At 42.3% G+C, this 56,744-nt stretch carries 57 protein-coding genes and 6 pseudogenes (2 of these 63 running past the window's edge); 31 read left to right on the top strand and 32 right to left on the bottom strand.

Annotated features, from left to right (window positions below; genetic code table 11):
* The 4 genes from QUD05_RS16015 to QUD05_RS16000 all read left to right on the top strand — a co-directional run.
* Positions 1–456: the 3' end of an aspartate-semialdehyde dehydrogenase gene (locus QUD05_RS16015; protein ID WP_289796924.1), read on the top strand. It extends 582 nt beyond the left edge of the window; only the last 456 of its 1,038 coding nucleotides appear in the window; its start codon lies beyond the left edge, outside the window; it ends in the stop codon at positions 454–456.
* Positions 457–642: 186 nt separating this feature from the next.
* The gene (dapA, locus tag QUD05_RS16010; RefSeq protein WP_289796923.1) at positions 643–1,527 is read left to right on the top strand and encodes a 4-hydroxy-tetrahydrodipicolinate synthase; all 885 of its coding nucleotides are present in this window, start codon (positions 643–645) and stop codon (positions 1,525–1,527) included.
* Positions 1,528–1,808: 281 nt separating this feature from the next.
* Complete coding sequence (locus QUD05_RS16005) at positions 1,809–3,581, top strand: ribonuclease J (protein WP_289796922.1); 1,773 nt, start codon at positions 1,809–1,811, stop codon at positions 3,579–3,581.
* A gap of 759 nt (positions 3,582–4,340) precedes the next feature.
* Positions 4,341–4,718: a Mo-dependent nitrogenase C-terminal domain-containing protein gene (locus QUD05_RS16000; protein ID WP_289796921.1), complete on the top strand. Its 378-nt coding sequence runs from the start codon at positions 4,341–4,343 to the stop codon at positions 4,716–4,718.
* Between the two features lie 110 nt (positions 4,719–4,828).
* On the opposite strand, the gene QUD05_RS15995 is transcribed toward QUD05_RS16000, so the two are convergent.
* A complete protein-coding gene (locus QUD05_RS15995; protein ID WP_289796920.1) occupies positions 4,829–6,694 on the bottom strand; it encodes a caspase family protein in 1,866 nt (621 codons plus the stop codon).
* Between the two features lie 202 nt (positions 6,695–6,896).
* Here QUD05_RS15995 and QUD05_RS15990 point away from each other — a divergent pair, with 202 nt between their 5' ends.
* The 3 genes from QUD05_RS15990 to QUD05_RS15980 all read left to right on the top strand — a co-directional run bounded on the left by QUD05_RS15990 (position 6,897) and on the right by QUD05_RS15980 (position 8,799).
* Positions 6,897–7,388 (top strand): hypothetical protein, encoded by a 492-nt coding sequence (locus tag QUD05_RS15990; RefSeq protein ID WP_289796919.1) that lies wholly within the window; start codon positions 6,897–6,899, stop codon positions 7,386–7,388.
* 146 nt (positions 7,389–7,534) lie between these two features.
* On the top strand, positions 7,535–7,708 hold the full coding sequence (gene rpmF, locus QUD05_RS15985; protein WP_012407602.1) for a 50S ribosomal protein L32: 174 nt from the start codon (positions 7,535–7,537) through the stop codon (positions 7,706–7,708).
* 485 nt (positions 7,709–8,193) lie between these two features.
* Complete coding sequence (locus QUD05_RS15980; RefSeq protein WP_289796918.1) at positions 8,194–8,799, top strand: sulfite oxidase-like oxidoreductase; 606 nt, start codon at positions 8,194–8,196, stop codon at positions 8,797–8,799.
* A 79-nt stretch (positions 8,800–8,878) separates the two neighbouring features.
* Here the strand turns inward: QUD05_RS15980 and QUD05_RS15975 are convergent, their stop codons facing one another.
* Positions 8,879–10,261: an aldehyde dehydrogenase gene (locus QUD05_RS15975; protein ID WP_289796917.1), complete on the bottom strand. Its 1,383-nt coding sequence runs from the start codon at positions 10,259–10,261 to the stop codon at positions 8,879–8,881.
* A 174-nt stretch (positions 10,262–10,435) separates the two neighbouring features.
* Entirely contained in the window at positions 10,436–11,584 is a 1,149-nt protein-coding gene (locus QUD05_RS15970; protein WP_289796916.1) for a hybrid sensor histidine kinase/response regulator, read from the bottom strand.
* 385 nt (positions 11,585–11,969) lie between these two features.
* On the opposite strand from QUD05_RS15970, the gene QUD05_RS15965 reads away from it, so the two are divergent.
* Both QUD05_RS15965 and QUD05_RS15960 read left to right on the top strand, forming a co-directional pair.
* Positions 11,970–13,553 (top strand): AAA-like domain-containing protein, encoded by a 1,584-nt coding sequence (locus QUD05_RS15965; RefSeq protein WP_289799983.1) that lies wholly within the window; start codon positions 11,970–11,972, stop codon positions 13,551–13,553.
* The gene (locus QUD05_RS15960) at positions 13,553–16,447 is read left to right on the top strand and encodes a peptidoglycan-binding protein (protein ID WP_289796915.1); all 2,895 of its coding nucleotides are present in this window, start codon (positions 13,553–13,555) and stop codon (positions 16,445–16,447) included. The genes QUD05_RS15965 and QUD05_RS15960 overlap by 1 nt, the downstream gene beginning before the upstream one ends.
* Positions 16,448–16,516: 69 nt before the next feature.
* Here QUD05_RS15960 and QUD05_RS15955 read toward each other — a convergent pair whose 3' ends face one another.
* The 7 genes and pseudogenes from QUD05_RS15955 to QUD05_RS15925 all read right to left on the bottom strand — a co-directional run.
* Positions 16,517–17,470: an RpnC/YadD family protein gene (locus QUD05_RS15955; RefSeq protein WP_289796914.1), complete on the bottom strand. Its 954-nt coding sequence runs from the start codon at positions 17,468–17,470 to the stop codon at positions 16,517–16,519.
* A 3-nt stretch (positions 17,471–17,473) separates the two neighbouring features.
* The gene (gene ureC, locus QUD05_RS15950; protein ID WP_289796913.1) at positions 17,474–19,189 is read right to left on the bottom strand and encodes an urease subunit alpha; all 1,716 of its coding nucleotides are present in this window, start codon (positions 19,187–19,189) and stop codon (positions 17,474–17,476) included.
* 9 nt (positions 19,190–19,198) lie between these two features.
* Entirely contained in the window at positions 19,199–19,735 is a 537-nt protein-coding gene (locus QUD05_RS15945) for a DUF1349 domain-containing protein (protein WP_289796912.1), read from the bottom strand.
* 8 nt (positions 19,736–19,743) lie between these two features.
* A complete protein-coding gene (locus QUD05_RS15940; RefSeq protein WP_289796911.1) occupies positions 19,744–20,049 on the bottom strand; it encodes an urease subunit beta in 306 nt (101 codons plus the stop codon).
* Between the two features lie 21 nt (positions 20,050–20,070).
* Positions 20,071–20,373: an urease subunit gamma gene (gene ureA / locus QUD05_RS15935; protein ID WP_289796910.1), complete on the bottom strand. Its 303-nt coding sequence runs from the start codon at positions 20,371–20,373 to the stop codon at positions 20,071–20,073.
* A 25-nt stretch (positions 20,374–20,398) separates the two neighbouring features.
* Positions 20,399–21,238: an urease accessory protein UreD gene (locus QUD05_RS15930; protein ID WP_289796909.1), complete on the bottom strand. Its 840-nt coding sequence runs from the start codon at positions 21,236–21,238 to the stop codon at positions 20,399–20,401.
* 265 nt (positions 21,239–21,503) lie between these two features.
* Positions 21,504–21,695, bottom strand: a pseudogene (locus tag QUD05_RS15925) (IS4 family transposase); the annotation flags it as partial.
* Positions 21,696–21,745: 50 nt separating this feature from the next.
* On the opposite strand from QUD05_RS15925, the gene QUD05_RS15920 reads away from it, so the two are divergent.
* The 4 genes from QUD05_RS15920 to QUD05_RS15905 all read left to right on the top strand — a co-directional run bounded on the left by QUD05_RS15920 (position 21,746) and on the right by QUD05_RS15905 (position 22,798).
* A complete protein-coding gene (locus tag QUD05_RS15920) occupies positions 21,746–22,030 on the top strand; it encodes a helix-turn-helix domain-containing protein (protein WP_289796908.1) in 285 nt (94 codons plus the stop codon).
* Positions 21,973–22,188, top strand: a complete 216-nt coding sequence (locus QUD05_RS15915; RefSeq protein WP_289800148.1) for a hypothetical protein — start codon at positions 21,973–21,975, stop codon at positions 22,186–22,188. Before QUD05_RS15920 ends, QUD05_RS15915 begins: the two co-directional genes overlap by 58 nt.
* A gap of 71 nt (positions 22,189–22,259) precedes the next feature.
* Positions 22,260–22,643, top strand: coding sequence for a transposase (locus QUD05_RS15910; RefSeq protein WP_289796907.1), 384 nt, complete (start codon positions 22,260–22,262; stop codon positions 22,641–22,643).
* The gene (locus QUD05_RS15905; protein WP_289796906.1) at positions 22,640–22,798 is read left to right on the top strand and encodes a hypothetical protein; all 159 of its coding nucleotides are present in this window, start codon (positions 22,640–22,642) and stop codon (positions 22,796–22,798) included. The genes QUD05_RS15910 and QUD05_RS15905 overlap by 4 nt, the downstream gene beginning before the upstream one ends.
* Before the next feature lie 17 nt (positions 22,799–22,815).
* Here the strand turns inward: QUD05_RS15905 and QUD05_RS34420 are convergent.
* From QUD05_RS34420 to groES, 3 genes and pseudogenes are all read right to left on the bottom strand, one after another.
* Positions 22,816–22,933: pseudogene (locus QUD05_RS34420) on the bottom strand (IS4 family transposase); the annotation flags it as partial.
* Positions 22,934–23,211: 278 nt separating this feature from the next.
* Positions 23,212–24,846: a chaperonin GroEL gene (gene groL / locus QUD05_RS15900; RefSeq protein ID WP_012407589.1), complete on the bottom strand. Its 1,635-nt coding sequence runs from the start codon at positions 24,844–24,846 to the stop codon at positions 23,212–23,214.
* A gap of 107 nt (positions 24,847–24,953) precedes the next feature.
* Complete coding sequence (groES, locus tag QUD05_RS15895) at positions 24,954–25,265, bottom strand: co-chaperone GroES (RefSeq protein WP_094348596.1); 312 nt, start codon at positions 25,263–25,265, stop codon at positions 24,954–24,956.
* A 502-nt stretch (positions 25,266–25,767) separates the two neighbouring features.
* Here groES and QUD05_RS15890 point away from each other — a divergent pair.
* Both QUD05_RS15890 and QUD05_RS15885 read left to right on the top strand, forming a co-directional pair.
* Complete coding sequence (locus QUD05_RS15890; protein ID WP_289796905.1) at positions 25,768–25,926, top strand: hypothetical protein; 159 nt, start codon at positions 25,768–25,770, stop codon at positions 25,924–25,926.
* A gap of 421 nt (positions 25,927–26,347) precedes the next feature.
* Positions 26,348–27,025, top strand: a complete 678-nt coding sequence (locus QUD05_RS15885; protein ID WP_012407592.1) for a response regulator transcription factor — start codon at positions 26,348–26,350, stop codon at positions 27,023–27,025.
* A gap of 76 nt (positions 27,026–27,101) precedes the next feature.
* On the opposite strand, the gene QUD05_RS15880 is transcribed toward QUD05_RS15885, so the two are convergent.
* A complete protein-coding gene (locus QUD05_RS15880) occupies positions 27,102–27,410 on the bottom strand; it encodes an NIL domain-containing protein (RefSeq protein WP_289796904.1) in 309 nt (102 codons plus the stop codon).
* Between the two features lie 348 nt (positions 27,411–27,758).
* On the opposite strand from QUD05_RS15880, the pseudogene QUD05_RS34075 reads away from it, so the two are divergent.
* The 3 genes and pseudogenes from QUD05_RS34075 to QUD05_RS15870 all read left to right on the top strand — a co-directional run.
* Positions 27,759–27,929 (top strand): annotated as a pseudogene (locus QUD05_RS34075) (IS630-like element ISTth6 family transposase); the annotation flags it as partial.
* A 28-nt stretch (positions 27,930–27,957) separates the two neighbouring features.
* Positions 27,958–28,221 (top strand): helix-turn-helix domain-containing protein, encoded by a 264-nt coding sequence (locus QUD05_RS15875; protein WP_289796903.1) that lies wholly within the window; start codon positions 27,958–27,960, stop codon positions 28,219–28,221.
* Between the two features lie 71 nt (positions 28,222–28,292).
* Positions 28,293–28,832, top strand: coding sequence for a transposase (locus QUD05_RS15870; protein ID WP_289796902.1), 540 nt, complete (start codon positions 28,293–28,295; stop codon positions 28,830–28,832).
* 16 nt (positions 28,833–28,848) lie between these two features.
* Here QUD05_RS15870 and QUD05_RS15865 read toward each other — a convergent pair whose 3' ends face one another.
* The 3 genes from QUD05_RS15865 to QUD05_RS15855 form a co-directional block, all read right to left on the bottom strand.
* Complete coding sequence (locus QUD05_RS15865) at positions 28,849–28,974, bottom strand: hypothetical protein (RefSeq protein ID WP_289796901.1); 126 nt, start codon at positions 28,972–28,974, stop codon at positions 28,849–28,851.
* A 178-nt stretch (positions 28,975–29,152) separates the two neighbouring features.
* Positions 29,153–30,544, bottom strand: coding sequence for an asparagine--tRNA ligase (gene asnS, locus QUD05_RS15860; protein WP_289796900.1), 1,392 nt, complete (start codon positions 30,542–30,544; stop codon positions 29,153–29,155).
* A 2-nt stretch (positions 30,545–30,546) separates the two neighbouring features.
* Positions 30,547–30,909, bottom strand: a complete 363-nt coding sequence (locus QUD05_RS15855) for a sll0565 family protein (protein ID WP_069074290.1) — start codon at positions 30,907–30,909, stop codon at positions 30,547–30,549.
* A 125-nt stretch (positions 30,910–31,034) separates the two neighbouring features.
* Between QUD05_RS15855 and QUD05_RS15850 the strand changes: the two genes are divergently transcribed.
* A complete protein-coding gene (locus tag QUD05_RS15850) occupies positions 31,035–31,313 on the top strand; it encodes a DUF6439 family protein (RefSeq protein WP_289796899.1) in 279 nt (92 codons plus the stop codon).
* A 57-nt stretch (positions 31,314–31,370) separates the two neighbouring features.
* On the opposite strand, the gene QUD05_RS15845 is transcribed toward QUD05_RS15850, so the two are convergent.
* Both QUD05_RS15845 and rlmD read right to left on the bottom strand, forming a co-directional pair.
* Entirely contained in the window at positions 31,371–31,820 is a 450-nt protein-coding gene (locus QUD05_RS15845) for an ATP-binding protein (protein WP_289796898.1), read from the bottom strand.
* A gap of 390 nt (positions 31,821–32,210) precedes the next feature.
* The gene (gene rlmD, locus QUD05_RS15840; RefSeq protein ID WP_289796897.1) at positions 32,211–33,617 is read right to left on the bottom strand and encodes a 23S rRNA (uracil(1939)-C(5))-methyltransferase RlmD; all 1,407 of its coding nucleotides are present in this window, start codon (positions 33,615–33,617) and stop codon (positions 32,211–32,213) included.
* A gap of 215 nt (positions 33,618–33,832) precedes the next feature.
* Between rlmD and QUD05_RS15835 the strand changes: the two are divergent.
* From QUD05_RS15835 to purF, 3 genes and pseudogenes are all read left to right on the top strand, one after another.
* Positions 33,833–34,319: pseudogene (locus tag QUD05_RS15835) on the top strand (bilin-binding protein).
* A gap of 788 nt (positions 34,320–35,107) precedes the next feature.
* Complete coding sequence (gene purL / locus QUD05_RS15830) at positions 35,108–37,558, top strand: phosphoribosylformylglycinamidine synthase subunit PurL (RefSeq protein ID WP_289796896.1); 2,451 nt, start codon at positions 35,108–35,110, stop codon at positions 37,556–37,558.
* A gap of 375 nt (positions 37,559–37,933) precedes the next feature.
* Complete coding sequence (gene purF / locus QUD05_RS15825; RefSeq protein WP_289796895.1) at positions 37,934–39,433, top strand: amidophosphoribosyltransferase; 1,500 nt, start codon at positions 37,934–37,936, stop codon at positions 39,431–39,433.
* Between the two features lie 92 nt (positions 39,434–39,525).
* Here the strand turns inward: purF and lysS are convergent, their stop codons facing one another.
* Complete coding sequence (gene lysS, locus QUD05_RS15820) at positions 39,526–41,049, bottom strand: lysine--tRNA ligase (RefSeq protein WP_289796894.1); 1,524 nt, start codon at positions 41,047–41,049, stop codon at positions 39,526–39,528.
* Between the two features lie 103 nt (positions 41,050–41,152).
* On the opposite strand from lysS, the gene QUD05_RS15815 reads away from it, so the two are divergent.
* The 4 genes from QUD05_RS15815 to QUD05_RS15800 all read left to right on the top strand — a co-directional run bounded on the left by QUD05_RS15815 (position 41,153) and on the right by QUD05_RS15800 (position 42,379).
* Complete coding sequence (locus QUD05_RS15815; RefSeq protein ID WP_289796893.1) at positions 41,153–41,332, top strand: PDDEXK family nuclease; 180 nt, start codon at positions 41,153–41,155, stop codon at positions 41,330–41,332.
* Positions 41,289–41,528 carry a hypothetical protein gene (locus tag QUD05_RS15810; RefSeq protein WP_289796892.1) on the top strand — a complete coding sequence of 80 codons (240 nt, stop codon included), beginning with the start codon at positions 41,289–41,291 and terminating at the stop codon, positions 41,526–41,528. Before QUD05_RS15815 ends, QUD05_RS15810 begins: the two co-directional genes overlap by 44 nt.
* 36 nt (positions 41,529–41,564) lie before the next feature.
* The gene (locus tag QUD05_RS15805) at positions 41,565–41,798 is read left to right on the top strand and encodes an EF-hand domain-containing protein (protein WP_289796891.1); all 234 of its coding nucleotides are present in this window, start codon (positions 41,565–41,567) and stop codon (positions 41,796–41,798) included.
* Between the two features lie 341 nt (positions 41,799–42,139).
* Positions 42,140–42,379, top strand: a complete 240-nt coding sequence (locus QUD05_RS15800; RefSeq protein WP_289796890.1) for a hypothetical protein — start codon at positions 42,140–42,142, stop codon at positions 42,377–42,379.
* Between the two features lie 15 nt (positions 42,380–42,394).
* Here QUD05_RS15800 and QUD05_RS15795 read toward each other — a convergent pair whose 3' ends face one another.
* On the bottom strand, positions 42,395–42,976 hold the full coding sequence (locus QUD05_RS15795) for an IS630 family transposase (RefSeq protein ID WP_289796889.1): 582 nt from the start codon (positions 42,974–42,976) through the stop codon (positions 42,395–42,397).
* A gap of 78 nt (positions 42,977–43,054) precedes the next feature.
* Here QUD05_RS15795 and QUD05_RS15790 point away from each other — a divergent pair, with 78 nt between their 5' ends.
* Entirely contained in the window at positions 43,055–43,963 is a 909-nt protein-coding gene (locus QUD05_RS15790; protein WP_289796888.1) for a hypothetical protein, read from the top strand.
* A gap of 95 nt (positions 43,964–44,058) precedes the next feature.
* Here QUD05_RS15790 and QUD05_RS15785 read toward each other — a convergent pair whose 3' ends face one another.
* The 5 genes from QUD05_RS15785 to QUD05_RS15765 form a co-directional block, all read right to left on the bottom strand.
* A complete protein-coding gene (locus tag QUD05_RS15785; protein ID WP_289796887.1) occupies positions 44,059–44,484 on the bottom strand; it encodes a hypothetical protein in 426 nt (141 codons plus the stop codon).
* A 76-nt stretch (positions 44,485–44,560) separates the two neighbouring features.
* Positions 44,561–45,682, bottom strand: coding sequence for a geranylgeranyl reductase family protein (locus tag QUD05_RS15780; protein WP_289796886.1), 1,122 nt, complete (start codon positions 45,680–45,682; stop codon positions 44,561–44,563).
* 136 nt (positions 45,683–45,818) lie between these two features.
* Complete coding sequence (gene frr / locus QUD05_RS15775; RefSeq protein WP_289796885.1) at positions 45,819–46,367, bottom strand: ribosome recycling factor; 549 nt, start codon at positions 46,365–46,367, stop codon at positions 45,819–45,821.
* Positions 46,354–47,082, bottom strand: coding sequence for a UMP kinase (pyrH, locus tag QUD05_RS15770; protein WP_194043342.1), 729 nt, complete (start codon positions 47,080–47,082; stop codon positions 46,354–46,356). Before pyrH ends, frr begins: the two co-directional genes overlap by 14 nt.
* A gap of 71 nt (positions 47,083–47,153) precedes the next feature.
* A complete protein-coding gene (locus QUD05_RS15765; protein ID WP_289796884.1) occupies positions 47,154–47,708 on the bottom strand; it encodes a thioredoxin family protein in 555 nt (184 codons plus the stop codon).
* Positions 47,709–48,157: 449 nt separating this feature from the next.
* Here QUD05_RS15765 and QUD05_RS15760 point away from each other — a divergent pair.
* Positions 48,158–49,058, top strand: a pseudogene (locus QUD05_RS15760) (alpha/beta fold hydrolase).
* 684 nt (positions 49,059–49,742) lie between these two features.
* Here the strand turns inward: QUD05_RS15760 and QUD05_RS15755 are convergent.
* Positions 49,743–50,444 (bottom strand): diacylglycerol/polyprenol kinase family protein, encoded by a 702-nt coding sequence (locus QUD05_RS15755; protein WP_289796883.1) that lies wholly within the window; start codon positions 50,442–50,444, stop codon positions 49,743–49,745.
* Positions 50,445–50,505: 61 nt separating this feature from the next.
* Between QUD05_RS15755 and yidD the strand changes: the two genes are divergently transcribed.
* The 3 genes from yidD (at position 50,506) to ychF (ending at position 52,235) form a co-directional block, all read left to right on the top strand.
* A complete protein-coding gene (yidD, locus tag QUD05_RS15750; RefSeq protein WP_251960177.1) occupies positions 50,506–50,742 on the top strand; it encodes a membrane protein insertion efficiency factor YidD in 237 nt (78 codons plus the stop codon).
* Between the two features lie 167 nt (positions 50,743–50,909).
* Positions 50,910–51,098 (top strand): hypothetical protein, encoded by a 189-nt coding sequence (locus tag QUD05_RS15745; RefSeq protein WP_289796882.1) that lies wholly within the window; start codon positions 50,910–50,912, stop codon positions 51,096–51,098.
* A 45-nt stretch (positions 51,099–51,143) separates the two neighbouring features.
* On the top strand, positions 51,144–52,235 hold the full coding sequence (gene ychF, locus QUD05_RS15740; RefSeq protein ID WP_289796881.1) for a redox-regulated ATPase YchF: 1,092 nt from the start codon (positions 51,144–51,146) through the stop codon (positions 52,233–52,235).
* 252 nt (positions 52,236–52,487) lie between these two features.
* Here the strand turns inward: ychF and QUD05_RS34070 are convergent.
* The 5 genes and pseudogenes from QUD05_RS34070 to QUD05_RS15720 all read right to left on the bottom strand — a co-directional run.
* A pseudogene (locus QUD05_RS34070) lies at positions 52,488–52,844 on the bottom strand (zinc-binding dehydrogenase); the annotation flags it as partial.
* Between the two features lie 2 nt (positions 52,845–52,846).
* Complete coding sequence (locus QUD05_RS34065) at positions 52,847–53,164, bottom strand: alcohol dehydrogenase catalytic domain-containing protein (RefSeq protein WP_354666133.1); 318 nt, start codon at positions 53,162–53,164, stop codon at positions 52,847–52,849.
* Between the two features lie 228 nt (positions 53,165–53,392).
* Positions 53,393–55,696, bottom strand: coding sequence for a hybrid sensor histidine kinase/response regulator (locus tag QUD05_RS15730; RefSeq protein ID WP_289799982.1), 2,304 nt, complete (start codon positions 55,694–55,696; stop codon positions 53,393–53,395).
* A gap of 5 nt (positions 55,697–55,701) precedes the next feature.
* Positions 55,702–56,151, bottom strand: coding sequence for a response regulator (locus QUD05_RS15725; RefSeq protein WP_289796880.1), 450 nt, complete (start codon positions 56,149–56,151; stop codon positions 55,702–55,704).
* Positions 56,145–56,744, bottom strand: the end of a protein-coding gene (locus QUD05_RS15720; RefSeq protein ID WP_289796879.1) for a GAF domain-containing protein. Its footprint extends 1,965 nt past the window's final position; the window shows 600 of its 2,565 coding nt (coding positions 1,966–2,565); its start codon lies off the right edge, out of view; the stop codon is at positions 56,145–56,147. The genes QUD05_RS15725 and QUD05_RS15720 overlap by 7 nt, the downstream gene beginning before the upstream one ends.

The following is a 56,744-nucleotide window of genomic DNA, read 5'->3' as shown; positions in this document are numbered from 1 at the left end:
AATTTATTCCCGCATAACTCCCCATTAAACGATTCGGGTTATTGTGAGGAAGAAATGAAAATGGTCAACGAAACCCGAAAAATATTTGGTACGCAGCAAATCAGAATCACTGCGACCTGTATACGGGTTCCCGTACTCCGCGCCCACTCAGAAGCCATTAATTTAGAATTTGAGACTCCCTTTAGTGCGAAGGAAGCCAGAGAAATTTTAAATTCCTCCCCTGGAGTTAAATTGGTAGAAGATTGGGGAACGAATCATTTTCCGATGCCAATTGAAGCAATAGGTCGAGATGAAGTTTTAGTGGGAAGGATTCGCCAGGATATTTCTCATCCTTGTGGCTTGGAATTATGGTTATGTGGCGACCAAATTCGCAAAGGCGCAGCATTGAATGCAGTACAAATCGCCGAGTTATTAGTAGAGAAAAATCTACTCAAACCATTAGCTATTAGTCATTAGTCACTTGTACTGGGCGTAGTCGTTGGCGTAGCCTCTCGTAGAGAAGTATTGGTCATTGGTCATTAGTAAAGTGACAAAGGACAAATAACAAATGACTAATGACACTTGAAAGCAATTTGCAGATAGGTTATTACAATAGAGAACCACCAAGATATAAAAACATGGGTAATCAGGAGTGAAAAAAGGGTGGGAGATTTTGGTAATGTTTTAACCGCTATGATTACGCCATTTAAAGCAGATGGTAGTGTCAACTATGATGTAGCGGCAGAACTGGCGGCACATCTAGCTAACAACGGTACAGATACATTGGTGATGTGCGGCACAACCGGAGAATCCCCGACGCTAAGTTGGGATGAAGAATACCAGTTGTTTGTCGAGGTATTGCAGTCCGTGGCCGGAAAAGCCAAGGTAATCGCAGGTTGTGGATCGAATTCAACCAAAGAAGCGATCGCAGCCACCCAAAAAGCGTCTAAGATAGGAGTACATGGTTCCTTACAAGTTGTTCCTTATTACAACAAACCGCCGCAAGCGGGATTGGAAGCGCACTTTAAGGCAATAGCACAAGCCTGTCCCGACTTACCGTTGTTGTTATATAATGTCCCTGGTCGTACCGGACAAAACCTTCAGCCAGAAACAGTTGCCCGGTTAGCTGAGGTTAGCAATATTGTCGGGATTAAAGAATCCACTGGTAATATAGATCAGGCTAGCGTTATTCGTCGCTTGACACCAAAAGAATTCCACATCTATTCTGGTGATGATTACATGACTTTGCCCTTGTTAGCGATCGGGGCAAAGGGTGTAGTAAGTGTGGCTTCTCATCTGGTAGGAAACCAACTACAGCAGATGATCCAAGCTTTTAGTGCGGGAAAAATTGAGGTAGCAAGCGACATTCATCTCCAACTATTTCCGTTGTTTAAAGCTCTATTTCTCACTTCAAATCCCATTCCAGTGAAAAAAGCACTGCAACTTCAAGGTTGGGAGGTTGGTTCAACTCGTCCGCCGCTATGTGAAGCTGATTTAGAAGTCAGTCAAAAATTAGAAGCGGTTCTGAAAGAACTTAGTTTAATTTAACCACCAACTTATTTAAATGCTGGTAGTCTCCTCCTTGTCAAAGATACATATAAACAACGATCATAATTGTTCATAAGTTGCAATTAAAAAACCTGTGCTAGGACTGATAGATATACTATGAATCCTTGAGTCTTACAGTTGATTTTATTGAATAAAAAATTGAAATCTTCAATTAAAACTTGATTGCTTTGGGACTGGCTTAAGAGACAGATGATGTTGTCTTAAATACAAGTTCGTTAACTATCAACTTAATTAACCACAAGTAACAATCTAAGGAGAAAATGGCTAAAAACGAAGCTAATAATTCCGCCTTGAAAATTATTCCTTTGGGCGGTTTGCATGAAATTGGTAAAAATACCTGTCTTTTTGAGTATGACGATGAAATAATCCTGTTAGATGCAGGATTGGCTTTTCCCACAGAGGCGATGCATGGGGTAAATATTGTCTTACCAGATACGACCTATCTGCGGGAAAATCGCCACAAAATTAAAGGGATGATCGTTACTCATGGTCATGAAGATCATATTGGTGGGATTGCCTTTCATCTCAAGCAATTTGATATCCCAGTGATTTATGGCTCCAGACTAGCAATGGCAATGCTAGAGGGTAAATTAGAAGAAGCAGGAGTCCGCGATCGCACGGAAATTAGAACAGTTCTACCACGTGATGTGGTGCGGATTGGCAAAAACTTTTTAGTTGAATATATCCGTAATACCCACTCCATTGCTGATAGTTTTACTGTTGCCATTCATACTCCCCTGGGTGTTGTCATTCACACAGGGGATTTTAAAATTGACCATACCCCAGTGGATGGTGAAAAGTTTGACTTGCAACGCCTAGCAGAACATGGGGAAAAAGGCGTTCTTTGTTTACTGAGCGATTCCACTAACGCGGAAGTGCCAGGATTTACACCTTCCGAACGTTCAGTTTATCCCAATCTGGAGAGAGTATTTAGTCAAGCACCTGGGCGATTATTTGTCACGACCTTTGCTTCTAGCGTCCATCGCATCAACATGATTTTGGATATTGCGAAGAAGCAGAACCGTGTAGTGACAGTTGTCGGGCGTTCCATGCTGAACTTGATTGCTCATGCCCGGAATTTAGGTTATATCAAGTGTGAAGATAATCTGCTGCAACCATTGCACGCCGTCCGCAATCTACCCGATGAAAGAGTACTGATTTTAACTACAGGTTCTCAGGGTGAATTGATGGCTGCAATGACCCGCATTGCTAACAAAGAACATCCTCACATTAAAATTCGTCAAGGAGATACGGTAGTATTCTCTGCTAACCCAATTCCCGGAAATACGATCGCTGTAGTCAACACCATTGATAAATTAATGATTCAAGGTGCGAAAGTAGTCTATGGTCGGGATAAAGGCATTCACGTCTCCGGTCACGGCTGTCAGGAAGAACAAAAACTGATGATTGCCTTAACTCGACCCAAATTCTTTGTACCATTCCACGGCGAACATCGGATGCTAGTGAAGCACGCAGAAACGGCTCAGAGTATGGGCATTCCCGCAGAAAATATGATCATTATTCAGAATGGTGATATTGTCGAACTGACAGAAGATGCCATTCGCGTCGCTGGTAAAGTGCCATCTGGTATTGAATTGGTAGATACTACTAGTTCGGGTATGGTAAGTGCGAAAGTGCTGCAAGAACGGCAACGCATGGCTTCCGAAGGGATTATCACGATCGCAGCTGCCATTGATTGGAATGGTAAACTGTTGGCAAAACCAGAAACTCACCTCCGGGGTGTAGTTACAAGTGTAGAGCGATCGCTCTTACAAACCTGGGTAAAACAACGCATTGAAGAAATCCTCTCTGTGCGCTGGACAGAATTTGCTCCTGAGCAGGGAGAAGCAGCAGATATAGACTGGGGTGGATTGCAAGGTACTTTAGAACGAGAATTGCAACGTTCCATCCGTCGGGAATTACAGTGTCAGCCATCTGTAACTTTGTTGATGCAAATTCCTGATGAGCCACCTGTAAAAGTTGCTGACGGGAGAAGACGGCGGACTCGGACTGCTGCTCAGGTAGCATCATAGAAAATTTCAGGTAAAAATCTCATACAGAGAGAAGTTTGAGCAGTGGCTTTCACCGCTCAAATTTCGATTGGCGCAAAGACACAGAATTTTTCTGAACGTCTTTGCGCTTTCTTTTGTAATGGGTATAGAAATTATCTATAGTTCTTGGAGGCGATCTCACTTGTTAGATTGCTGTCACTGAAGGCGTGCGTACAGCGTACTGCCAGGATGGATTGCTCTGTAGAGTACGGAAACACCCATAAGCAAGTTCATCTGATTTTAACGCTTCAGACTGTATCATTCTCAAACCGTGCTGCCAACCTAAGTTTTATGAAATGCTATCTATTATACTCAATCAGAAATCACTACTTTTACGGTATTCAGCCAGCGATGAACAAGTCACACTTACGTGAGAAAGTGGGAACACGGAGAGGAAAAAAGCCTTCTAGGATATTACTGATGTTTATACTTAGCAAAAATACTTTCAAAAAGACCTTATATTAAGTTCTGTAAATGTTACACTAAAACCTATCCAATGATGGATGTCTTTATTAAAATTTAAACTGTGTCAAGTTATGAACAAGATCGTAATATTACACTACCGATCCCCAGAAATTTGCGATTAACTTGACGTAGTAATAAATTAGGTTCTGACTTAAGTGGCTAATCAGGTATTACATTATATCGCAGTCAGAACGCGATTTTTCCGGGAAAGTTCGTTGCCACGTTGTATATATTCATCAAAAAGGTGAATAGCCTCAATAACACAGAGGGTTAACCATGAAGGTATTCGACAATACCACCAAAAAGATTTTTCTGGCTAGCTGGGTATCAATCAATCAAGCAGAGACTAGTGACCATAAAGGAACCCAGCTAAACCATTCTGTTTCCAAGCCTTACTGGGATATTCTCCAACCCTTACGGCAGCGAGTAGAAAACATTCAAGTCCGCGATCGCCAACTAGCTCATCGTTTGTGCAAACTGATCCCATCTCAGTGCCCCTTTGAGCGCGATGTCAAATTATTTGGGAAAACCCTGTTTCACATCCCACCCATGTGCAAGCTCAACCCCTTATATGAAGAAGTGGTTGGTTTACGTTTCCGAGCGTTGTGCTATCTAGCCGACGAGTGTGGCGAAGATGTATCGCAGTACTGCTAATACTGAGATATAAGCGCTGAGGTAAAAGTTAGGAGTCAGGAGTAACAGGTCGGGGATCAATAATATAACTCCTAATTCCTAACTCCTAACCATTTTTTATTATTTTTTTACTATTTATTTTGCCATTTTTGAATGGCATCTTGAGCATCTTCGTAAGCGCCTGTCTCCTCTGGCACTAACGCAGCAGTTGCAATTGCTGCACTACGATCTCCTTCGGCAGCGCGACTCTTAGCCAGGTCTAAAATTTTCTCACTCCATTTATTGATAGACTTTTGGGCACTATCAAAGCCTGGTTGTCCGGGTGGTACTTTCTTGGCAACTTCGATCGCCCGATTGTAGGTGGATGCCTGTCCAGACTTAATTAAGGCATTAGCTGCATCTAAAAGAGTTTTGTTACTCACATACTGCTTGCCCTCTAGCCGCCACAGGTTAATTGCTGCTTGTGCTTTGGCGTAGGGGGCTTCATCTTTGGTGATTAATCGAGCCGCAGCAATAGCGCTGGCATACTGTCTTTGTTTAGCACGACCTTCTGCTAAATCTAAAATCATCTGGCTCCAAATCTTAATATTCTCTTGAGCTTGTTCGTACAGTGGTTCACCAGGTTTAATTTTTCGGGCTGTAGCGATCGCCATGCTCAAATCGCTAGCCTGAGTTTGTCTGAGCGACATTTTCGCCAGGTCTAATACTGCTTGATTCCGCTTTTTTGACTGGGAACTAGAGGCTATTTGAGCGCTAGATTGGTTGCTAAGTCTAACTGGTGGAGTGCCGTCGTAGACATCGCTTGGTAAATTTTCGACAACCTGGCGATCGCTAACAGTAGCATTGGGTGATGCACTTGATATTTGCTTAATTCTAAAAGTTTCTTGATTACGCAGAAAAACTACGGCGATTAAACCTGCTACCAGCAAGCTGCCTCCGCCCCACAAGATAAACTGTTTCCAAAAAGGGATGCTTGGCTGATTCGCTGGCAATCGAGAGACGTAACCTTTAGAGGAATTGGGGATAAATCTTCCTCTAGTATTCACTCCCAAGGAAGTTTCCGCCATTGGCTGGGCAACTAATCTGCTACCTGACTCCTGGACTTTTTTACCTTTCACCTGTTGGGAGGGGTTCACACTAACTTCTCCCCGTCTGCCCCGATCTACTGAAGTTCTAGCGGAATCATCGAGGGGAGGAGCTGCAAGGGCAATAGCAAAAGATTCTTCAGGATAAATCACCGGTTCTGCTTGAAAGTCGCTTTCCACTGCCAATTCTGGCAAGATTACTTGCTGCCTTGATGGGATGATAGTGGCAGGATTTTGGATAGGACGCCAGTGATGGTGACATAATTTTGGCACGATCAGGCTTAGGTAGCTTTCTAAATCTGCCAAGTTGCTGCCATTACCAGAACGTAAAGCTTCTAATAAAGCTGCTGTAAAGAATCCGTGACCTAGTTCGCTACTCTCATGGGAAAATTGCTCTGGTTGGCAAGAAAGAATTGTTGCCAGTTGTAGTTCTTGGGCTAGTTCTATTGTTTCTTCGCCAACGGGGGCATCCGCTTGAGTGCCAAAAGCGCGGTTGATATCAAGTAGTAGCAATACATTCAGATCGGCAAGTTGCAGGCTTTGCATTAGCGATCGCAATTCTATGCCGGTCTCTTGCACCAGTTCCGGGTTGCCCTCTGCGGGCATTAAGTAATCTTTGCCCTTGTAATTAACTCCATAACCGCTAAAGAATAACCACAGATAGTCTTCCGGTTGCCAACTTGTTGCTGCCAAATCTTCAAGCAGCAGCAAAATATTCTCCTTCGTCGGATAAGTCGATCTATCCCCAATCGGCGGCGAAGTATCTGTCATCACTAGACAGTGCTTGGGGAGAAAACCTGCCTCTGTCACCAAAAAATCTTCTAGTGCCTCAGCATCTGCTTGGGCACAACTTAAAGGTTGAAATAACTGATATTGATTGATACCAATCGCGATCGCCCAGTAATTTGCCATCCCGCTCTTTGTCAGTTATTGTTGTTTGCTGGTCTTAAAATTGCGGTTGGCTTTGCTAAAAAAACAAAGCTAACCTATGTCTTATAGTCTAGGTGATTCTGATTGAATCTTAAGTTAGAATGTAATTTTTATTACGTTAATTAGCCGGAAAATACCTTTACCTAATTTCAATAACAGATCATTACTAAGGAGATAGAAGGTCATGAGCAAAATTTCTGCTCACCTACCATCATCGCTCGCTCCCTTTTCAGTTATTAGCCAAATTGCCAGAAGAATCCGGATAATTCCTTTAGTAGTTTTGCTCATATCTACTGTTCCTGCGTGGTTTTTGATGGAAGCGATCGCACCCCAGGTTGTGCGAGCTTACACCGCTAGAGTCGATCTAGCTATTGACCGTCTGCCGGAAGAAAACTATGAAACCGTTCTCAGAAGAGCGGAAGCGGTCGCTAGGGCAGCGGCTCAAAGGAGCTTCGACCAAGATATCTTGGTGACAGATGTTTCCATCATTGTGTCAGTACAAAATTATGGAGCGATCGCACCAGTCTTGACATTAGATGTCAGTCGTCCTCAATGGCGATCGCGTCCTGATGCTCAAAATTGGGCAACTTACTTTAAAACTGCGCGATCGCTACTTTTCTTTGAAAATACCTCTAATTCAGTTCCAGCAGCTAGTAGTGTGTCAACCCCAAAATGACGGATTGGGCTAGATACAGAGAGAAGTTCCAAGCCAAGGTTCCTTGATTTGGAACTTCTTAACTTATTCCTGACTCAACTGTTGTCTTTGGCGTCAGTGGATGGCCTAGAATAAGAAGGTTGTCAAGAATCGCGATATCTGCTGACATGGCTGTTCCTAAGAAGAAAACTTCAAAATCAAAACGAGATAAACGTCGAGCTACCTGGAGACACAAAGCTGTCGTTGAAGCTCAGAAAGCCCTCTCTCTGGGCAAGTCGATTTTGACTGGACGTTCGACATTTGTATATCCAACTGCTGAAGAAGAGGAAGAAGAATCATAATTTCCCAGTCAGGAAAAGCATGAACAGCACCGATAGATTTGATTGGTGANCTTTGCCAATGAAACTTCTCACTCCTGGATAAATGCTTTTTCTTAGCTTTCCTGATTGAATTATGAATCATAAACACTCTACATAAGCTCATTAGAACNAAAAAAATTGGTAGTGAGTAATTGGGAACATCCATTACCCATTACCTATCATTCACAAGTAATGATTAAGTCATCCTATAAAATAGGAGTCAGAATTCAGAATTCAGAATACTCTACCCATAAAAAGATAGAGTTTTAAGGCGAGAATATTTTAATTTTTTCGCCCACTAAACACTCACTTTTCAGCAATATTCGTCACCCACTCGTACAGAACTCATACTGAATTCTGACTCCTGAGTTCTGAATTCTTCTTATAAAAAGTAAAACATCTGGTGCTGTTGGCAACTCCACAAAGAAACTTGTAAATACCTTGAGAAAAATAAGTTTTCTCCAACTATGCTAGGAAAATTTTTTCAGAAACCAGGGAAGGAAGAAAGCGATCGCGTTCCTCCTGGTCAACACTTAGCTAAAGGTTTCCCCGTATTAACTTACGGTGCAACTCCCCAAGTCAGCACTGAGGAATGGGAGTTTAAAGTTTGGGGTTTAGCAAAACCTGCTACCTTTAGTTGGTCAGACTTTATGGCGCTACCTCAACACGAATTCACAGCAGACTTCCACTGTGTAACGCGCTGGTCTAAACTCGATGTCAAATGGACTGGCATTAAAGTTACAGATTTTATGGGTCTGGTTGAGTTAGACCCCAAGGCAGCCTACATTATGGAACACTGCTATGGTGGCTACACTACCAATATCTCTGTAGAAGATTTCATCCGCGAAGAAAACTTCTTTGCCTTTAAAGTTTTTGGTGAAGACCTTTCAACTGAACACGGTGGCCCGATGCGGCTAGTTGTTCCCCACCTCTACGCTTGGAAAAGTGCTAAGTGGATTAATGGTTTAGAATTTTTACCTGGTGAAGAACTTGGTTTTTGGGAGCGCAATGGCTACCATCGCCGTGGTGAACCCTGGGCTGAGGAGCGTTACAGCAACGCTTTTGGGTTTTAGGAGAGACGCGATTAATCGCGTCTGTACAAGAGTTAGGAGTTGTAGATTTTTATTCCTCACTCCTAACTCATAAATTTTTTTAACCCAGAAGTTTCTTTATGAGTGGCAATTTGCCCTGATAAGGAGCGTATCGCCATTTTAAATCTAGCCAGAAAGAGTTTTTCAATACACTTTTCTTATGAGAAAAGGTGTCAAAACTAGCTTTACCGTGATAGTTGCCAATACCGCTATCTCCTACTCCACCAAATGGTAAAGACGGGACACCAACCTGCATCACTGTGTCGTTAATGCAGACTCCACCAGAGGAAGTTTCCTGCAAAACCCGCTTTTGCAGGTTTTTGTCTTGAGAAAATAAGTATAACGCCAAGGGCTTGGGTCTAGAGTTAATCAAGGCGATCGCTTCTGCAATGTCAGTATATTCAATGATTGGTAGAATAGGGCCAAAAATTTCTTCCTGCATTACAGGATCTTCCAAAGAGACATTATCAATCACTGTGGGGGCGATATAATGCTCTGAAGGTTGATTTTCTCCACCAATGATAACTTCACCGTCTTTGAGAAAATTAACCAATCTATCAAAGTGTTTTTCACTGATAATCCTGGCATAATCAGGACTGTTTACAGGATTATCGCCATAAAATTCTTTTAAGGATTTTGCCAGACCATCTATTAAATCTTTTTTGATTTTTTTATTAACTAAAAGATAGTCGGGAGCGATACAAGTTTGTCCAGCATTAATAAATTTACCCCAAGTAATTCGTCTAACAGTGTGTTCAAGTTTAATGTCAGTATCTACGATACAAGGACTTTTACCGCCCAATTCTAAAGTCACTGGTGTGAGATGTTTTGCCGCTGCTGCCATAATGATTTTGCCGACGGCTGTGCCACCAGTAAAAAAGATATGGTCAAACTTTTCTGCAAGTAGTTTTTGACTGGCTTCCACGCCTCCTTCAACCACTGCAATATAAGCAGGGTCAAAATATTTGGCAATAATCTTAGCAACAATATCAGACGTATGAGAAGCAATTTCTGAAGGTTTGAGAATTGCACAATTCCCAGCTGCGATCGCACCTATTAAAGGTGAGATAATTAACTGAAATGGATAGTTCCAAGGGCCGATAATTAACACAACCCCTAACGGCTCTGGATAAATTTTTGCTGAGTATGAAAAGAAATCCCAAGAAACGGCTGCTTTTTTGGGCTTACTCCAGTTTTGAAGATGTTTTATAGCGTAATCAATTTCTTTAATTACACTTATTTCTGTAAGGTAAGTCTCCACTTCTGGTTTATGTAAATCCGCTTGTAATGCCTCAACTATTGCTTGTTCATGCTCAATTATTGCTTGCTTGAGAGTTTTAAGTTGTTCAATCCGAAAAGTGACATCTTTTGTTTTGCCAGTTTGAAAAAACTCTCGCTGATTCTGGATAATTTCGCCAACGTTAGATAATTCAGTGGTAATCATTTGCTTGTCCGATAAAAAACTGTTTATTTAATAATATTGCTGCTAGATCAGCATATTTTTATTGTTTCATTTTCTAATTGGAATATTTTATTTAAGTTATCAAGTAAATATTAGTAAGGTTATAAATTATGAATTCTCAGGATAAATAACTCTACAATTCATAATTTATAATTACTAAGTTTCTTCTGTTTTGCTGGGTAGAAGCACAATAAACACACTACCTTTACCTAACTCAGAATTAAGGAGAATTATGCCTTGATGTGCCTCGACAATTCGACGAGCAAGGTACAATCCTAAGCCACTACCAGAAGTTTTGTGACTGCCTTGGCGAAATCGTTCAAATATGGTGGCTTGTTCTTCAGTGGGAATACCTGGGCCAGTATCCGCTATCTCAATTCTAATGTAGTCACCAGAATTGGATTTTCCAGATAACTGAGATTGACTACTGTTGTCGAACTGGCGTTGAGAAGTAAAACGAATAGTAATAGAGCCAGAGTTGGTAAATTTGATCGCATTGCCTATGAGATTGGTGAATAGACGATGCAGTTCTAAGCGATCGCCCATCACTGTGTTTGACTCTTCAGTAAAGTCCAAATTTAGGGAGAGTGCTTTCTCTTGGGCTAGAGGTGATAATTCTCCCATTACTTCTTCTAGCAGTTGTCTCAGATTGACTGGTTGAAATGCCAAACTTTTGCGACCTGCTTCAAAGCGATAAACTTCCAGTAAGGTATTGACCATAGAAAGCAGGTTGATATTGCTACGGGCCATGATGGCGATTACTTCCTGCATTTGCGTTGATAATGTTCCCAACGCGCCTTGCTGAAATAGCATCAACATGCGATCGGCGGCTACCAAGGGAGTGCGTAAATCGTGGGTGAGGCGGGAGACAAAATCTTCTCGCTGACGGGCAATTTCATCACGTTCATCCATACTATGCTTCAAACGTAAGAGCGATCGCACTCGTGCCAGCAATTCATCTACTGTTACAGGTTTGCGGATAAAATCATCAGCCCCCAAGTCTAAACCGTGGGCGACGTTTGGCGCATCGTGGGCAGTTATCAGCAATATGGGGATATATTGCGGCAATTTCATCTCACCGCGAATATGCTTTGTGACTTCGTACCCATCCATACCTGGCATCATCAGATCCAGTAGAACCAAGTCACAAGGAGAAGCTTTCAATTCTGCCAAAGCCGAAATCCCATTTTCTGCGGTGCTAACTGTGTAACCTTCTTCCTCCAAAATAGTTTTGATCAAAAACACGTTATCAGGAGAGTCATCAACAACCAGAATTTTGTCAGAGCGAGAAGATTGTGAAGTCATATAGATGCAAGGTACGGGGTAAAAGTAAATTTTTAGGAAAACTGGTTTATTGGTATAGTTTTGTAGGTATTCCCTTTAGATAAACTTCTTCCGAAGAAAAATTGTTGACCAAGAAATTTATATAAATGTGTTTTAAAAACTACTTCACTTACCTTTTTAGCAGATAGCCACAAGCTAATTGAATTATGGCTCGTAAATTTATAGAACTGAATACAGAGGATAGCGACACGATTTTAGTATCAGTTTAGTAAATAGATATATCAGTAGGTCAGATATTGGCTACTGACGATTTACCTGTAAAACAAAGTAAAAATCAGCTTTGATGCTGTACATTGCAAGAAAATTATAGTCAAATTTGTCAAAATTTCTGGATATTGATTCGACTATGCCAACTTTGCCAGCAGCCAGCAAAAATGCCAGATTTTTCATCAGCTATCGCAGTCAAGATCCAGATTTGAGCCTTGCCCATAATTTTTATGAAGCTCTTAAAGCTGCTGGGCACGAAGCATTTATGGCAGGTGAGAGTATTCGCTTGGGAGAAAAATGGCCCCAGCGCATTGATGAAGAATTAAAACTATGTGATTACTTTTTGTTGCTGTTGTCTGAGCGATCGGCAACTAGCGAGATGGTGACAGAAGAGGTGAGACAGGCTAAAGAGTTACGGGATGGCAGTAATCATTATAAGCCAGTGATTTTGCCTATTCGCGTTAACTTCCCTTGGAGTAAGCCACTGAACTATGATTTGCGGGGCTATTTACAACAGGTTCAGCAGCGAGAGTGGAATTCACCTGTCGATACTCCCAGAATTTTACAGGAAATTTTTAGTTTACTGACAGATGGAGATACAAAAAGATTGGCAAATGGGGAGATGGGGAGAGAAGAAAGTAGTTATTCTTTCCCTTCATCACCCCTCCACCCTCTGACTCTTTCACCGCCTGTGCCAGTGGCAGAACCAGAATTGCCTGAAGGGCAGGTGGATTTGGCTTCGGCGTTTTATATTGATCGCCCTCCCATCGAATCTCGCTGCTACGAGGCAATTTTGAAGCCAGGATCTTTGATTCGGATCAAAGCGCCCCGGCAGATGGGTAAAACTTCACTCATGGCGCGGATTCTTCATCAAGCGTCACAACAAGATTATCTAACCGTGCCTTTGAGCTTTCAATTAGCAGATGGAAAGGTTTTTGCAGATTTGGATAAGTTCCTTCAGTGGTTTTGTGCCAGTGTCGGAAGGAGGTTGAGGCTACCCAACAAGTTAGCAGATTACTGGGATGTGATTTTTGGCAGTAAAGACAATTGCACCGCTTATTTCGAGGAATATTTGTTACCAGAAATCAATCAACCCCTAGCATTGGGATTGGATGAAGTTGATCGTATATTTCAACATCCCGAAATTGCCGCAGACTTTTTTGGGCTGTTACGTGCTTGGCATGAAGATGCTAAAAACCGGGATATTTGGAAAAAACTGCGGTTGGTAGTAGTGCATTCCACAGAAGTTTATATTCCAATGAATATCAATCAATCGCCGTTTAATGTAGGCTTGCCGATTGAGTTACCAGAGTTTAACGCCCAACAGGTTCTAGATTTGGCACAAAGACATGGACTCAATTGGAGTTTTACCCAAGTTGAACAACTAATGACAATGGTGGGAGGACATCCCTATCTTGTACGAGTGGCACTTTATCACATTGCCAAGCAGGATACTACGCTCAATCTGCTTTTGCAAACAGCCCCCACAGAAGCTGGCCCTTATAGCGATCATTTACGTCGGCATTTGTGGAATTTAGAACAGCGCCCGGAATTAGCTGCTGCTATCAAAAAGGTAGTTGCCAATACTAGCCCAGTTCGGTTGGATTCGATACAATGCTTTAAATTACTCAGTATGGGCTTATTACAACAGCAAGGAAATGATGTAAAGCCGCGTTGTGATTTGTATCGTCAATATTTTTGCGATCGCCTGAGAGTTAGCTGATGAACATAGAACAAAACCCAGCTTATGAATATCAAGTCGGTGGCAGTCTGCCAGCTGATGCTCCTAGTTATGTATTGCGACAAGCAGATACAGATTTGTATGAAGCGTTGAAGACTAGAGAATTTTGTTATGTTTTAAATTCACGGCAGATGGGCAAGTCTAGTTTGCGAGTGCAAACAATGCAACGACTGCAAAATGAAGACATTGCCTGTGCGGTGATCGACTTGACGAAGATTGGTAGCCAGTACCTGACGCCAAATCAGTGGTATGCAGGTGTAGTGCGTATTTTAGTGAGTAGTTTTGAGCTTTCAGGAAAGTTTAATTTACGGAATTGGTGGCGCGATCACGATCATCTTTCTCCAGTACATAGGCTGAGTGAGTTTATTGAGGAAGTTTTGCTGGTTGAAGTTTCTCAACCCATTGTGATTTTTATAGATGAAATCGATAGCGTTCTCAGTCTGAACTTTTCGACTGACGACTTTTTTGCGTTAATTCGAGATTGCTATAACCAGCGTGCTGACAAACCACAATATAGGCGTCTTACCTTCACGCTGTTGGGAGTGGCCACTCCCTCCGACTTGATTCAAGATAAAAACCGCACACCATTTAATATTGGTAGAGCAATTGAACTCAACGGTTTCCAATTGAATGAAGCCGAATCATTAGCCCAAGGATTAGTGGGAAAAGTTAGCAATCCCCAAGCAGTGCTAAGAGAGGTTTTGGTTTGGACGGGTGGACAACCATTTCTTACTCAAAAGCTTTGTCAACTCATCTTTACTGAAATTGAAGCAGCAGGGGTTGGGGAATTGGTGCAATCGCGCATCATCGAAAATTGGGAATCACAAGACGAACCGGAGCATTTAAGGACGATACGCGATCGTATTCTCAGGGATGAGCAACACGCGGGACGGCGACTGGGCCTATATCAGCAAATTTTACAACAAAGAGAAGTTGCCGATGATAACAGTCCCGAACAAATGGAACTACGGTTGTCAGGGTTGGTAGTTAAGCAGCAGGGAAAGTTAAGAATTTATAGCCGCATTTACGAATCTGTTTTTAATCAAATCTGGGTTGATAAAGCATTAGCTGATCTGCGTCCCTATGCAGAAACATTATCAGCATGGTTAGTTTCTAATTGCCAGGATGAATCGCGTCTGTTACGGGGGCAAGCATTGCGGGATGCCCAGATATGGGCAGGAAGCAAAAGTTTGGGCGATCACGATTATCAATTTTTAACTGCTAGCCAGCAGTTAGATAGGCAAGAAGTGCAAATTGCATTGGATGCGGAAAAGCAAGCAAAGCAGATTTTAGCTGAGGCACAACGAAAAGCAGAATCAGCTCTACAGCAAGAGAAAAAGGCGAATCAAAGGTTAACTGAAACGCAAAAAAAGACTAAGCAGACGATTCGTGTAGGGTTTGCTGGACTGGCTCTTATCTCATTTGTGGCAATAACGGTAGGATTAAAGGCAGATAAGTCCAGTAAAGCTTTTGAGAAATCAAATAAGGCTTTGGAACAAGTACAGTATGAGCAGAAGAAGCTAGAAAATAAACAGCAACAATCACAAAAAGACCTTCAACATACACAGAAAGCTCTTAAAGAAGCAAGGACTGAACAGACAAATCTTAAAAAATATAATCAATATATACAGGATCAACTTCAAACTATAAGTACAAAAGAGGCTGCTGCAAACTCAAAACTTAAAGACAAGCAAAAATATTTTGACTATATGCAGGTTCGTCTAAAAAATCTCAATGTAGATTTTCACAAAAAAACAACAGAATTAACACAAGTAGTTAAGCAATTTAAAGCCGTTATTAATCAAAAAAGAGTTTTGCAAGAAGGGATATTTAAGGAGCAGAAAAAACTAAAAGTCCTTAGCAATACAGCGGGAAAATTATTGAGCAAAATAACATCTGGTGAAGCTCAAGAGGAAGATAATTCCGATGACAGCTTTAAAAGGATATTTAAGCAGCCATCAAATAGAAATCGCCCAATTTACCTAGTTATAGTCAATAGTGATAGGTCTTCAGTTCTAGAACAAGTCACAAAGGTAGAACCAGCAGCCTTTTTATGGTTTAACCAAATACAAAGGCTAATCTTTGCTGGAAGCTTTGATAAGAAAATTGAGGCTGAACAGAGGGTCAATAAATTAAAAGTTTTAGGTATCAATGCTAAGATTATTTCTATTAAAACTATTAGTGATTATATAAATAATGATTATATAGATATAATACAAACTAATAGTTCCACTTCTAATCTTTCCAAAGATTTTCTAAGAAAAGGAGATGAAGGTGAAAATGTCAGGGTTTTGCAAGAACGGTTAAGAGTTGCAGGCTTTTATTACGGGAACGCCACAGGGATATTTGGCCCAATTACCGAAGAAGCTGTCAAGCGGTTCCAAGATGCTTATAAATTAAGCGTTGATGGAATTGCGAACCGAGCAACATTAGATAAATTGCCGGGAGTTGGCATTGGTGATGGAGAAGAGGCTCCCAAAAAGGTAGTCAATCGAGATAAACTTCGTGTAGGCGATCGCGGTGAGCCAGTTAGACTACTTCAAGAACAATTAATGCAGGCAGGATATTTAGAGGGAGAGCCAAATGGTTACTATGGCCCCTATACTGCCGATGCTGTAAGGAGATTCCAAGCAGCTAATTTCTTAGCAGCAAGTGGCGTTGCTGGCCCAACTACTAGAGCTAAGTTATATAGCTCAGTTAATACTGCTAGCAAAAGCGAATTTAATACCCTAGAAATCCAAACGCGACTACGGGAGCGGGGTTTTTATAAAGGTAAATTGAACGGTATTATGGGAGATGATACTAAGCGAGCGATTAAACAAGCTCAGGAATTTTATGGTATTAGTCTCCGAGATATAAAAAGCGAAAGATTTTAACTTCAATTGAGAAACAAAGGTTATTGAGGTAGCTGCGATCGCACTTTCACCAGAAAGTAGGCGATTCGCTCATTCTCTAGAAGCGAGATTATCTAAAACTTGCTGGAATTCTGCTGTGGAAGGAATTGCGATCGCATTTTTGAAAAGCATTTTTAGCACAGATGGTTCTTCTATCTTATTGATAACTTCGACAATGGAGCTTGGCACTTCTCCAAATCGCGTTTCTAGGACTGTAATGATGCTTTCTCTAGCAGTTTCGACAATTCCTTCTTCTTTTGCTAGCCTTTCAATACTAGTTACGTACCGCATTCTATCTGCCTCCTCGTAACTTCTAACTTCTGTTTTAAAACTAAGCGCCAACTCTTTTGGCAAAACCATTATCCAGTCGATAAACCGAAATAGTTCCCGAATATCTTCCCGGCTATATCCCCGTTCATACAGCCGTCTGACTAGGCTTAGTTTCCACTGTAGCCGATTTTGTGGGTTTCGTTGCGTTGCTTTGGTCTTGAGATGCGCCATCACAATTACACCAAAGGGGTTGGTAGTTTGCTCTAAGGTTTCCCACCTTTGCTCATAGTCCAACAGTTTCGCCACAGGAAACTCTAAGCTGACGCGACATCCGCCCAGTTGATAGCTGTAGCTGGAAGGTCGCCAATTCGCTTGTTCATCCGCTAACACTGCTAAACTAATGACTCGCTTTTTATGGCGGTCAAACAAGCGGTAATTATATGTGTACATCCGTTCGGCAAATTGGCTGTCATATTGCCCTTGGACTTCCACATGAACCAATACCCAAGCTTCTTCTCCATCCAGTAGCCAAACTTTTGCGACTTTATCGACCAAACGCCGCCCAATTTCTGCATCCGGTTCTAGCTGTTGCAGTTCTGTGTCCAGAAATTCATAAGGTCGCGTCCAGTCGATTTCGGCATAAGCTTGGGTGAAAAAGAACTCTAAAAAGCGGGGAAAATATAGCTCAATGACTTCTTTCCAAGGACTATCGTAATCAGTAAGTTGCTCGGTCATGAACTAAAACAAAAAGTACCTCTGTGCCATTGGTAAAACTGTCGCAGGTTCACAAATCAGCAACTCACCATCAGCCCTAACTTGGTATGTTTCTGGATCTACTTCAATGTGGGGTAGTGCATCATTCAGCTTCATATCCCGCTTACTCAATTGGCGTGTCCCAGAAACTGCAACTGCTACCTTTTGTAAACCTAGCTGACTGGGAATTTCTTTCTCTAAAGCTGCTTGCGAAACAAAAGTTAATGATGTGGCATGACGCGCCCCTGCAAAACTACCAAACATCGATCGCATATACACTGGTTGAGGTGTAGGAATACTGGCGTTAGCATCGCCCATTTGCGCCCATGCAATCATTCCGCCTTTAATAACTATTTCTGGCTTCACGCCAAAAAACGCAGGACGCCACAAACATAAATCTGCTAATTTTCCCTCTTCCACTGAACCCACATATTGAGCAATTCCGTGAGCGATCGCAGGGTTAATTGTATACTTAGCAACATATCTTTTCGCGCGAAAATTATCTGCTTTTTGCTCTGTCCCTTGTGGGTTAAGACTTCCCCGTTGCACCTTCATTTTGTGAGATGTCTGCCAAGTGCGAATTATTACTTCTCCCACTCTTCCCATTGCCTGGGAGTCGGAAGAAATCATGCTAAATGCGCCTAAGTCGTGCAAAATGTCTTCGGCGGCAATGGTTTCTCGGCGGATGCGAGATTCGGCAAAAGCGACATCTTCAGCGATCGCAGGATCAAGGTGATGGCATACCATCAACATATCTAGGTGTTCGTCTAAGGTGTTGAGGGTGTAAGGGCGTGTGGGATTGGTGGAAGAGGGGAGAACGTTGGCTTGTCCGCAAACTTTGATGATATCTGGCGCGTGTCCACCACCTGCGCCTTCAGTGTGGTAAGTGTGGATTACACGATTCTTGAAAGCTGCGATCGTATCTTCGACAAATCCGGCTTCGTTCAGGGTATCAGTATGAATTGCTACTTGCACATCATATTCATCGGCAACACTGAGGCAAGTATCAATTGCTGCGGGTGTGGTTCCCCAATCTTCATGAAGTTTTAACCCCATTGCACCAGCATTTACTTGTTCTACAAGTCCTTGGGGTTTGCTGGCGTTACCTTTGCCCATAAATCCTAAGTTGACGGGAAAAGCATCAGCAGCTTGCAGCATCCGGTAAATATTCCAAGGGCCTGGGGTGCAGGTAGTGGCATTTGTACCTGTAGCTGGGCCAGTACCGCCGCCGAGCATGGTGGTAATCCCGGAAGCGATCGCAACTTCAATCTGTTGGGGGCAAATAAAATGAATATGGGCATCAATACCGCCAGCAGTGAGAATCATTCCTTCACCAGCTAAGGCTTCAGTTCCGGGGCCAATAATAATATCTACATTGTCTTGAATATAAGGATTTCCGGCTTTACCAATTTTGAAAATCTTGCCATCTTTAATGCCGATATCTGCTTTGACAATACCCCACCAATCGAGAATTAAGGCATTGGTAATTACTAAATCTACAGCACCATCGGCGTTAGAAATTGGGGATTGTCCCATACCATCTCTGATGACTTTACCGCCGCCGAATTTAACTTCGTCGCCGTAGGTGGTGAAATCTTGTTCAACTTCAATAAATAATTCTGTATCTGCAAGTCGGATGCGATCGCCTACTGTTGGCCCGTAAGTTTCGGCATAAGCGCGGCGATCCATTCTGTAACTCATAACTGTTCCTCACAAACTGCGAATTTGGAATTTTTCAAACCTCATCTGGAAACCATTCCCTTCAGGTGAGGCACACATCACACCTACACTTACTGTTTCCGCTGGAGTCAAATAAGCGAGCCGCAGCATTGTATATTCAGTTCCATTCAAAGAGTATTCCACCTCTATTGCTGTGCCGCGTCGAGTTACACGCACCCAAATTGCAGATGGATTTTGCGGCATTGGAATAACAGACCAATCTGAAAAATTGCGTGTTACTACTGCGCTAACTTGTTGCACACCATTGACAAATTCAATACCACATTTCAACCAATTCAAATCATCTAAACGTACCATCAAGCCCGCTTGATCGTATAAATCCTGATATTGTCCGCTGATTTTCACTTCAGCAATAAAGTCACCTTGAATCTTTTGATAAAAAAAGTGACCATTATCTCTAATAAAACCGTAGTGAGTTTCCCGCCAGAAATCTCTTTTTGCGCCGGAAGTGATAGCGATCGCTTCATCTTTCACTTCCCAAACAGGCGGTTCATTGTACCATTCCATTTTCATAGCTACAGAGAACCGTTAATTTTGGCATTGAAACCGTAGACTTGGCGAGTACCAACTAAGGGGACTAATATGATTTCTTTTTCGTCGCCTGGTTCAAAGCGGACTGCGGTTCCTGCGGGGATATCGAGGCGCATTCCTCGCGCTTGTTCTCTGTCAAAGTTTAAGGCGGTGTTGACTTCATAAAAGTGATAGTGGGACCCAACTTGTATGGGGCGATCGCCTGTATTTGACACTTGCAATTTTATAGTTGGACGGCCAACATTTAGTTCAATTTCACCTGCTGGTGTGATAATTTCCCCAGGAATCATAATATATTTAAATTCCCAAACTTAACGAATTGGATTATGTACTGTTACTAACTTTGTGCCATCAGGAAAAGTTGCTTCTACCTGTACATCATGCACCATTTCAGGTATTCCTTCCATGACATCATCCCGCGTTAAGAGAGTTGTACCATAACTCATCAATTCAGCTACACTTTGCCCATCTCTTGCACCTTCTAAAATGGCAGCAGAAATATAAGCGATCGCTTCGGGATAATTCAGTTTTAAACCCCTTCCTTTTCGCCTTTCTGCTAATAAAGCAGCAGTAAAAATTAATAGCTTATCTTTTTCCTGCGGCGTAAGTTGCATTCGTACTTCCTCCTCGCTGATTAGCTCAAACCTGCCATACTCTTGGTATACAATTACCACGATTCAAAAAAGAAATTCGCAGCAATTGCCAAACATCAATAAACCAGTTTCTCACCTCAGATGTGGAAGCACCGCGATATCGACACAATAATCCATGTTGTAATCGGCTAACACCCGCTTCTCCTACCCCATTCCATAAATTTCGCGTTTTTTCGACAATTTCTGCTGAAACGGCACTACCAACCCAAACTAGACTACCTACGATTGGTTTTCCAGCCAAAGCGTGGGGACTGTGGAAAATGTCTTCGCTACCCGGTAAGTATTGGCGATCAATCCATAAAGGAACACCTTGCTGCCAAATTTCCGTGTGCGATCGCCATTCTCCTTGCAAGAATTTCTCTCCTCTAGCACTGCGACCAAATCGGGTAATTTCCCAGCCTAAGAAGCTAGCCCCGGTTGCTAATTCTACCCGTAAATCTTGCCGATAAATCGCGTCGTTAAATAAAATTGTCTCTTGCGGCAACCATTCTAAACAAGCATCAGCGTCAACCTGCATCTGTATGGTTTGTCTAGCTTGTAAGCCATTACTGCGGTATATTTTGCTTGCAGCCGCCGTGGTGATTAAGGTTTGGGCTTGGGGTTGGAGGTGAATATTAGAGGATAAGCGATCGCCTCCTACCATTCCCCCAGCCGTGTGTAAAATTACGCTATGACAAACTTTTTCACCTTCTGGGTAAAATGGGCGTTGTACCTTCAGGGGTGCTTGTTGGTGATTGTAAATTAATTGGGTTTTACCCTGGCGATCGGTATAGACTAAATTAAGTTTGCCATGCCAACCTTCTGCTATTTGTGAATTGCAGGTCATTTATAAATTCAAGATTAAAGTTCAGATATCTTATATTGATTTAATGCATTCTTTGGTACTTTACTTGCAATTTATCATGATTTTTTCGCCAATATTACATAATCATCTAATGTATAGCTTGACTGATGCTTCTGACCAAAATACTGTTGCAGTATTGGACTCATATACAGCTTTTTTGGTAATTTCTCTTGAGCAAACTTAGCAAATTCAGCACCGGGCAAAGATGTTCTTGAACCTGTTGAGGTTAGATATCTATACCCAGAAATATTGAATATTTATTGTGTAATTTTTTATGAATTTTCTTCTGTACTAACTCATTCAATTTCTGATAAATTTCTTGAAAGGGTTTTTGTGCGTGGTGAGAACTGGTTTTGGAAAAGGTAGAAATATCTACTTTAAATCCGGTGTTATTTAATCTTGGAAATAAATCTCGCATACTTGTTAAACTGTTAAGTAGGTCAACCAAAAAAAACGTAAGATAGATAGAGTGCAGAAATCAAGTGATAGATGATGCCTAGCGCGTTAAGAATAATACTAACTACTGAAGAAGACCTGACACTAAAAGAACTCAGTTGTGCAGATAAAGTACCACATCGAACCAAACAAAGAGCGATCGCTTTGCGCCTCAATGCCCACGGATGGAATGTACCTCAGATTGCAAAGTATTTAGGTTGGGCACAACAAACGGTCAGGCAGACAATAAAACGCTGGCAATTTCAAGGGTTAGGAGGTTTGTGGGAAGCGCCAGGACGTGGAAAAAAAGAACTTGGCAAGAAGAAGATTGGCAAGTAGTAGAAGAATGCTTGGGACAAAATCGTCGTTACAGTGCTCGGCAGCTAAGTCAAAAGCTATTTGAGGAACGACAAATCGAACTAGGAGCCGAACAAATCAGGCGACTACTCAAAAAAAGGGGTGGTATTGGAAACGTATCCGCTACTGTCCGGCTTTAAATCTGAATGCAGGATATTTAAAAGCTAAACGCCAAGATTGGGAATTACTCAAGCTATGGGCAAAATTAGGATTGGTTTGTTTAAAGTACTTGGATGAATCTGGTTGTTACTGCACTAGTCCCACTGATTATACTTATGGGCGTAGGGGAGAGCAAAAACGTATTCGACAAAATAGACGACGCGGTAGGCGGATCAACATCTTCGGTATTTGGGAGCCGAAATCTAGTTTTAATTACGCTTTGATGCTTGGAACATTGAAAGCACCGACCTATGTCCAACTCATGGATTGGCAGGCTCAAATTGCTGCACACCGCTTATTGGAAACTGGACAAATTACCGTCATCATTCACGATAATGCCTCTGTTCACAAAAGTCTTTTGGCTCGCCAGCAGCATCAACGTTGGCAACAGCAAGGATTGTACATTTTTTTCTACCTCCTTATAGCCCACAAATGAATCGCATTGAAGACGAATGGTTGCATCTCAAACGTGATGAGCTTGCCGGCCGAGTTTTTGACGATGAATATGAATTAGCGATCGCTATTATTGAGGGTATAGAAAATAGAGCCGTGCAAGGTCAGTACCAAGTTGAACGTTTTATGTTTAATTAGGTTGACCTACTTATCCAGAGCAAAAGAAGCAGCCAGCACTCAAAGAATAGACGACTATTTAATACTGGATAATCGTTTTTTTGGTAGGCTTTTCAGGATATCTTTGACAATTTTGGTAAATGAATTTATAATCATAATCAAACTAATATATTTTAAGCCTTCGCCCAAAATTACCATATTTTGGGTTATTTTTATAGGATTTTTCTTAATATTCAACACTTCTGCGTTTTTAAGACTTCAATTTGTTGCACCTCTACCCCAAGTAACCAACGCACAAACTCGGCTGGGTACTTGTTCAGCTAAATATTTACAAGCGTTGTCGTAACTCACCCTCTTCCTCTTCTTTTGACACAAAAAAACAGCCGCCTCCACAAGGGAAGCAGCTATTTTTCAACTTATGTAACTACAAACTATTAGTAATCGAAGTCACCGCCACCAGCACCAGCGCCAGCAGGAGCGCCATCTTTAGGCTCAGGTTTGTCAACTATAATACATTCGGTTGTCAACACCATGCCAGCGATGGAAGCAGCGTTTTGCAGAGCAGAACGAGTCACTTTCGCAGGATCAACAATACCAGCAGCTAACAAATCGACGAATTCGTTTGTTGCAGCGTTGTAGCCAACGTTGAATTCTTTCTCTTTTACGCGTTCAGCGATCACAGCACCATTCTGACCAGCGTTTTCAGCAATCCGCTTCAGAGGTGCAGGTAAGGCACGAACGACAATCAAAGCACCAATCAACTCTTCATCTTTAAGATTGCTCTTTGCCCAAACTTCCAATTCAGGAGCAAGGTGAGCCAGAGTTGTACCACCGCCAGGAACGATACCTTCTTCCACAGCAGCTTTGGTGGCGTTGATAGCGTCTTCTAAGCGCAGCTTCTTGTCTTTCATTTCGGTTTCCGTCGCTGCACCAACTTTCACTACAGCAACACCACCGGAGAGTTTAGCAAGACGCTCTTGTAATTTCTCTTTGTCGTAAGAAGATTCGGTTTCATCAATTTGACGACGAATCTGTTCGACACGAGCCTTAACAGCAGCTTCGTTACCTTCGGCAACAATTGTAGTGCTGTCCTTGGTAATGGTGATCCGGCGAGCTTTACCCAGGCTATCCAGCTTGGTGTTATCTAGCTTCAAACCAGCATCTTCGGTGATTAGTTGACCACCAGTTAAAACAGCGATGTCTTCTAGTAGTGCTTTGCGGCGATCGCCAAAGCCAGGAGCCTTAACAGCAGCCACGTTGAGTACACCGCGCAAACGGTTTACTACCAAGGTTGCCAAAGCTTCTTTTTCAATATCTTCGGCGATAATCACCAAAGGGCGACCAGCACGAGCTACTTGCTCTAACACTGGTACAAGGTCTTGTACCAAAGCGATTTTCTTATCGGTCAGCAGTATGAAAGGCTCATCAAAAACCGCTTCCATCCGCTCAGGGTCGGTAGCGAAATAAGGAGAGATGTAGCCTTTGTCAAAGCGCATCCCTTCAGTGATTTCCAACTCGGTGAACATAGATTTCCCTTCTTCTAGGGAAATTACGCCTTCTTTACCCACCTTGTCCATTGCTTGGGCAATCATCTGACCAACTTCTTCGTCATTACCAGCCGAGATCGCACCAACTTGGGCAATGGCTTTGGAATCTTCCACTGGACGGGCGTGTTCTTTGATTTTGTCTACCAAAAAGGCAGTAGCTTTGTCAATACCACGCTTCAGGGAAATTGCATTAGCACCAGCTGCAACGTTCCGCAAGCCTTCTTTGACGATCGCATGAGCTAAAACGGTAGCAGTGGTAGTACCATCGCCCGCAGCATCATTGGTCTTAGAAGCAGCTTGACGAATCAGAGCTACGCCAGTGTTTTCAATGTGGTCTTCTAATTCGATTTCTTTGGCGATCGTTACACCGTCATTAACAATTTGCGGTGCGCCAAATTTCTTTTCTAGGACTACGTTACGACCTTTGGGGCCAAGGGTAACAGCTACAGCCTCAGCCAGGATGTCAATGCCTCGTTCCAAGGCGCGACGGGCGTTTTCGTTGTAGATAATGCGCTTTGCCATAGGTGTCTAAATTCCGGGAGTAAGTCAATTTTTTTTGAATTGGGTATTGGGTATTGGGCATCGGGCATTGTCTTTGACGTTCCCTATTGCTTATTCCCCGCTCCCCACTAGATAACAACTGCTAAAATATCTTTTTCAGAAAGCAGTACATATTCTTCGGTGCCGAGCTTGATGTCAGTGCCAGCGTACTTAGAGTACAGCACCTTATCGCCGACTTTAATTTCCAATTCCTGACGGTTTCCATCGTCATTACGCTTGCCAGGACCAAGGGCCACTACTTCCCCTACTTGGGGCTTTTCCTTGGCGGTATCGGGCAAATACAGACCACCTGCGGTCTTTTCCTCAGAGGCGCTCACTTTTACGAAAACGCGATCGCCCAAAGGTTTAACTGTAGAAACGCTTAGAGATAAAGCTGCCATAATTATTTTCTCCAGAGTTTAGCACTCTCAACTCCTGAGTGCTAATTTACCGAAAAGTGGCGTCTAATGGCAAGAATGCCTTGAGTACGGGTTCCCGAACTAGAGGGTCATAGATGTACTTAAGTATAAATGCTTAATTATTTCTACTTTGCGGGTTTTGTTCTGTAAGTTACGAAGAGAGTAGGGAGTAGGGAGGTATGAGAATTCTTCTCCACTCCCCAGTCAACTTTATTTGCAAAGCTTGCAAATTTTTATAGAACTGTAATCAGGGAGCCACTCGATAAGTAACAATACAGTGACAGCGAGCCAGTCCAGCCATCAAATCCCCAAAACTACTAAGTCTCTGGAACATAAGACCCTGAGTAATTGTGTAGAAAGCTTAGGACTTGCAAAAATTCAGCAATACATTTTTATTTGCGCTGACCAGGCAATTGCTGCCCAAAAGGAGCTAGTCTGGAATTCTGGGATTACTTAAAAAAGCGACTTAAAGATTTAAAACTCAATGAGCCGCACTAAAGTTATTCTATTTGCGTCTATCAAAACTAAAGCCAATTGCTTGCGTGTTTCTTGTTCTAGATCGATAATGGTGGTTTACCCTGATGGTGTCTGGTATCGCCAAGCAAACCCGGAAGTTACCCTGCGGATTATCCGAGAACACTGAATAGGCAATAAGGTGGTAGAAGAATATGCGTTTTCAATCCATCTTTTGCCAGAAACTTCCCTAGTTTCTTGTGAACACCTCATAGAGGCTTAACAACTAAAGGATATGGTATAGCAGTAAGCTTTAAGAAAGTGCGGGTTGGTTTTGAGGTAGGGTTATCTTTAAGCCAATACTTACTTGTGAGTCCGAAAGATTATTATTTAATCAGTGTTTTTTACCCCGCCCCTTTCAAAGCGATATATAATAGCGCATTATAGATACTACTGCTATACGTATCCTTGCTGGACTTTTGCTATCGAGCTACTAGTCTATTGAAAGTGCTCGGCATTTTTGAGACTTCGAGACAGCAAAGGCAAGTTAAGTAGGAAAAAGGACAACATCTCGAATAACCCACCATAGAGGATAAATATTCAAGACTTTGATGGACCGAAGCGCGACAAGTGCCACTGCTATGAAAGAGCCCAGCATGAAAGATCACAAACGACTTCTATTGATTGATGATGACCCTAACCTCATCTTGCTGGTGAAGGATTACTTAGAATTCCGGGGATATGAAGTCATCACCGCTGAAAATGGACGTGAAGCTCTGGAAATTTTAGAGCAAGATGTTCCAGACATGATCATCTGCGATGTGATGATGCCGGAAATGGACGGATATACTTTTGTGGAACAAGTCCGGCAAAACGAACGCACCAGCTGGATTCCGGTTCTTTTCCTTTCAGCTAAGGGACAAAGTGCAGACCGAGTTAAGGGTCTGAATAAAGGTGCTGATGTTTATATGGTCAAACCCTTTGAACCAGAAGAACTCGTAGCGCAAGTTGAATCCTCGCTGAAACAAACTATCCGTTGGAAAGAACACCAAGCTAAAGGAGGCGAAAACGGTTCCCGTATCCAGGTTCCCTTCGATGTGCAATTAACCCCAACCGAACTGAAAGTAGTCCAGTTCGTCGCTAGGGGTTTAGCTAACCGGGAAATTGCTGAAGAACTAAATGTTAGTCAGCGCACGGTTGAAAGTCATGTGTCCAATATGTTGGGCAAAACCAATCTCCATAACCGCACTGAACTAGCGCGGTGGGCGATTGAAAATCAAATGGCTTAAACAAAGTTAAGAGTTAAGAGTTAAAAGTTAGGAGTTAAAAAATTCATAACTCCTAACTCCTAACTCCTAACCAAATCTACCAACCATCTTCTTCAGGGCTGGCTCGGTGCAAAACTTCTAAATCCAGTTCATCCAGGTAAGTTAGGGCGCTTTCAATCTGAGAAACAGTACCTTGCAGTTCCAGATCGAAGCAGCTATGTTGTGGCACGTTTGCGCTTACCTGAGCATCAGCAATAATGACTGTGACACTATAGTGAGAAACCAGTCGTGAAATGACTGGTTCCTCATGCAAATCTTTAGGAATGAGAACTTGGATACGAGTTTGGGTGCGTCTATTATCTAAAATATCTGTATTAGATTTTACTTGTTTATTTGGAATTACCATTCTAGCTTCCTGCTCGACTTCTGGGATGGGGAGGTTTCGCTTTGCACAATTCTTTTAACACTAGCGTCACTTATCCCACGCAGGCAAGCAAGAAAGTATTTACCTTGCCAAACCATTAATCTAAAGATAGTAAATGTGAATGATTGCTCATAATCAGCTAGTTATGAGGTTAATTGTTATTATATAGTGATTTTCGAGCAAATTGAATATAGCCAATCTGTAGGGTGTTGTAACCCTAATTTATTGTGTATGAAATTTAATACTGAAGTGAAAAATTTGTATATATTCTCGATAAGTAGGTCAACCAAAAAAAACGTAAGATAGAGTGCAGAAATTAAGTGATAGCTGATGCCTAGCGCGTTAAGAATAATACTAACTGCTGAAGAAGACCTGACACTAAAAGAACTCACTTGTGCAGATAAAGTACCACGTCGAACCAAACTTAGAGCGATCGCTTTGCGCCTCAATGCCCACGGATGGAATGTACCTCAGATTGCAAAGTATTTAGGTTGGGCACAACAAACGGTGAGGTTGGGCACAACAAACGGTGAGGCAAACAATAAAACGCTGGGAATTTCAGGGGTTAGGAGGTTTATGGGAAGCGCCAGGACGTGGAAAAAAAAGAACTTGGCAGGAAGAAGATTGGCAAGTAGTAGAAGAATGCTTGGGACAAAATCGCCGTTACAGTGCTCGGCAGCTAAGTCAAAAGCTATTTGAGGAACGACAAATCGAACTAGGAGCCGAACAAATCAGGCGACTACTCAAAAAAAGGGGTGGTGTTGGAAACGTATCCGCTACTGTCCGGCTTTAAATCTGAATGCAGGATATTTAAAAGCTAAACGCCAAGATTGGGAATTACTCAAGCTATGGGCAAAATTAGGATTGGTTTGTTTAAAGTACTTGGATGAATCTGGTTGTTACTGCACTAGTCCCACTGATTATACTTATGGGCGTAGGGGAGAGCAAAAACGTATTCGACAAAATAGACGACGCGGTAGGCGGATCAACATCTTCGGTATTTGGGAGCCGAAATCTAGTTTTAATTACGCTTTGATGCTTGGAACATTGAAAGCACCGACCTATGTCCAACTCATGGATTGGCAGGCTCAAATTGCTGCACACCGCTTATTGGAAACTGGACAAATTACCGTCATCATTCACGATAATGCCTCTGTTCACAAAAGTCTTTTGGCTCGCCAGCAGCATCAACGTTGGCAACAGCAAGGATTGTACATTTTTTTTCTACCTCCTTATAGCCCACAAATGAATCGCATTGAAGACGAATGGTTGCATCTCAAACGTGATGAGCTTGCCGGCCGAGTTTTTGACGATGAATATGAATTAGCGATCGCTATTATTGAGGGTATAGAAAATAGAGCCGTGCAAGGTCAGTACCAAGTTGAACGTTTTATGTTTAATTAGGTTGACCTACTTATCATTACTCCTTAGTATTGACTAAATATCCTTGGCTTGATTCAACAGGAGAAATACTGCCTGGATATCCTGGTTCTGTTATTGTTGGAGTGTTAGCAACCTTATTTGGTAGTTCTGATAAAACTTTCATTTTAGACTGTATTGCCAATCAAGATGTATCGAGTGAAGGGACATTCAAAATTATTAATTTTAATTAATCGCTTTATAAAACTACGTGCCTATACAAGGAAAACCCGCTAATGCGGGTTTCAAAGTTTTTATAAGTCCGTGCAGACGCGATTTCTAATCACCTGATTGAAATTCCCAAACTAAAACTCAGCACTTTGTGGTGTACGCGGGAACGGAATCACATCACGAATATTTCCCATACCCGTCATAAATTGTACAAGTCGTTCAAAACCTAACCCAAAACCGGCGTGTGGAACAGTACCATAACGACGCAAATCCAGATACCACCACAAGTCTTCTGGCTTTAATCCTTGCGCTAACACGCGGCGTTCTAATACTTCTAGGCGTTCTTCGCGTTGGGAACCGCCGACAATTTCGCCAATTTTCGGTGCAAGAATATCCATTGCACGGACGGTTTTTTCATCGTCGTTCAAACGCATATAAAAGGCTTTGATTTGCGCTGGGTAATCTGTGACAATTACTGGCTTTTTAAACTGTTGTTCAGCCAAGTAACGTTCGTGTTCTGATTGTAAATCTAAACCCCAACTCACAGGATATTCAAATTTAACATCAGCTTTTTCTAAAACTTTGATGGCTTCTGTATAAGTTAACCGTTCAAACTGATTATTAATAATATTTTCGGCTGTTGACAACACAGATTTATCAATGCGTTCATTGAAAAATTCCATGTCTTCTGGGCAAGTTTCCAACACATATTTAAAGATGTGTTTGAGAAACGCCTCAGCTAAATCCATATCGCCTTCTAAGTCACAAAAAGCCATTTCCGGCTCAACCATCCAAAATTCTGCTAAGTGACGGGAGGTGTTGGAATTTTCTGCACGGAAGGTAGGGCCAAAGGTGTAGACGTTACTAAACGCCATCGCCATCACTTCCGCTTCCAACTGGCCGCTAACTGTTAAATATGTCGGTTTAGCAAAAAAATCTTGGCTGTAATCTACTGCTTGGTTTTCTGTGCGCGGAATATTCTTTAAATCCAAACTGGTGACGCTAAACAGTTCACCCGCACCTTCGCAGTCGCTAGCGGTGATGATGGGTGTATGTACCCACAAAAAGCCTCTTTCTTGGAAAAATTGATGAATTGCTGCCGAACAAGCATTTCTGACGCGGAAAACTGCACCAAAGGAATTAGTGCGCGATCGCAAATGTCCAATGGTTCGCAGAAACTCAAAGGAATGGCGTTTCTTTTGCAGAGGATATGTATCGGGATCAGCTTCTCCGTAAACTTTCACGGACTCGGCTTTCAACTCAATTCGCTGTCCTTTACCCAGAGAAGCCACCAGTACCCCTGTAGTCTCAACAGCAGCACCTGTATTCAGTTTTTTCAATATAGCTTCGTAATCTGGCAAATCCTGATTAATGACGACTTGCAAATTAGCTAGTGATGAGCCGTCATTGACTTCAATAAAAGCAAATCCCTTAGACTCACGCTTTGTCCTCACCCAGCCTTGCACTTGGAGGGACTCATCAGGTTGGCCACTTCGCAATATTTCTGCAATCCGTCGATTTACCATATTTACCCAGCATAAGACTTTAATATCCAGCCTATGATAACGCCCATTCCACCAAAGCGGACGACTTGCCAGAAAGGTTTTTTGAGACTACGCCAAGAAAATAACTGGCTTTCTAAGTTTAGTTCTAGCATTTCCAACTGTCGTTGAATTTGCCGTAACTCTGCTTTGATTTCTGGTGTCTGAGATTTATTGTGCTTTAATTGATCCCGACGCTGTTGCCATTGTGCCTGTTGTTGGCGATCGCGTTGCACTTGATCGTAACGTTCTTTTAAGGATAGGAGCGATCGCTCTACTTCCTCTAGTTCTTGTTCAAAATCTGGTTCTTGATTTTCTGCTGACGACTGTGATTGTTTTGGCGGCTTCATGTACAGGTAGTAAACTAAGATTAAATCTTAACCAATTGTCATTAGTCATTAGTCATTTGTCATTGGTAATTTTTCAAAGGACGAAGGACAAAGGACGAAGAACAAAAGACAAAGGACTTATAATTATGTCTCAATCTACCCGCTTGCCGAAAACCAGTCAACTGAATGAACTTAGTACTCTGGAACTAGCTCAAGCCCTGATGGAAAGACTGAGTATTTCCCCTAACGATTGGCATCGCCTCAAGTCTAACCGCAATTCCCGCGCTAATGAACAAGTGGCAGCAGCGATTGTGTATCTTTTAAAGAATCAGCCACAAGAAGCTCAAGCTAGATTAGAACAGGCAATTGGTTGGTTAGATCGCTCTATTTCTGCACCTCCCTGTCCGACTCACGGAAAAAGTTAGAAATTAGAAGTGATGAGTTAAAAGTTTTAAATTTTTAACTCCTAACCCCTAACTACCCTAACGTCGCAGAGATAATCCCCGACGATTTTCCATTTGTTTACAAAGCCTCAATTCTGTGCCTTTACGGTTCCACTCTACTTGATCAAAAATTTGATGTAGAAGACATAAACCACGACCATTTTCTGACTCATCTGGTGGAAGATAGTCTGTTGGTTCTTCATTAATAGTAGATGAAGGAGTAAAGCCACTACCTTGGTCTGATATTATCCACCAATACTGATTATCTATTACGGAAAAACGAACTACAACTGTTTTACTCGGATCGAGATTATTACCATGTTTAGCTGCGTTGACTAGGGCTTCTTGAAGTCCTAGCCGCAGTTCTGCTTGTAATCTTGTTGGAATTTCTGCCAACAATAAGTCTAATATGGGACAAAGGTAGAGGGTTGAGGCAAAACTAATAGTGCCCCAATAACGTCCAACTGGACGGAGTGAAATAGTAATCACAAGAGAAACCCCATAGCTTTCAGTTAGCTAGACATCAGTTTGCTATTACAGTCACCCTGATAAAACTTGAGGTGGTCATGCTGCCTTCAAACTTGCGTCTTTAAAACTAAATTTTGAAAATGCTAGGGAGCATTAGCTCTATAGTCTGAATTCGGATTGTTTAGGTATATATCGGCTGTAATAAATTTGATAATGAAGTCAGCAGATTAAGAATATGCTGTTAATTTTAGAGAGTATTGGCATACTCTAGTTAGTTGCCGATTTATCATTTACACAATCTTCTTCATGTTTTTAAGAACCGATGCAACTTGAATTTATTTAAACAAAATGAATTTTTATTTTTGGCTTAATTCAATTTTAGCATCTTTAGTATGCCCTAGACTAAAATTTTCAAATTTCAGTTTTTTTGAAGGAATTACTACCCTTGTCAAAATGTGATAGCACAAGAAAGGCGGCAGTTTCAACATGAGCAGTTTGAGGAAAAAAATCAGCAGGTTGTACCCGTGTGATGGTATATTGCCCATCTTGACAAAGCAATTTCAGGTCGCGGGCGAGGGTAGCTACTTTACAGCTGACGTAAACGATCTGAGATGGTTTCAATTGCCGTAAAGTATCTATGACTGCGCGATCGCACCCCTTACGTGGCGGATCGAGTATTACTACTTCTGGTATTGTGCCCATTTGGGGAAGCAATTTCTCTACTGCGCCGACAAGGAAAGTCACATTATCAATTCCGTTGCGGTGGGCATTTAAAATTGCTTGTTCTACTGCTGCTGATTGCACTTCTAATCCTGTAGCAATACGTACTTTTTTGGCGAGAGGTAAAGTTAAAGTCCCAATACCACAGTAGGCATCAACTAGGAACTCATGCCCTTGAAGATTGAGTTCTGATTGAATTACCTCTAATAGTGCCTCTGCTGTTTCGGTATACACTTGGAAAAATGTATCTGGGCGTACTTGAAATTCCAGTCCAGCAAAATTTTCACGCAGGTGGGGTACTCCAGCGATGCAACGGGTTTCTGATCCAAAGATAGCATTTGTGCGATCGCTATTGCGATTGAGCGACACTCCCACTAACTGCGGATAGCGCTTTAACCATTCCTGGGCTTGGGTTTCAATTCCTGATAAATTCCAGTCCTTTACTACCAAAGTCAGCAACATTTCTCCAGTGTGTCGGCCAATGCGTAAACCGAGATGGCGAATTTTTCCTTGGTGGCGGTGTTCGTTGTAAATTTGCCAACCTTGCTGTTGAATATCCTGCTTAACTTCGGCAAGCAAGGGATTTAATCGCGCATCTTGGACTGGACATTGATTTAAGTTAATTAATTGGTGACTACCTTTTTGATAGTAACCAGCTTGTACTTGTCCTGTTGCCGATAGCGAGAGAGGATATGTAGATTTATTACGGTAGCCGAAAGCAGAAGGGGCAGCGAGTACCGGATCTACTGGTGGTTGGATAAAACCGCCAATGCGCTCCATTGCTTGGATAACTTGATTTTGCTTGGCTACTAGCTGGTAATCATAATTAATATGCTGCCACTGGCAACCACCGCACTTGTCAGCCACAATACAACTGGGTCGGATACGGTGGGCGGATGGTGACAATAGCTGCTGGAGCTTCCCGTGGGCGTATTTAGGTTTAACATGAACTAAGCGGACAATGGCGCGATCGCCTGGGACAGTATCTGGGACAAACACTACACGCTCATCAGCACGCCCCACACCATCACCTGTATCACTCAGGTTAGCGATCGTCACTTCAATTAATTCACCCTGTTGCCAAATTATTTTAGTCATTTGTCATTGGTCGTTGATCATTTGTCATTGGTCATTGGGATTAGGTGACAGGTGATAGGGAATAATCTCTACCCTGTAACCTGTTACTTATTCCCTTCTTCAGTCCCCACACCCCTAAATAGATAAATTCAATACATAAGTAACTCCGATCCCTTCACTTGTGTACCTCCAACTCGCTAAACTAACAGATAATATTTCAGGTGATTTCAATAATCATGACTGTAATTAGCCAAGTTATTCTCAAAGCCGACGACGAACTGCGTTATCCCAGCAGTGGCGAACTTAAAAATATCAAAGACTTTTTGCAAACCGGCGTACAACGGACACGGATTGCGGCTACCTTAGCCGAAAACGAAAAGAAGATAGTTCAAGAAGCAACCAAACAACTTTGGCAGAAGCGTCCTGACTTTATCTCCCCTGGAGGTAATGCTTACGGTGAACGCCAACGCTCTCTATGTATCCGTGATTTTGGCTGGTACTTACGCTTAATTACTTATGGTGTACTTGCTTAGTGACAAAGAGCCAATTGAAAAAATCGGTTTGATTGGTGTGCGGGAAATGTACAATTCATTGGGCGTTCCCGTGCCTGGAATGGTAGAAGCGATTAATTCCCTCAAAACAGCTTCCCTTAGCTTACTGAGTGCGGAAGACGCTGCTGAAGCAGCACCTTACTTTGATTACATCATTCAAGCGATGTCTTAATACAAAGTGTGTGCTGGTTCTAGGAATATACTTCCGGTCTACTAGAGTGAGTGCAAAATATTAGCACTCGATAGGCATAAGATCCCCAATTTGATCATACCCTCCCCACATTTGGTAGTGGCTGTGGCAAAATCTTTGTCAAGTTACCAACCAGTTGTGGGGAAATTTTATGGATATGGGCATGGGGCACTTGCATTCACTCAGGGCAAGTGGGTATTGGGCATTTAACTGATGACAAATACAAAAAACCGACAGTCCTTGATTAAGGCTGTCGGCTATTAAGTGTGTTCCCTATTAATGACTCGGCTAGAGTTCAGTTGTCATTAATTATGCCTAGTTAGCGAGATGAAGGAGACGATCCTAATCATCGATATGTGTGATTCTCGTCACTTGATTGTTACATCTAAACTGCATATACCCGAATAATCTCTGAGTAGACATTAGATTCACGTAAGTAAAGGAGCTAGAAATTTCACTGAGATTAAAAAATCAAGTTATCTTTAAAGACTAAAGCATTTGGTGTGGTATTGATCTCAATCTTTCTACCTCATGGTCAGAATAATCCTGTTGACTGCATTCTGAGGTTGTACTACCTCTCAATACGATAAACAAGTTCGCTTGTAAGAAAGGCTGCACAAGCATCTTCTGCCAGTATTTACCAAAATGGAAATACTGATATTTAGTTAGAGTTTAAATTGAAGAGCGATCGCGCTTCAATTAAGGACTGCACTTACAGGGCAAGTAAATCGATAGAATAATGCTCTGTCCCCCCAGAGTGCATTACTTCCATGACTGCAACCTCAAAACCAGCCTTTTCCCCCCAAGAAATTGCGGCTGTTGGTCTTAAACCAGAAGAATACGCAGAAATTGTCCGTCGGCTAGGCCGTCATCCCAACAAAGCTGAACTAGGAATGTTTGGCGTCATGTGGTCAGAGCATTGTTGTTACAAAAATTCTCGACCTCTACTCAAACAATTTCCCACCGATGGTCCCCGCATCCTAGTGGGGCCTGGTGAAAATGCTGGTGTTGTAGATTTGGGTGACGGACTCCAACTAGCTTTTAAGATTGAATCTCACAACCATCCCTCAGCAGTCGAACCGTTTCAAGGAGCGGCAACGGGAGTCGGAGGTATTCTCAGAGATATTTTTACAATGGGTGCGCGTCCCATTGCCCTATTAAACTCGTTACGTTTTGGTTCCTTAGAAGATCCCAAAACCCAACGACTATTCACTGGTGTGGTGGCAGGAATCTCTCATTATGGTAACTGTGTGGGAGTACCCACCGTTGGCGGCGAAGTTTACTTTGACTTTGCTTACTCTGGTAATCCTCTAGTGAACGTTATGGCATTGGGGTTGATGGAAACCTCAGAAATCGTCAAATCTGGAGCATCTGGCTTAGGCAACCCCGTGCTTTATGTTGGTTCCACCACTGGGCGCGACGGTATGGGAGGCGCGAGTTTTGCTAGTGCAGAATTGAGCGATCAATCCATAGACGATCGCCCTGCTGTGCAAGTGGGCGATCCATTTTTGGAAAAGTCGTTAATTGAAGCTTGTCTGGAGGCGTTTAAAACGGGTGCAGTTGTCGCCGCCCAAGATATGGGAGCTGCGGGAATCACCTGTTCTACTTCAGAGATGGCTGCAAAAGGCGGTGTGGGAATTGAACTAGATTTAGATAAAATTCCCGTCAGAGAAATGGGGATGGTTCCTTATGAATATCTGCTTTCGGAATCTCAAGAACGAATGCTGTTTGTTGCTCATAAAGGGCGTGAGCAAGAATTAATTGACATTTTCCATCGTTGGGGACTTCAAGCCGTTGTCGCAGGGACAGTCATCGCTGAACCGATTGTGCGGATTCTCTTTCAGGGTGAAGTAGCAGCAGAAATTCCTGCTGAGGCCTTGGCGGAGAATACCCCACTATATAACCGAGAGTTGTTGGCAGAAGCACCAGAATATGCGCGTCAAGCTTGGGAATGGACTGCTGATTCCCTACCTCCTTCCACAACTGCTGGAATAGAACTTCCAGGAGGACTGCAAAATTGGAATGATATTCTTTTAACTTTGCTCGATACACCCACGATCGCTTCTAAAAATTGGGTATATCGTCAGTATGACCATCAAGTACAAAATAATACAGTAATACTGCCAGGTGGTGCAGATGCGGCTGTTATCCGGTTGCGTCCTTTGGAAGAGGACAAGAGGACAAGGGGACAAGGAGGACAAGGAGACAAGGAAACCCTCAATGCCCAATCCGGTGTTGCGGCGACGGTAGATTGCAATCCTCGTTATGTATATCTTGACCCTTACGAAGGGGCTAAGGCAGTGGTGGCAGAAGCTGCACGCAATCTTAGCTGTGTGGGTGCAGAACCTCTGGCAGTGACGGATAACCTAAATTTTGGCTCTCCAGAAAAACCCACTGGTTACTGGCAATTGGCAGAAGCTTGTCGCGGTTTGGCGGAAGGTTGCCGAGAATTGGCAACACCAGTCACGGGCGGAAATGTCTCTTTGTACAATGAAACTCTTGATTCTCAAGGCATCCCACAACCCATTTATCCCACTCCTGTGGTGGGTATGGTGGGCTTGATTCCTGATATAACCAAAATTTGTGGTCAAGGTTGGCAAGTAGTAGGCGATGTGATTTATCTTCTCGGATTGCCTTTGGCATCGAAAATCAGTTTGGGAGCATCTGAATATTTAGCCACTATCCACAATACTGTTGCCGGAAAACCACCACGGGTAGATTTTGACTTGGAACGCCGCGTACAAAAAGTTTGTCGTGAAGGAATTCGTAATGGTTGGGTACGTTCAGCCCACGATTCTGCTGAGGGAGGAGTGGCGATCGCACTAGCCGAATGTTGTCTTGCTGGCAATCTTGGAGCCGAAATCAATTTAGAAATAGCACCAACACAGTTAAACCACGGCAGTTGCTCCACTTGGGGAGACCCCAAGATTGCACTGCCTCGCTTAGACGAGATGTTGTTTGCCGAAGGTGGTGCCAGAATTTTAGTTTCTGTAGCATCAGCACAACAAGGAATTTGGGAATCATATTTACAGGAACATCTGGGTCAAGAGTGGCAAAAACTGGGTGTAGTTGCTAATTTTGAGACGGGTTTGGGGGTTTTCACCACTGATAACCAAACCTTAATCAAAGTTAGTATCGAAGATATGAACAATCGCTATTCCTATGCGATCGCCAAACGTCTCGCCATCCATACCACTATCCCTGAAGAAGTTAGGAGTTGAAAGTGAGGAGTTAGGAATAAAAAGCATAACTCCTAATTACTCACTCTTTTATTAGCGTCTCTGAGCAAAATTACGGTACTGTTTTAATGGATGGTTAAAGATTTGTTAAGAAATCCTCAACCATTTATATAATCCCAGTAACTTGACTACCGATTTGAGATTTTGAATTTTAGATTTTGGACTAGCGGTGTTGCTTCTAGTTCATCTCTTGCTCTTACTGGGCAAAAAATCTAAAATAGCCATTCTCAAATCCCAAGCCGCATCCTTACTACGGTGCGATCAATCCAAAATCAAAATCGTCAATCGTTCGACTGAGCGTAGCCGAAGTCTCAAATCCAAAACTGATTGACCCCCCCCACCAGGAGCAAAGCTAGCATGATTTCTATTCATTCTGTCACTTCGGATGAATACCCCGACCAGACCAACAACCCAATCAATAGTCATGAAAATCAGCCTGACAAGCCAGAAGAAGCTTGTGGTGTTTTTGGCATCTACGCCCCAGGAGAAAACGTTGCTAAACTGACCTACTTTGGATTGTATGCCCTCCAGCATCGGGGTCAAGAATCAGCTGGTATTGCCACCTTTGAGGGTACACAAGTACATCTCCACAAGGATATGGGCTTGGTGTCTCAAGTTTTCAATGAATCTGTCTTGGATCAATTGCCCGGTAGTCTTGCTGTTGGTCACACTCGTTATTCCACCACAGGTTCTAGCCGCAAAGTTAATGCCCAACCCGCAGTACTAGAAACCCGTTTAGGTTCATTAGCACTTGCACACAATGGTAATTTAGTCAATACCGTACAACTACGTCAAGAGTTGCTTGAGAATAAATGTAACTTAGTTACAACAACAGACTCAGAAATGATCGCTTTTGCGATCGCAGAAGCCATAGATACGGGCGCTGATTGGCTAGAAGGTGGAATTAAGGCATTTCAACGTTGCCAAGGAGCCTTTAGTTTAGTTATTGGGACTCCCGTCGGTGTTATGGGTGTCCGCGATCCTAATGGAATCCGCCCCTTAGTAATCGGCACTTTGGCTGGTAATCCAGTTCGTTACGTTTTGGCTTCCGAGACTTGTGGTTTAGACATCATTGGAGCCGAATACCTGCGAGACGTAGAACCAGGTGAATTAGTTTGGATTACTGAAGAAGGTTTGGCTTCTTATCATTGGAGTCAAAAATCTGAGCGGAAATTGTGTATCTTTGAAATGATTTACTTTGCCCGCCCTGATAGCGTCATGCACAACGAGAGTTTGTACAGCTATCGAATGCGATTAGGACACCAGCTAGCTAAAGAATCTTTTGTAGATGCCGATATTGTCTTTGGTGTTCCTGATTCTGGTATACCTGCTGCTATTGGATTTTCCCAAGCGTCTGGTGTTGCTTACGGCGAAGGACTGATTAAAAACCGCTATGTTGGGCGAACCTTCATTCAACCAACCCAAACCATGCGGGAATCGGGTCTGCGGATGAAACTCAACCCCCTCAAAGATGTGCTAGTAGGTAAACGAGTAATTATTGTAGACGACTCGATTGTACGGGGTACTACCAGCCGTAAATTAGTCAAAACCTTACGTGAAGCAGGTGCAGTAGAGGTACACATGCGAATTTCGTCTCCGCCTGTAACTCATCCCTGCTTTTATGGCATCGATACTGATTCTCAGGATCAGCTAATTGCTGCTACAAAGTCAGTAGCAGAAATTGCCAAGCAACTGGAAGTAGACAGCCTTGCCTATCTGAGTTGGGAAGGAATGCTAGAAGCGACACGAGAAGACACCAATAGTTTCTGTTCTGCCTGCTTTACCGGAGATTATCCCGTAACGATTCCTGAGCAAGTGAAACGTTCTAAGCTGATCTTAGAAAAGGTAGTGGTGTAGGGGCTTCAAACAGAAGAACCCCACCCCGCCAAAGCTACGCTTTGTCTCCCCTCCCTGCAAGCGAGGAGGGGATTAAGGAATGGGGTGTAAGATTAGGATTCTTCTGGGGATGATTCTGATTTTTCTGGCTTGAGTAAGGGGAAGGCGATCGCATCCCGAATACTGGCACAATCGGTTAATAACATCACCAAGCGATCGATCCCAATCCCTAAACCACCTGTAGGCGGCATACCATATTCCAAAGCTGTCAGAAAGTCTTCATCTACACCTTGGGCTTCTAAATCACCAGCAGCTTTCCGCGCCGCTTGTGCTTCTAAGCGTTCTCTTTGATCAATAGGATCGGTAAGTTCTGAAAAGCTATTCCCAGTTTCTCGCCCGACTATAAATAACTCAAATCGTTCTACCAAACCAGGTTGAGAACGGTGCGGTTTTGCTAGGGGCGAAATTTCTACAGGGTAATCAATTACAAAGGTAGGTTGAATTAAATTAGCTTCTACTTTCTCTTCAAAGGCTAAATTTAGTAACTTACCAATTGATTGGGCTTCATCTATACCAGGAATAGCAGCATTTTTACTTGCTGTTTTTGCTTCTTCCAAACTTTGGAATGAATTAAAATCCAAGCCTGTAAATTCTTTAACTAAATCGTGCATTGTCACCCGTCGCCAAGGTGGTGTTAAATTTATAGGTTCCCCTTGGTAGGTGATTTCCAATGTGCCGAGTACCTCTTGGGCAACAGTGGTAATAATACCCTCAGTCAACGCCATCATATCGTTGTAGTCGGCGTAAGCTTGGTAAACTTCAATTGTCGTAAATTCAGGATTGTGTCGAGTCGAAATTCCCTCATTGCGGAAAACCCGCCCCAATTCAAACACCTTTTCAAAACCACCCACAATCAACCGCTTGAGATGGAGTTCTGTGGCAATTCGCAGATACAATTCCATTTCTAAAGTGTTGTGGTAGGTGATAAATGGACGCGCATCTGCACCTCCAGTCTCACTTTGCAAAACTGGGGTTTCAATTTCCAGAAAATCCCGTTCTTCTAAATAGCGGCGAATACCAGCAGTAATTTGAGCGCGACGGCGGAAAGTTTGCCGCACTTCTGGGTTTACAATCAAGTCAACGTAGCGCTGACGGTAGCGCTTGGCAACATCCGTTAATCCATGCCATTTGTCGGGTAGGGGCAACAGGGATTTAGTGAGGATAGTATATTGTTTAACGTAGACAGATAACTCGCCCTTTTCAGTCCGTTTAATAGTACCTTTAGCTCCTAATATGTCACCTGCATCTGTAAGTTGCTTCAGGTGATTGAAGGCATCGGCATCAATATCTGCCATACCTTCTTGAATGCGATTTTTATCCAGATAAAGCTGAATTGTACTGGTTTCGTCTTGCAAGGTGAAAAAAGCCAATTTACCAAAAACGCGACGCGCCATAATGCGTCCGGCTATGGCAACTTCTAAATCAGCTTCTTCGCCACTGGATAAATCGGCAAATTTTTCTTGCAACTGCGCTGCATGATGGGTGGATTCCCAACGATAGGCATAAGGATTAGTTCCTAGCTGCTTAAGTTGTTCTACTTTCTCCAGCCTCGCGGCTCGGATATCTTCTTCCGACATGGTAACGAACTAAATAGGGCAAGATTAATTATAGATGCTGCCAAAGTTGAGAGTAAGAGATAATCGCCTAAAAGTGATGTGCGATGGACAAAGGAAAAGTCCAATGACACAAACTAGAGTGCGCCTGTGGACTGTAAACGAATATCACCTGATGCTGAAGACGGATATTATTACAGAGGATGAACGGGTAGAACTGATTGATGGGCGAGTTATCCCGATGAGCGCCAAAAATCCTCCCCATGCAGCGACAACGCTTTGTGCATCTGACTACCTCAAGCGTTGACGCAGCCCGCCGCAGGCAGGCATCGCTAGCAGAAGTTGCCTTAGTTCGGGTGAATCCCATTCAGTTGAGCCAATACTCCGAACCTGAGCCAGATATCGCTGTTATCCGTATCGATTCGCGAAAGTATATCGATCGCCATTCCGCACCCAATAAAATCTTTTTATTAAGTATCCTTGCGTATTTGTCAAGATTTTGAGATATTAAATTGAAAAATCAATTCAGATAGAAATTTATGGCAACCGAGCAAGAGCTTCAATCTCTTTTTAATACCTTAGATAGCGATCGAGACGGCAAAGTATCCATTAATGATCTTTTTTTAAGTCCTGGCTTAAGTGCAATCATCTCATCAGAAACAAATACCACTAGTCCCCAGGAATTACTAGTAAATTATGATTCAGACAAAGACGGTAGTATTACCTTTGAAGAGTTAAAGGAAGCAGTTGAGAAAGCAAATAATTTAAACTAGCAGTCAAAAAATCAACGCCACACTCACCCCAAAATCTCTTTCTAGCCCGCACTAAATCCCTCTCTAGGCAACTTGGAGGGATTTGCCTTTATTTGCCCCTTAGTGATACTTTGCTATCCTCTAAATGACACATTATTGCTAGTAATAACCTACCATCGACTCTGTAGCCATCTCTCAGAGGGTTTTCGATTGGTTAATGATTTTGACTATAGTCTTGATGAACTCCGAATTAGACTTTTGTCAACAGCAGAATTAACAATGACGCTTTTACTAATGACAGGTTACAACAGAATATTGTATAAAACGAAACTTGTTTTATTCTGCTGAAGCCATAAATAGCTATGTTCCTAACCCCTGTTATATTGGATGTCCTCTTTACCCTGCTGAACAGTGCTGCTTATAGCCTTGGGCAAAAACTTGGAGAAGTTGCTGGTGACTATATCGGCTCCAAAGTTGAGCGTTCGAGTATTTCTGCTTTGTTGCCATCTTCAGTGAAAGAAGACCCTCGTTATGTGGAAGCGTTAAAAAAATATGAGCAAAGTCTTACTCATGCCAATCAACTTAAAGAACAAGAATTATAGCAACGGACAAGGCGATTAGGACGCTGTGCGAAGCACATCTTCCATAGCATTCCGAAGACAGTCAAATTGAATTAGTTGTTTACGAATTCGACTCTTCAACCATGACCAACATTGCTCAATTTTATTAAGTTCAGGTGAATAGGATGGCAAGTATTTTAAGTGACAGCCTGCCGATTCAATTAATTCTTGAATACGTCCACCTCGATGAAATGTGGCATTATCTGCAATCACTATTTGTCCAGGTTTTAACGATGGTATTAAACAAGTTTCAAGCCAAGTTTCAAAGACAGTTCGGTTACAAGCACCCTCCACAGTAAATGGAGCGAATAATTTCCCATTACAACAGGCAGCAATCATATTAACTCGTCCTTGTCTCCTCCCACTTTTAAGTGCATGAAATCGCTGACCTTTTTCATTCCAACCATAGCCATAATCTTCTCTATTATCCATTCCAGCTTCATCTATTCGTTGAAGCCAAAGGTTGATTGTATTTCGACTGATTTGAAAAACTTGAGCCGCTTCACTCTTCTTCATCCCGTCTAACTCAATTGCCTGAATTACCTTCTGACGTAAGTCGTAACTGTAGGGTTTTGGCATGATCTGTTTTTGTGCTGAAGGCTTCAGCAGTATCCAGTATTACTTTACTCATAGATTATACTGTTTGTCCTAACCACCTTGGCGATTGCTATACAACAGCAGAAGGAGTTTAGTAAACAACTTTTGGAACTGTTGCGGGAATGGCAAGCAAATCAAATTCAGGGCAAGCTCAAAGAAATTCAGGCAATTTTTGACCAGAAAAACTTAGCAACTATTTTTAGTCGAGAAGAAAGCTATAACATTTTGGTAGAGGGGCAGAGAAAACACCGTTTATTAGTATTAGTTTCACCGCCAAATGTGAGTCCAAGTTGCCCATCATCTTTACAACATGACCTACAAATAGAACTACCAGAGAAGTTAAAAACTTTCTTGAATCAGTATTATAGTTTGGATAGTGATTTATGCCCTGTTGAATGTTTTGGCGACTATTTTAACCGTGCAATTGGGGATGCAGATATTCGTCAGTTACAGACAATTTTAGCTCCCGTGCCAACAGTTATATTACATAGCAAAGTTACTGATTATGAAGTTTACTTTCACGTCAATTTTTGGAATCCGCAAAGCAGCGATATTGCGAAGTTTTCTATAGCAGCTTGGAACTGGGAAGACGCAAAGGAATCTTTACAAGCGGTAGGTAATAACGAGACGCAAGCTATCCGCATCATTCGGCAAATTATTGTCACAGTTCAACAACTTTTAGCAGCTTTCATTGCTGATTGGTATTACCTAAATCTCAACCCAACTTATGAACCACAATTATTTCATCTAGAGTCAGCTTTTGTATCGGGTGGTTTAACAAGAGACTTGGTGAAACCGTACATTAACAGTTTACAAGAAATTCAGCAGCAGCAACGGGAAGCTTATGAGCAGAAGTTAATGGGACTCAGACGAAAAATAACCAAAAAAGAGCCTAAAAACTATACACAGAATGATTTGGACATCGTTTTGCTGAGTTTCTTGATATATATGAGTTTCAGCCATTTTTGAGCATTTGCTGTATTTCTCTTACCCATACATAAGTTTGAGGCTTCTTTCTCCCTTGAAAATGTTTAAGTCTCGATTTACCAGTATTATTGAACCCTTTACTTATCTCCTATTTTTAGCAAATGTCTAGATGAGACAGCCTTTATTTTCAAGTTAGTAAATTGCACGATCGCCTTTACCAAATCTTGCTGTTCTGGTTGCAAATTTAGCTTTTCTAGGGCTTGATTGATATTATTACCAGCCCGGAGATTGTGATTAAGTTGGTCACGCTGGGATGAAGTTAGCACTGCCGCAAGTTCCCTGTTTCTTCTCTGACACACAGCCTGGAGTTCTTGGCGTTGTAGGGGAGTCAGGTTAATCTCCGAGGAGGTGGAGTAGCTTGCAGTTTTTGTAGTTTGGGCGAAAATAACACCAGAAGTAGTATTGATTTGAAGGGGTGCAGCTAAGGCAATTCCCGGTATCAACAGGACAAGAGCAAGAATATTAGCGAACACAGATAGCCGTTTTGTCAAGTAAATTGCCATATTGAGAAATCCCTATTAAACAGTGGTGGAAGTTTGCCCACCTTTAACAAGTTGCTCAAGCAACTTGTTTGGTTAATTAACCTCCAAAACCAGGAATTAAACGCTTGAGAGCGCGACTAGCAACATCGCCATAGCGCAGTTCTCCACACAGAATCTTACCCATGATTTTCGCACCAGAGGGGCGCTTAACACCAACTTTGTAGCCAATGCCTGGAAAGCGATAAAATGCTCCACCTAATTTTTGCGCCCAAGCCATCTCAGTACCCCATTGTTCATTAATGGCTTCGCTATATTTTTCTAAAGCGTTGGTATCACCGGAAAGTGCTTCATTAATGGCTCCTGCTGCAATCAAACCGCTAAAAATTGACGGACGAATGCCTTCTGCTGTCATTGGATCGACTACACAAGCAGCTTCCCCAGCTAAAACTGCATTTTGAGTATGCAACTTTTGGTTGCCATCCCACAAGCAAAGGGGATAACCATACTGCTTACCAGTTTTGATATCTACATTAAACGATCGCGCGTACTCATCTAAAATTTTCTTAAAGTCCTGGGATTGACCACCAATAAACGTACCAACACCAATGGAATAACCGTCTGCCTTCGGGAAGTTCCAAATGTAGCCATTTTTTACCAAGCCAAACTCGAAGTGAATTGTAGATTTATCCTTGACAGTTGCGGGAATTTCTGCCTCCAAAGCTGCTGCTAAACGCCGTTTACGGTCTTTAAAGCCGAGCCATTTTGCCATTGGTCCTTTAGCACCATCAGCCGCAATTAAGTAGCGACTTGTAACTGGGCCATTGGGTGTGTTAACTTGCCAATAGTCACTTTTAAATTCAATACCCGTTACTTCCGTATTATCTCGTAGTTCAGCGCCTTGCTTCTGTCCTTGCTGCACTAGGAAATGGTCAAAAATATCTCGTCGCACCATCCAGATTGGTTCTTTGGTGGCGATCTTTGCCTCCACGGGGTCGCCTAATTTCCAGGTAAAGCGAAGGGAGTCGGCTTTTACAGAAATTACTGGGCTAAAATCAAAGTCAAACCATTGAGCGATCGCTGGAGATACACCACCACCACAAGGTTTATATCTTGGCAGGGATTCTTTTTCTAAGACTAATACTGAGCGACCTTGTTTGGCTAAATGATATGCGGCTGTTCCACCAGCTAGCCCAGCGCCGACAATGATGCAGTCGTACATAAGGCTGAATTTTTGCTCCAGAATTAGTTTATTTTCTATTGAGATACTCAATCAATTTTTGTTAAATACCTAATAAATGATAAAGGCTGAAGAATTTATCCATCATTCTTCAGCCTTTATACTCAGACTTGAGACTTTAAACAGTCGTGATGTCTTTTTCTTTTTCTGCCAACAGTGAGTCTATTTTGGCAGTGTATTCGTTTGTTAGTTTTTGCAAGTTGTCTTGTTGGTCTTTTGATTCATCTTTGGAGATTTCGGAGGCTTTCTCCTGTTTGCGAATGGCGTCTATGGCATCGCGGCGAATGTTACGAATAGCAACACGACCTTCTTCAGCATACTTGGATGCCATTTTGACGAATTCTTTACGGCGTTCGCTGGTTAAGGGCGGAATATTCAATCGGATTACAGAACCGTCATTACTGGGTGTTAAACCCACATCTGAGAGGGAAATAGCTTTCTCAATGATGTTTAGGGTGTTGCGCTCGTAGGGTTGAATTAAGATCGTCGTAGCATCCGGCGTGCTAATATTTGCCAGTGATTTTAAGGAAGTAGGCGAACCGTAATAGTCCACCAATACCTTATCTAATAGACTCGCATTGGCGCGACCAGTGCGAATCGAGTTAAAAGCTCGTTGAGTTGCCTCAACGGTTTTTTGCATCGTACTTTCAGCTTCAGCTAATTTCACAAGAACCTCCCACAAGGGTGCCGATGGATTCTCCCAAGACTGCTCGGTGGATATTTCCTCGCACCGTTAGGTCAAATACCAGAATTGGGATATTATTTTCTTTACACAAGGCGATCGCAGTACTATCCATCACCCGCAAATCTTGGGCTAAAACGTGCGCGTAGGTTAAGCTATTGTAACGCTTGGCGTCAGGATAAATATGAGGATCGGCATCATAGACTCCATCTACTTTGGTGGCTTTAAAAATCACCTCAGCATCGATTTCTGCGGCTCTTAATGCCGCAGTCGTATCTGTAGTAAAAAAGGGATTTCCAGAACCAGCACCAAAAATTACCACCCGTCCTTTTTCAAGATGACGGATGGCACGACGACGGATATATGGTTCTGCTAATTCTTGCATAGCGATCGCGGTTTGTACTCGCGTCTGTACTCCTATGCGTTCTAGCGAATCTTGCAGCGTCATGGCATTCATTACCGTGGCAATCATCCCGATATAGTCAGCGGTTGCCCTGTCCATCCCCGCCGACGCTGCTTTGACGCCACGAAAAATATTGCCGCCGCCAACAACTATGGCGATTTGAGTACCAGTGGCTATCACCTCTGCTAATTCTTCTGCTATTCCTTTGACCACTTCGGGATCAATGCCATAGCCCATGTTGCCCATTAAGGCTTCACCGCTCAGTTTGAGTAAAACCCGTCGGTAATTCGTTCCCATGAAGTTCCGCTTTATCAAAAAAGTTGCAATTGCCTCCAATTTAAGATAACAGTTACAGGGACTATCTTTGTCTAGTTACGCCAAATCAATGTAGTCCCTACTGGTTCTGTTTGTGGTATGGCTATTTCTTCACCTTTAAATAGGGAAGCGATCGCAGTTCTCAAATAATCCTCTCCCACTGATAATGGATCTTGGGGATGATTATCAATTTTACCTTTGTAACGGACTATACCATTTGTGTCTATGAGAAAGGCCGTTGGGGTTTTTGTTGCGCCGAAACTACCGGTCACATCTTGCGTTGAATCCCACAGGTAGGGGAAATTCAACTGGTGACGCAGGGCAAAAGCTTTCATATTTTCAAAGCTTGACCTAGTGTCGTAGTCAACATTACTACCATTTAGTCCAATTAGTGTGAAGCCTTTTAGAGCAAATTCGGCTTGAATGTTTTTTAGCCTGCCTAAATACCGCTCGACATAAGGGCAGTGGTTACACATAGAAATAACGCCGACTGCTCGGAACTTCTCAAGATAACGCCTGAGATGGTGTACTTGACCATCAATTCCTGGCAGTTCAAAATCCGGTGCGTAGCTCCCAACGGGAGTATCAATTGTTTCTAGTAAATTCATGATTTCTGGCTCGCAGAACTAGGAACAAGAAAAATATTGTTAAATTCAGCGTCAGTTTCCAGTTGCAAACCACCCCTTAGCCGATGCCTCATATTCGCCAATCTTATAGACCAAATTTGCGATCGTAAATTGTGAAACTACTGAATCTAGCACTGATGCTAATTCGCTCACATCTAAAAANATAGCCAAAATATTACTCACATTNAGAAACGTTATGATTTTTAATACTGACATAATCTTAGTTGTGAGTAAATTACTTCTATCAATAAAATGAAAACTCTATACTGGATAAAACTATCAGCTTAGAAGCTTTCGTGGTATATGTATAGGCTATCACTAGAGCAAAAGATTTATTTTGAAAATCTGATAAATTTTATCCAAATTAAAAACAATTTTACTTGTGCCTTGCTGTTGAAAGCCTTTATACCCTTGTTATCATCAAATTTTCCATGACAACCTCAAGTTCAAAAACAGCACTTAACTCTACAAAAACCTGGATTTGGCAAGATTTTCCGATCTGCTATCAAACCCAAGGAACTACAGGAGCTAGCTGTTGTCCTGGTGCATGGATTTGGCGCTTCTTGGTGGCACTGGCGAAAAAATATTCCTGTATTAGCGGAAAATTGCCGTGTTTATGCGATCGATTTGATTGGTTTTGGGGCTTCTGCAAAACCTCAACCTGGTGAACAAATTAACTACACATTAGAAACCTGGGGACAGCAAGTAGCAGATTTTTGCCGTGAAGTAGTGGGTGAGCCAGCTTTTTTAGTCGGAAATTCCATTGGCTGTATTGTCGCTATGCAAGCAGCAGTAAGTAACCCAGATATTGCCTTGGGAGTTGCTTTGCTCAACTGTTCTTTACGGCTGTTGCACGATCGCAAACGGGTAACTTTACCTTTCTCTCGTCGTTACGGAGCGCCTGTACTACAACGCTTGTTATCTATCAAACCAGTTGGTAATTTCTTTTTCAATCAACTCGCCAAACCGAAAACGGTGCGGAAAATTCTCCTGCAAGCATACTCGAATCCTGAGATGGTGACAGATGAGTTGGTAGATATTTTGATGTCACCAGCAAGCGATCAGGGGGCTGGGGCTGTGTTTCTTGCTTTTACTTCTTATTCTACAGGACCACTACCAGAAGACCTTTTACCACTGTTACAGTGTCCGGCAATTATTTTGTGGGGAACAGCCGATCCGTGGGAACCAATTAAGTTAGGGAGAGAATTAGCTAACTTTGGGCAAGTAGAAAAGTTTATTCCTTTAGAGGGAGTGGGGCATTGCCCGCAAGATGAAGCGCCGGAGTTAGTCAATCCGATTTTACTCGATTGGATTTTGGAGCGATCGCGGTAATAGACTCGGCTCAATTTTTACCTAATGGGTGTATCGAATATATTCCAAAAGATTTATTTTTTGTTGATTGAGCCGATATGAAAAATTAACTTTCTACCACTTTTTTTATACCGATATGATTTCTTCGCTAATATTCCTACGGAAATTCAGGAAGAAATTGAAGGAATATCTATTGAGTGGATTATAGAAAAACTCAATGCTATCAAGTTTTTTATTCAACCTGCTCCCTTACTTGCTGATGGATTTCCACTCTCCAAAGTAGGGGCCACTTTGGCGAGTACCATCAAACATAATAGTTGCGCCCATATCCTCTTTCTCTAATTACCACAGCCCCAGCAAAGTTACGTTTACCGGAAGTGTACTTTTTCAACAACTCTTCAGTGGTAATACCAATTCTCTATGAAGATGCACAGAATAACACACTTGAAGCTCCATGCTGGACAAGGTAATTATTCTATGCAGGCTCACATAGATTTGGTATTACCCGTATTGGACTCAACTGAGAAGTACTATTTTTATTAACTAAGTACAATATTTCTCTAATTCATAGCGAATTAACTTTGGCAAAACTCTGCGTACCTTTGCGTTTAACTCTGTGTTCCTCTGCGTTTAAAAAAGTACTAAGGATAAATTTTTGGCGCTATCTCTTGTTTGCTCAATTAGGAATAGTACTCAAGGCAATTACTAACTCAAGACTAACTGACTTAAAAAGAAAGCAAGGGCTGCACTACCCAAAGGAACTGTTAAATTGTCAATACCTAAAAATGAAACAGCCTCTAAAGCCGTAGCTATAACTGCCACTATCAGCGATATCGCCCAAGTTTGCCAACTGTTTCCTTGAGTTCCAACTAAAATCAAACTACTGACAACATAGCTAACGAGCATCATAGTTAGGGAGCCTTCCCAACTTTTTTCTGTCCCAAAAACTTTATACTTATGTTTACCAAAGCGTTGCCCAATTAAGGCTGCTAATCCATCTCCCCAAGTCATTGTCAAAATTCCGAGTGCTGCGTACTGGGGTTGTTGTAAGTACCAGAACCAGGCGACTAAAATACCGAAACTGACAGAGTAAAAAAATGTCCCTAAACTTTGGCGGCCAACACTATTAATACCAGGAAGAATGGGTAATCGGTAGGATAATAAGGTGATTGCACTCGCTAAAATAGAAGCTGTAATCCCTACGCTAGCAGGAATATTTAGCCACCAAGCGATTAAAATCACATTACCAGTGCCTATATGAACTATCTTCCGCACGATTTCTGGCTTGTCGGCAAAGCGGTTTACCACCCCTGCAATTAGAAGGATGAGTAACACCCAAATTGCAGCTATCGCAATTTGCAGCCATAAAACCGGAATTGAGGTGAAGTCAGAAAATGTAATTAACAAAGATGCAACAAAATGAAAAGTTTTACCCCTGTTACTAATTTATAAGATTTGGGTAGCTGCAATGAAATTATTATTTATTTGGCTGATTCGGGGCTACCGAATGTTTATCTCGCCGTTGTTTCTCCCGACTTGTCGCTTTCAACCAACTTGTTCGATGTATGCTATTGAAGCTATTGAACGATTTGGAGTGTTACGTGGTGGCTGGATGGCAACTCGGCGGATTTTGCGGTGTCATCCGTTTCATCCAGGTGGTTACGATCCAGTGCCAGAGGTGGTGGAAAAGGTGAAGGAGGAGTAGTTTGAGGATTAGAGTTTAAACGCAAAGGGGCGCGGAGGGAAGCAGAGAATGAGAGGAGGGGTAAATTATTAAAGGATGTGTTCGTGGGTATAGCTATTTGGGGAGATGTCAACAGATGAGGTTGTCATCTAGCGTGGGAAGGTTGAATAATTTAATTTAGATTTACGATGATTAATCCTACTGCGATTTCTATACCTGAACCACAAATTCCTACTCCTGGGCCGAGTCCACTACCTAATCCCAATCCTGAGCCGAATCCGTTACCTAGTCCTGAACCTGTACCAGAACCAATACCTGCTCCCATTCCTCAGACTGTTCCAGGGACAATTCCCCAAACCATACCGGAACCTGTTTAGATTACCTTGGTAATGTAATCCAAAATCTCAAATCTAAAATCCAAAATGCTAAGAGCCGGAATTGTCGGACTTCCCAACGTCGGAAAATCTACTTTATTTAATGCTGTAGTTGCTAATGCCAAAGCTGAAGCAGCTAACTTCCCTTTTTGCACGATTGAACCGAATGTCGGCGTTGTCGCAGTACCGGATGAACGGTTAAATGTTCTTGCTAAGATTGCCAGTTCGGCACAAACTATCCCGGCGCGGGTTGAATTTGTAGATATTGTAGGTTTAGTTAAAGGTGCAAGTCAGGGTGAGGGATTAGGGAATCAATTCCTGTCCCACATCCGGGAAGTTGATGCGATCGTCCATGTGGTACGTTGTTTTGACAATGACGATATTATCCACGTTGCTGGTTCTGTCGATCCAGCGCGAGATATTGAAATCATTAATATAGAACTGGGTTTATCAGATTTAGCACAAATTGAACGGCGAATTGATCGTACTCGTAAACTAGCTCGTACCAGCAAAGATGCACAGTTTGAAATCACAGTTTTAGAAAAATTAGCTGCGGCTTTAAATGAAGGTAAATCGGTGCGTCAGGTGAGCTTGAATGAAGAAGAAACAGAAATTATTAAAGGATTAGAACTGCTCACTTATAAACCGATTATCTACGCTGCGAATGTATCTGAAGATGAGTTGGCGACTGGTAATCATTTTGTGGAAACAGTGCGGCAAATTGCAGCGACAGAAAATGCCCAAGTTGTGATAGTTTCGGCTCAAGTTGAAGCTGAATTAGTGGAATTACCAGAGGAAGATAAAGCTGATTTTCTGGCGTCTTTAGGTGTGGAAGAAGGCGGTTTGAAATCATTGATTCGGGCAACTTACACACTTTTAGGTTTACGGACATATTTCACTAGTGGACCCAAAGAAACCCGCGCTTGGACAATTAATGCGGGAATGTCTGCACCTCAAGCTGCTGGTGTAATCCACAGTGATTTTGAGCGGGGATTTATTCGCGCCGAAACTGTTGCTTATAAAGATTTGGTAACAACTGGTTCGATGAATGCGGCGAAGGAGAAAGGGTTAGTTCGCAGTGAAGGGAAAGAGTATGTTGTGCAGGAAGGGGATGTAATGTTGTTCCGATTTAATGTGTAGGGGTAATTAATGGGTGGCCGTTATCGATAAGATAATGGTCAACCTACACTAAGTTGCGATCGCTATAAAAATATTGACAAAGTATTCGATATATGCGTTTGGCGATCGCAAATAAACAAGCTTTACCCAAAATATAGTTGCAATCAGTAATTAGGTCAAATAAAATGAAAGGCGCTCCCCTTTTGGATAGCGCTTTTTAGGGTCATTAGTCAGTTATTAGTTTTTATGAGTAGTATAGGTTGATAATTGTTGTTAAAAACGAACGATAACTTTACCGCAATTTTGACCACTATATAAGTATTCCACAGCGTCAACAATAGACTCTATTCCTCTGAATTCTGTTGAATCAACAGCAGGTTTAATTTTACCTGTCGATAATAATTCCATCAGTCGAGATTGTTTCTCTTGTAAATATTCTGAATAGTCAACGAAGAGAAAGCCGCGTAGTGAGGCTGATTTCCATAGTAATTTGTTGTATATTCTCGGACGGTTTACCAACTCTAGTTCTGATGATAAGTATTCAGAAATATATCCGACAATAACTAATCTCCCGCGCCGTGCTAGGTTATCAACACATATATCAAACAACTCACTCCCAACGCATTCATAAACTAAGTCAACGCCTTGGGGATATTCTTTTTTGAGAACTTCATCAAGATTTTCTTGATGTTCAGATGCTGTACATTCTTACCAAGAGCAACGACAACAGATGCAGCTTCAACTCCTACATCGAATGGTGGTGTATTTACAAAATACGCCCCAGCAGCAATATTGACATCGGAAGCATTCACTCCGGCAAACAGATTACGCACGACAATCTCATTAGGAGCAGGTATAGGAAAATCAGCTTCAACAATATCGACAGCGCTTCTAAAATCTCGGCTCAACTGTTTGACAACTAGTTTTTTATAAGTCTTGGGGTTCATCATTATTTCCAAAGGATTGGTATCAGTTTAAATCTTACTTACCAACTGCTACTCCTAAATCTTAGTCCTGGTCTGTACATTTAAACCTTTATCATGTCTAGAATGAACGATGATTCTTGTCCTCTGAGTTCCTCTAGCAACCAGCTATGATGCCTCCTCGGAATTTGCACCCACATCAATAAAGCAATTTTTTGTACTCACACCTAATGTATACTTACGTAATTAGTTGACTTACGATAGTACTTTCTGTAAAGAAAGCAATAATTCGTTGACAGTATAGGGCTTTGACAAAAATGTATTGACACCAATAGCTGCTATTGCACTAAGCTTATTGTCAGACATCAGTCCACTGCTGGCGATAATTCTGACTTGGGGGTTGATTTTTTGCAAGGTACGCATGGCTGTTAAACCATCCAGTGAGGGCAGCATAATATCCATGAGTACGGCACTAATTTTGTCTCTATTTTGAGCATATAGCGCGATCGCTTCAATACCATCACTGGCAACTAAAATTTTGTAGTTGTGAGCTTCTAATGATGTTGTTGTAATCTCTTGAATGGCGGCTTCATCATCCACAACCAAAATCAATTCTCCATGTCCTGTCTGTGGTGGCAAATTTTCGTGGCTGCGTGTTTCTATTCCCCCCACTGCTGGCAAGTAAACTTTAAAGCTAGTGCCACTTTCCGGTTCACTATACACGTTCACAAAACCTCCGTGACTTTTAACGATTCCCAATACTGTGGAAAGTCCTAAACCAGTGCCCTGTCCAACATCTTTTGTAGTAAAGAATGGATCGAAAATTCTATCTAGCATTTCTTTAGGAATCCCAACTCCACTATCGGAGACAGTAATCACTATGTAAGGCCCCTCTTTGGCTTCTAGGTTCATGCGGGCATAATTTGCATCAATCAACATATTTTCGGCAGAGATACTCAAAGTACCACCATTGGACATAGCATCACGGGCGTTAACGCAGAGGTTCATCAGCACTTGATGCAGTTGGGTACTATCTCCAGAAACCATCCACAAATCTTGCGGTATATTAGTGCTGATTTCTATCGATTTGGGAAATGTCTCTTTAAGAATCTTGGCAATTTCCACAATTATATGTCTGAGTTGCAAAGTGATGTGCTTCCCTTCTACACCCCGCGCAAAGGATAGTACCTGTTTGACTAAATCAGCACCGCGTCTAGCGTTAATTTCTAAAATTTCTAGGAGATGACGAGTCCGCTCATCTGCATTAGGAAATTTTAGCGGTAGCAGTTGCGCTCCTGCCAAAATCGGTGTCAGGATGTTGTTGAGGTCGTGAGCAATACCACTAGCTAAAGTGCCAATACTTTCCAGGCGTTGAGCGCGAAACAATTGGGCTTCTAGGTGCTTTTTCTCGGTAATATCTGTGTCAACGGTGAGAATTGATTTGGGTTTTCCTTGTTCATCGCATACCAGAGTCCAGCGACTAGCCACAAGGACTTCTTTGTTCATTTTAGTAAGTTTTGTTAATTCGCCCTGCCACTTGCCTTTACTAATGGCTTGTAATAAAGCCGCTTCAATTTCCGGTGAAGGTTCGTCATACAAAAGCTCACTAGCATTTTTACCCCAAGCCTCTGTAGCTTGCCAGCCGTAAAGTGTTTCTGCACCTTTGTTCCAGAAGATAATTTGATTGTTTAAATCTCGGACGCAAATGGCATCTGTAGTGACATCTAGTAATGCTGCTTGTTCGCGAATTTTTTCTTCTGCCAATTTGCGTTCGCATAGTGCGGCTTGCCGTTCGCGTAGTGCAGCTTGTCGTTCGCTAATATCTATACTGGCGCATGTCACCCCGACAATTTCTTGGGTTTCATTCCGTAGTGGCTCGACAGTTAAATCGTAATATCGCGTTGTATCTTTGATGGTAATTGATACTTCCTCTCGCGTTCCGATGCCTGTAGTCAGGACTCCACGTTTAATTGCGATCAAATGTTGAGCATCTTCTACTGGAATGATATCTAAGTCTTGTTTGCCCAATATTTTCTCAACTGTCAATCCAGATGGGGGATTGTAAACCCAGGTGTACCGTAAATCTTTATCCTGGTTGTAGACAAAGATTGGAGAGTTTTTGAGAGCAACCCGAAATCGCTCCTCGCTCTGCCGCAGTGCGTTGTCTGCCCGTTGGCGTTCGATGGCATAACGCATAGATCGCACCAGTAAGTCACCAGTTACTTGCCCCTTTACTAAATAATCTTGCGCTCCTTGTTGCATTGCGCTAGTTGCCAAGGTTTCATCATTTATACCCGTCAGTACAATAATTGGAGTTGCTTTTGCCTGATTGTGAGCGATGACAAAGGTTTGTAATCCCTGACTATCTGGCAGCGAGAGGTCTAATAAAATAACATCAAAAGTTTCGTTTGTTAGGTAGTTGACTGCTTCATAAAGCCGTTCAACGGGCATTAACTCAACTACAACTGTGGTAACTTCCTTAAATAACTCTTGTAACAATAAGACATCACCAGGGTTGTCTTCTACTAACAAGACTTTAATAATATTTTTACCTGCCATTTCCACTACTCCGGTGGCAGTTTTACGATCGCAAACCAAAAATTTTCTATTGATTGGACAATTTCAACGAATTGATCGAAATCTACTGGCTTGGTTATATAACAGTTGGCAAAAAGATTATAGGCTTTGAGGATATCTTCTTCAGCTTGGGAAGTCGTCAAAACTACTACAGGAATTCGTTTAAGGTTTTCATCTCCTTTTATTTCTGCTAATACCTCTGGTCCATCTTTTTTCGGAAGGTTAAAATCGAGCAGTACAATATCTGGATGAGGTAATTTAGCATATTTTCCCTGTTTTCGCAAGAATGCCATTGCCTCTACACCATCCTCGACTACGTTTAAGTGAATTGAGATTTTACTATCTTCTAGAGCGATGCGTGTAAGTTGGACATCGCCAGGATTATCCTCTACTAACAAAACCTCAATAGGCATAATCGCTGTTATGGTGTTTACCATTGCTTACCTACTCTATCTGGAATTGTGAAGTAGAAAGTCGAGCCTTGACCCGGTTTCGACTCAACCCAGATCCGGCCGCCGTGGCGTTCGATAATTTTCTTACAAATTGCCAGACCAATTCCAGTACCTGGATACTTGTCTCTACCGTGTAAGCGCTGAAAAATTATAAAAATACGCTCATTATATTGGGATTCTAAACCAATTCCATTATCACGCACCCAGAACAACCATTCATCCTCCGAGGGGGTAAAATTTAAATTTTTTCCATCTAATATATCTGCATCTCTCTTACTTACTCCAACGTGAATTAATGGCTGTTGACGATCGCAAAATTTGATCGCGTTGGCAATCAGGTTTTGAAATACTTGTGCCAATTGGGTAGCATCAGCCATCACTTGAGGTAGAGTATCGTAGGTGACAACTGCCTTTCGATCTGCGATCGCAACTTGAAGATTAGCAAGCACCTGTTTTAAGACAACACTACAATCAACTGGCACAAAAGGCTGTCCACGGGTGCTGACGCGGGAATAGTTTAACAAATCGTTGATTAGGGTCTGCATCCGGCTGGCCCCATCTACTGCATAGGCAATAAA

Source organism: Nostoc sp. GT001, from assembly GCF_030382115.1.
Classification (GTDB): Bacteria; Cyanobacteriota; Cyanobacteriia; order Cyanobacteriales; family Nostocaceae; genus Nostoc.
The sequence above is the reverse complement of the archived record's forward strand: the minus strand, read 5'-3'. Positions and strand labels throughout refer to the sequence as shown.

Excerpts from the sequence above, each read along its gene's own strand:
- lysS (WP_289796894.1), bottom strand. The coding sequence starts at position 41,049 with ATGTCGGAAGAAGATATCCGAGCCGCGAGGCTGGAGAAAGTAGAACAA.
- QUD05_RS15800 (WP_289796890.1), top strand. The coding sequence starts at position 42,140 with ATGTTCCTAACCCCTGTTATATTGGATGTCCTCTTTACCCTGCTGAAC.
- QUD05_RS15940 (WP_289796911.1), bottom strand. The coding sequence starts at position 20,049 with ATGATTCCTGGGGAAATTATCACACCAGCAGGTGAAATTGAACTAAAT.
- rlmD (WP_289796897.1), bottom strand. The coding sequence starts at position 33,617 with ATGACTAAAATAATTTGGCAACAGGGTGAATTAATTGAAGTGACGATC.
- QUD05_RS15865 (WP_289796901.1), bottom strand. The coding sequence starts at position 28,974 with ATGAAAGTTTTATCAGAACTACCAAATAAGGTTGCTAACACTCCAACA.
- QUD05_RS15730 (WP_289799982.1), bottom strand. The coding sequence starts at position 55,696 with ATGGCAGGTAAAAATATTATTAAAGTCTTGTTAGTAGAAGACAACCCT.
- QUD05_RS15930 (WP_289796909.1), bottom strand. The coding sequence starts at position 21,238 with ATGACCTGCAATTCACAAATAGCAGAAGGTTGGCATGGCAAACTTAAT.
- QUD05_RS15855 (WP_069074290.1), bottom strand. The coding sequence starts at position 30,909 with ATGAAGCCGCCAAAACAATCACAGTCGTCAGCAGAAAATCAAGAACCA.
- QUD05_RS15725 (WP_289796880.1), bottom strand. The coding sequence starts at position 56,151 with ATGGTAAACACCATAACAGCGATTATGCCTATTGAGGTTTTGTTAGTA.
- QUD05_RS15780 (WP_289796886.1), bottom strand. The coding sequence starts at position 45,682 with ATGTACGACTGCATCATTGTCGGCGCTGGGCTAGCTGGTGGAACAGCC.
- QUD05_RS15785 (WP_289796887.1), bottom strand. The coding sequence starts at position 44,484 with ATGGCAATTTACTTGACAAAACGGCTATCTGTGTTCGCTAATATTCTT.
- QUD05_RS15885 (WP_012407592.1), top strand. The coding sequence starts at position 26,348 with ATGGACCGAAGCGCGACAAGTGCCACTGCTATGAAAGAGCCCAGCATG.
- asnS (WP_289796900.1), bottom strand. The coding sequence starts at position 30,544 with ATGGTAAATCGACGGATTGCAGAAATATTGCGAAGTGGCCAACCTGAT.
- purF (WP_289796895.1), top strand. The coding sequence starts at position 37,934 with ATGATTTCTATTCATTCTGTCACTTCGGATGAATACCCCGACCAGACC.
- QUD05_RS15970 (WP_289796916.1), bottom strand. The coding sequence starts at position 11,584 with ATGACTTCACAATCTTCTCGCTCTGACAAAATTCTGGTTGTTGATGAC.
- QUD05_RS15980 (WP_289796918.1), top strand. The coding sequence starts at position 8,194 with ATGCTAGGAAAATTTTTTCAGAAACCAGGGAAGGAAGAAAGCGATCGC.
- yidD (WP_251960177.1), top strand. The coding sequence starts at position 50,506 with ATGAAATTATTATTTATTTGGCTGATTCGGGGCTACCGAATGTTTATC.
- QUD05_RS15810 (WP_289796892.1), top strand. The coding sequence starts at position 41,289 with ATGCAGCGACAACGCTTTGTGCATCTGACTACCTCAAGCGTTGACGCA.
- rpmF (WP_012407602.1), top strand. The coding sequence starts at position 7,535 with ATGGCTGTTCCTAAGAAGAAAACTTCAAAATCAAAACGAGATAAACGT.
- QUD05_RS16000 (WP_289796921.1), top strand. The coding sequence starts at position 4,341 with ATGAAGGTATTCGACAATACCACCAAAAAGATTTTTCTGGCTAGCTGG.
- QUD05_RS15765 (WP_289796884.1), bottom strand. The coding sequence starts at position 47,708 with ATGAATTTACTAGAAACAATTGATACTCCCGTTGGGAGCTACGCACCG.
- QUD05_RS15890 (WP_289796905.1), top strand. The coding sequence starts at position 25,768 with ATGAGCCGCACTAAAGTTATTCTATTTGCGTCTATCAAAACTAAAGCC.
- QUD05_RS15745 (WP_289796882.1), top strand. The coding sequence starts at position 50,910 with ATGATTAATCCTACTGCGATTTCTATACCTGAACCACAAATTCCTACT.
- QUD05_RS34065 (WP_354666133.1), bottom strand. The coding sequence starts at position 53,164 with ATGATGAACCCCAAGACTTATAAAAAACTAGTTGTCAAACAGTTGAGC.
- QUD05_RS15880 (WP_289796904.1), bottom strand. The coding sequence starts at position 27,410 with ATGGTAATTCCAAATAAACAAGTAAAATCTAATACAGATATTTTAGAT.
- QUD05_RS15920 (WP_289796908.1), top strand. The coding sequence starts at position 21,746 with ATGATGCCTAGCGCGTTAAGAATAATACTAACTACTGAAGAAGACCTG.
- QUD05_RS15805 (WP_289796891.1), top strand. The coding sequence starts at position 41,565 with ATGGCAACCGAGCAAGAGCTTCAATCTCTTTTTAATACCTTAGATAGC.
- QUD05_RS15960 (WP_289796915.1), top strand. The coding sequence starts at position 13,553 with ATGAACATAGAACAAAACCCAGCTTATGAATATCAAGTCGGTGGCAGT.
- QUD05_RS15815 (WP_289796893.1), top strand. The coding sequence starts at position 41,153 with ATGACACAAACTAGAGTGCGCCTGTGGACTGTAAACGAATATCACCTG.
- ureC (WP_289796913.1), bottom strand. The coding sequence starts at position 19,189 with ATGAGTTACAGAATGGATCGCCGCGCTTATGCCGAAACTTACGGGCCA.
- QUD05_RS15850 (WP_289796899.1), top strand. The coding sequence starts at position 31,035 with ATGTCTCAATCTACCCGCTTGCCGAAAACCAGTCAACTGAATGAACTT.
- QUD05_RS15990 (WP_289796919.1), top strand. The coding sequence starts at position 6,897 with ATGAGCAAAATTTCTGCTCACCTACCATCATCGCTCGCTCCCTTTTCA.
- ychF (WP_289796881.1), top strand. The coding sequence starts at position 51,144 with ATGCTAAGAGCCGGAATTGTCGGACTTCCCAACGTCGGAAAATCTACT.
- groES (WP_094348596.1), bottom strand. The coding sequence starts at position 25,265 with ATGGCAGCTTTATCTCTAAGCGTTTCTACAGTTAAACCTTTGGGCGAT.
- pyrH (WP_194043342.1), bottom strand. The coding sequence starts at position 47,082 with ATGGGAACGAATTACCGACGGGTTTTACTCAAACTGAGCGGTGAAGCC.
- QUD05_RS15995 (WP_289796920.1), bottom strand. The coding sequence starts at position 6,694 with ATGGCAAATTACTGGGCGATCGCGATTGGTATCAATCAATATCAGTTA.
- QUD05_RS15955 (WP_289796914.1), bottom strand. The coding sequence starts at position 17,470 with ATGACCGAGCAACTTACTGATTACGATAGTCCTTGGAAAGAAGTCATT.
- groL (WP_012407589.1), bottom strand. The coding sequence starts at position 24,846 with ATGGCAAAGCGCATTATCTACAACGAAAACGCCCGTCGCGCCTTGGAA.
- QUD05_RS15795 (WP_289796889.1), bottom strand. The coding sequence starts at position 42,976 with ATGCCAAAACCCTACAGTTACGACTTACGTCAGAAGGTAATTCAGGCA.
- ureA (WP_289796910.1), bottom strand. The coding sequence starts at position 20,373 with ATGCAACTTACGCCGCAGGAAAAAGATAAGCTATTAATTTTTACTGCT.
- purL (WP_289796896.1), top strand. The coding sequence starts at position 35,108 with ATGACTGCAACCTCAAAACCAGCCTTTTCCCCCCAAGAAATTGCGGCT.
- QUD05_RS15905 (WP_289796906.1), top strand. The coding sequence starts at position 22,640 with ATGAATCGCATTGAAGACGAATGGTTGCATCTCAAACGTGATGAGCTT.
- QUD05_RS16005 (WP_289796922.1), top strand. The coding sequence starts at position 1,809 with ATGGCTAAAAACGAAGCTAATAATTCCGCCTTGAAAATTATTCCTTTG.
- QUD05_RS15965 (WP_289799983.1), top strand. The coding sequence starts at position 11,970 with ATGCCAACTTTGCCAGCAGCCAGCAAAAATGCCAGATTTTTCATCAGC.
- QUD05_RS15945 (WP_289796912.1), bottom strand. The coding sequence starts at position 19,735 with ATGGAATGGTACAATGAACCGCCTGTTTGGGAAGTGAAAGATGAAGCG.
- QUD05_RS15975 (WP_289796917.1), bottom strand. The coding sequence starts at position 10,261 with ATGATTACCACTGAATTATCTAACGTTGGCGAAATTATCCAGAATCAG.